Here is a 55724-nt window from a genome sequence, read left to right on the forward strand (position 1 = left end):
GAGAATATGCAGGGCTTCCATGAGGACTACATGCTTTTCATTGTGGATGAAGCTTCAGGTGTTGCTGATCCAATCATGGAGGCCATCTTAGGTACATTGTCAGGTGAGTTCAACAAAATACTGATGTGCGGAAACCCGACAAAAACGTCGGGTGTTTTTTACGATTCACATAATAAGGACAGAGCAGACTACAAAACACGCAAGGTATTCTGCTTGGACAGTCCAAGAACCAGCAAGGATAATATCGCCATGCTCAAGCGTAAATATGGTGAAGGTAGTGATGTATGGAGAGTCCGGGTTGAAGGTGAATTTCCCCGCGGAGAATCAGATACATTTATTTCTTTGGAAGTGGCTGAATTTGCAGCTAAAGAAGTAAAGGTGGAACCCACCGGAAATATGTTAACTATAGGTGTGGACGTTGCACGATTTGGTGATGACGAAACCTCAATGTTTGCTGGCATAGGGCCAAGAGTTGTAGGAGAACACCATCATTTCAAGAAAGACACAATGGTAACTGCGGGGTGGGTGATTAACCTAGCTAAAGAGTTGCATGTTGCTCATCCATATTTGAACCGAATTAGAATAAGAGTCGATGATAGCGGCGTTGGCGGAGGAGTAACGGATCGACTAAATGAAATCGTAGTTGAAGAAGGGCTACCGTATGAAATCATACCAATTAACAATGGCTCTTCTTTTTTAGATGAGCACTATGGAAACCTTGTTACAGAAATGTGGGCATCTATTAAGGAACAATTAGAACAGAGTATGAGCAATTTCATAAATGGAGATCCGAGCGTTCTGCAATTGCCTGATGATGATGTTCTTATAACCCAACTTACATCAGGTAAATAGAACATGACCAGCAAGGGTAAAAAGCTGCTTGAAAGTAAGAAAGATATGAAAAAGCGCGGACTCAAGTCTCCAGACAGAGCTGACGCTTTTGTTTTGACATTCGGAGAATATTTGATGGAGCCAGATACACATATTATGCTTCCTTCAATAGGTAGTGTGGCAGTAAAAAGGTAAATTGGAAATTGGTTTTGTTAGGTGCGATTATCGGATTTATTCATATAGCGAGCCCAAGCTACAAACGCGATCAGCAAGCAAACGGAGAACGTCACTGTTTACAATTTGGACAAGGAAGGAGCAGAGCTGACTGCTAAGGATCGGTTGCTCGATATGGCAATGAGTAAAATTTCCGGCATTCAGCGCGAAGTTATTCAGCGGAGCTATCTTGATGATGAGTTTGATTACATCAGCTGTGGGGCCTTAGTGACAGGCCTTCCGAAGAATGAAAGGGGACTCTTAAGAGATTTTGGTTTCTGCGTTAAATCTTTAAGTACTCGATGAAGGAACCTCAGAAGCTACAGAAGTGATTTCATAAGAAAAGACCGAAAAAATCCGGTCCTTTATTTCGAATAGAACAACTCACATATCTTTATAATATATGAACAAAGGATGGAGTGTATTAGATACACTTAGAAGCCCATTGTACCCTTCAAGGCGATAAATATTACAGGTACCAGTAGCGCTGGAATTAAGTTTATTGTTCTGAAGTTTCGTATGCCAAGAATGCTTAAGCCAGCGCAGAATATTAGCACACCGCCAACAATCGATGTTTCGGTCAATAGTTCAGGCGTAATGAAATTAGATAAAACATTTGCTAGTAAGTACAGTAACCCTTGCCAACAAAAAAGTACTACTGCAGACCAAATTATTCCGATTCCGAACGTAGACGCCAGAACAATCGAAGTTATCCCATCCAGAATTGCATTTGTATATAAATACGTATGATTTTCGTGCAGTGCACTTTCTATTGGTCCCAGGATAGACATTGTTCCTAAGCAAAATAACAATATTGCAGTTGATAATCCTTCCGCCAGATTTCCCTTTGAAATTTTTGCAACCACAATTTTAAATCGTTGCTCCAAATCAAGCTTCTGACCGATAACACCGCCCAGTGCCAAGCTAACAATAAACAACACGGGATATTGGCTTTCTGGCATATATGTGGCTAACGCATTAATACCAAGTGCAGCTGCTACCAGCCCCATTGCCTGCATAAGAATATCTTGGTAAGACTCTTTCAGGCCTTTCCTAAAAACACTTCCGGCTACACTACCTACAATAATTGTAGCTACATTTACAATCGTTCCAATCATGTCTCTCTCTCCTACATTTTTGTTTTTTTAAAGAATAAACCCTCCAGCAACTGGAGGGTCAATAGTCATTTACAGGTACTTGAATCTCAGTAACGAATTTGGAGACATCCTGTGTAAGGCCATAATCAATATAAGTAATTTCGAGTGCGTCATCTGCTAAAGTATAGCCCTTTTCAAGTGCATGTTTTAACAATTTTTCATAATAAATCGATGCATCTGCATGAGTACCTATGAAACGTATGGTTAGATACTTTTGTTGAGGAAGAGACTTTTTAGCCGTTTTGTAATATTGGTGTTTATCCGGTTCTACGAATAGAAATATAGCATCGTACTCATCGAATTTCCTTTGTCGCAGATTCGTGATTGATATCGCTAATCCAACTTGTCCAAGGAAAATGGTGGATTTTATATTGTTGTTTTTTTCTAATAAACGGATCGACATTTCTAGGTTGTCGCTTTTACCAATCTTTTGTTTCAACATGACAATCATTCGTTCCGGAAGCTGTGTTTCCCGGATCTTGAAGAGTTCTTCCACTTTAGACACATCTTCAATCTGCTGAATTCTTTTATTAATTCTATGTTGAATCTGTTTAAACTCAAGAATCTTCTCTTCTGTTCTACGTTTTTGCTCCTTTAATAAAGCTAAAATATGATCTATATCACGATCGTCAAGGAACTGTTTAATTTCTTTAAGTGGGATATTTAGCGCTTTGAGGTAGAGAATTGTGTTCAAGCTTTCGAATTGATCGATTGAATAATAACGGTAACCAGTCGCTTTATCGACTAATGCAGGTTCGAACAGATGAATGCTATCATAGTAACGCAGCGTTCGGATATCGATTTGAAAGAGCTTTGAAATTTCTCCGATCAAAAACATTTTACTCATTGTTTTTTCAATTCCCCTTCCTTTTATGCCACTATAGTATAGCTTATCAATTTAGTAGATAATACTCAGACAATGCAAATATGTCGTTAAAGTGGAATTGTAAGATTACATTGCTCCCTATTTGCGAAGAAAAGGCTTTAAGAGGAAAATAGTGCTGACCGAAAAAAATCGTTTGTTGTCCCTTCGTTAGACTTTCTGCATGGTATTCTTGCGATTTTGCAAATTAAATAAGGAACGCATCGCAGCTTTTGAGTCTCGGTGAATCAGGTCGGTCAATGTGCCGGCCTTTATACGAACCATTACCTTTAGATGCGAAGTCGCTTGATGGCGATGGACGCGTCTTTTATTTTTTCAGCAACAAAGGCGGCATGTCTGCTTTTGTATCTAAAAAACAGCATCAAACAAAAGAACAGGCCGAGACACTGGCCAAGGAGATGACACTATGAATGAAGAACAAAAAGCTGCTTTGGCAGCAGCGCAAACCCAAGCAACTGCACTGGCAGCGGCTAATGGCGTGCTTGGACAAGTACGGGCTGCATTGGGCGTTGAGAGTGATGCGGAAATTCCAGCGAAGCTTACGGCGCTGAGTGTTCAAGCTGCTAACGGAGCATTGTACAAGGTGAAGGTCACTGAACAAGCATGTGGAGCTGGTGTCCGGGCTCTTGGAGAAGCTTTTAGCGCAAAGGCACATACGCTGTACCATCGATGACAATAGCGTTTTCAGACAGTGTTGTTCCATTTTCTTAGTATTAGACTGCACTCAAACAAAATAAACGGCAGCTATGGACGAGAAAATAAAATCCTAGACTGCCGTTTTTTTATTGAACTATCATGTCCCTTTAGTTCAATCTCTTCCCTTTTCATAAAAGTTGTTGTGCAAAGCTTTCTGTCGTTGGAATCATGTCTTACTCCAAGTCACTTTGTAAAATTCTAATCCCCACCGAGTTCAACCGTTTTCGTGGCGACACGGTCATGAAATTCCCGATCATGCTCCACGAATATAATGGTCGGCTTGTACTCAAGCAGCAGCTCCTCAATTTGCATCCGGGAAATCACGTCGACAAAGTTGAGCGGTTCGTCCCAAATATGCAGATGAGCCTCCTCACATAGGCTTCTCGCGATCAGAACCTTCTTCTTCTGACCGCCGCTAAACGCCAATATATCCTTCTCAAACTGGATGCGGGCGAAATCTAGCTTACGCAACACGGCCTTAAATAAGCTTTCGTCAATTCTGTGCTCTGCTGCATAATCGGAAAGCGTTCCTCGCAGATGAGAAGTATTCTGGGATACATAGGAAACGCGAAGCTGCGGCTCCCGCTGAAACGTTCCTGTATAGTGTAGCGCCTCATCGTTGAGCAGGCGAAGCAAGCTAGACTTACCTGAACCATTTGGACCTGAAATTGCAATCCGATCTCCTGGTTCGATCGTCAGACTAATGTTCTTGCAAACCGCTCTTTCCCCGTAGTAAATCGTGACTTGATCCAGCATCGCCAATTCCGATTTGGGATACACGAGCTGAGAGATTGCAAGGCTTTCTGACTGTTCGATATTTCGGAGCAGTTTCGATTTTTCCTCTAAAGCGGTGTGTTGCCGCTGTTCGATGGATTTCGAGCGTTTCATCATTTTCGCTGCCTTATGCCCGACGTAACCCTTGTCAAGCTTGGAGCCGGAATTTCGTGTGCCGTTTTTCGATTTTTCGGTCTCGAAAGACCAGCCGCTAGTACGTTTAGCAGAAGCTGATAAACGCTGTATGTCTTTGTACAGCTTTTCGTTTTGTGCCATTTCGAACGTGTCCTGGCGAGTTTTGTTCGTCCACCAGCTGGAAAAGTTGCCTTTTTGGATTTCGATATTCGTTTTGTTGATCGATAGAATATGATCCACGCAGCGGTCGAGAAAAGCCCGATCGTGTGAAACAAGAATAAAACCTCGCTTCGTATTCAGATAATCGGCGACAAGCTTGCGTGCGTGCAAGTCGAGATGATTGGTCGGCTCGTCGATGAGCAGAAATCGATTGTCTTGGATGAATAGCACGGACAGCAATACCTTCGTCTGTTCTCCTTGGGACAGCGATTCGAATGGCCGGTACAACACGTCTTCTGAAACCTTAAGCAAGTTCAGTTCGCGCATCAACTTCCAGTTCTCATAGTTTGGCACGATCTCTTCGACGACGTCTAAGGTCAAATACTCAGGGTGTTCGACGGGAAACGGAAAATAATCAAAGGCGACTGGTGTGGAGATCGTACCGCTGTATTCGTACTTTCCCTGAAGCAGGTTTAAGAACGTCGTTTTCCCCCGACCGTTTCTCCCCGTAAAGCCCAACTTCCAGTCTGTATCAATTTGAAAATGAACATTTTCGAATATGGGGTCATAGCTGCCTGGATAGGCAAAAGTAAGATTGGTCACCTGAATGGCGGGCATGGCAATCATCCTTTCGATTGGAAATAAAAAAAGAGCCGCAAGAAAGGTGCTTTCTTGCGGCTCTAATCCATACGAGGAAATAGGGCCCCATTCCAGGGGGCCGTATGACTGTCCGGAGAGGGAGCGCAAACGAAACGCAGACCTTTCTTGCAGAGATGAAATAAAACGACCACAGCAGATCGCTGAGTCCGTTCTTTTCGTGATCTCGAAGCAAGAAAGTTCTACATGTATCCGTTCAACTCCCATCATCAAATTATATTCAGTTTATCACAATGGTAATTTAACTACAACCTGCGTAGTCCCGTTTAGGCTGAAGCCTCACGTAGGTCGACATGCTCCTTAGATTGATTAATGTTATTCAACTATCCTGCTCGTTCGTATTAAGTTAATAACATATGCATATTTTAAAATCCGTAGCGTTATAGCAGCAGAACCAATTTAAGATATAAGTATGAAAGCCTCTGATAATTTAGAGGCTTATTTTACGTCTCAAAATAAATTATAGGAGTGATAAAGCATGAGTAATGGTTTAGCTGTTTTTGAAAATCAGCATGAAGTGACAATACTGACAAGGGAGGACGTGGGAATTGATTTCAAAGGTGATTTTTTAATAAGTGCAAAAGACGTTGCTACAATCCTGATTTCGGAATTGAACTCTTGACTAAACTCAAAGAGGATCGCACAGCCAGAGTCCAAGCAGAGCGAACGAACGCTATTCTGATGCAGGTTAACAAAACCTATACTGCCACAGAGATTGCCAAGGAACTCGGATTTAAGTCAGCAATTGCTCTTAACCATGATTTAGGCAATCGAAAGATTCAATTCAGGCAGAATGACTGCAGATATGCGGATTGCGGCTATGTTGAAATCAAACAAGAAGTTCTTGATAACGGTAAAGTGATCTATCACCGTAGATTTACTCAATTAGGCCGTGAATGGCTTGTGAAAATTTATAACCGATAGTATATTTGCAAGAAGATTGTAATAATCTCATAGGAAACCAATATCCAAACTGGTTTCCTTTTTTTATACTTCAAGGGGGTGACAGAGATCATTTTAACAAAAACTAGTTTATGGATTTTTGTATTTGGTAATTATAACTCTGGTTGCCTGTAGCAGTAACAATAAAGAGATGGATACAGATAATAAAAGACTTAATCCTAGCAATAATGTGAACAACGGGACAAATAAGAGCAAAAGTGAAGAAAGAAATGAAGATCAGAACAATGAAAAGAGTGAGCCTTTTTTAACGGGGACTCATTTTGAAGACCCTAACGCCTTTCTTGTCTATGATTTTAAAATGTCTCACGATTCCTCTGATAACTCAGTCTCCTTTCGGGTAACTTATAAATTTGGAGACAAGCCTAGAAAATATATATTGGAGGGTAAACATCCTTATTATTTTTATATAAGTGTTCCAGAAAGTTTAGCTAAATATTATACTTTGGCTGAAACTCTACCAGTGAAGGGTGAAGAGTTAATTTCAGATGATGATAATCTGAAATACCAAGTTGATATCAAAGCCTCGCTAAAAAAAGAGTTACCAAAAGATGTTATTAATTCTATGTTTAATAAACCACAAGGATATTCTATAACTGTATTTGAAAATCCGGATTACCCGGCTAAACGTATAGTAGGTGTTTATGAGTTTGTGAGCACACTCCTTCCAAATACCTAAATTTAATCTCAGATAGGACTTATATTAGTTTGTAATAATAACTGGTATGAGTCTTTTTAATTTGCGACAATACGCCCGATACTTTGACATATCTTTCAGTATAGTATTTAGAAGATTTAACATATTTCGGGGGTGTCGTATGGTAAAAGGATTTGTAAGAGGTTTAATTGTATTTTTACTAGCTGCTATTTTTTTCGTACAAGGTGTATATGCTGAACCGGCAGCAATTAGTCGACAAGCAACAGGGTATACGTTGGAGTTTCCAAGCTCATGCTACCCTGAAACCGGACATTCTGCTGTATGTACAATTGATCGGGATGGAGCCGAGGAAAACAGGAAGGAGTCACTCAAGGGCTAACAGACTAAAAAAGGATATGACCGCGATGAATGGCCTATGGCGATGTGCGCCGAAGGTGGCGCAGGTGCTGATATTCGATACATAGCCCCTAGTGATAACCGGGGAGCAGGATCATGGGTAAGTCATCAGTTAGATAAATACGCTGATGGAACTAAAGTGAGGTTTATTGTTAAATAGTAAAAATCTCTGCTAACCTTAATTGGTCGGCAGAGATTTTTTGTTGATCAGTTTGAATTTAGAATAGATTTGAGAGGGCCTACCAGAATGTAGATGGTATTCTCTCTCATAGTAATGAAAAGAAGACTCAAACAGTGTTGCCAGAGTCTTTATGATGCTCGGTTCCCGTAATATGTTAATCAGATACTGCTGTAAAATTAAAACTTTCCGGCCCCACCCGAATGGTTCCCAATGCAGATGTTTGCACAAAAACAGTGTATACAACTCCTGATATATTAGGGGCATTAAAATCAGAACCAGCAAACGAAATAAGTTGTGGTCCCAAGAGAGACAGCTCTAAGTTTTGTGCCGCAGAAAATACAGTTGCACCGGAAGGGGTTGAGCCCCGGACAACTGTTACCGTTGCCGTTGTTGCTACTGGCAGTAACGGTAATTGAAGAGCAATAACTCCAGAAAATTCAACTCTAGTTAAATTTGTCGTACCTCCAGATAGATCCAAAGTTTGCTGAGCAACCAATTGCGGCGCATTTAACACTGTTATTGGAATTGATATTGAGTTGGCATAACTAGCATTTTGCGAAGTTTTAGAATCTACAAACCTAGCTGGCATTTTAAACATCTCCTTTCGTAGATAAGATATGTACTACTTAATGAGTTGGACTAGGTACACATCATATATCAGGAAAATTGGCAATTGCCTGTAACATACTTTATGCTGATGGAACTAAAGTGAGGTTTATTGTTAAATAGTAAAAAGCTCTGCTAACCTTACTTGGGCAGCAGAGCTATTTTTGTTTACCTGAATGCCCGGTTACAGAGCGTATTTACACATATACTAAGGTGACGATGAATAAAGGAGGGCTTAGCTATGAGTGGATGTGCAGGTCCAGCTGTTTGTAATGTGTGGACTTCTACTGCGGCAATTTTGGTGCTCTATATCCTTTTGGTTATCATCCTTAAATCATGTTGGGTGTAACTTTTTGAAAAGAATTTTATAGTATCCATAATCAAGTTCAACGCCCTTACTCCTATCATAATCTGCCCGAAATCAGATTAGGTAAAAATCTCTGCTAACCTTAATTGGTTAGCAGAGATTTTTTCGTTGGTCAGTTTGAATTTAGAGTAGATGTGAAAAAGGACTCCACTAGCATATAACTAGTAGGAGTCTTTTATTCGTTTTTCGACATAAAAATAGTATTCCATTAGGTATAAAGTAACGAATTTAATTAGTGGATTAAAATATAATCTTATATCTAACATGTCGATGTGATGCAATTTATAAGGATTTTAGACTGGTTCTTTCTGACTGTTTATATCATTGTGCTTTTATTCCTCTTACATCGACATGTGATTAATTATATATTAATAGATGTAAATACAATAAAAAGGAGAGTTTGAAATGAGTGTAAACGCATTGACAAAAAAATGATGTTAAGCTCTGCAACTGCTGCCCTGCTATTTTCAGTTGTGTCTCCATTTTCCGCTTCTGCTGCAAGTACATCTGTGACTTCTTCTACATATAGCGAATCCACCAACCAACCAGAAGGTGTTGTGCCCCCAGTATTTAATGGCACTGATCCAAGTCTTAATGGAGATGTAACAACGCAAGGTAAAGTTTCTTGGACAATTAAAGGAATAAAGGCAGCTCTTAAATCACAGGCAAGCAAAATTGATAATGTTATAAAAACAACAATCGATTGGCTTCCTGTAAGTGATAGTGTTAAAAAGAATCTTATTAATGTTGTCAAAGTAGATGCGCTAATAAAGGCCTTAGATGTGGTCACAGATTTCAGTGGCAGTATTGAAGATGCGCTATCACAGGCTATGCAGTATTTAGGTGTAGCGGGATGGTTAGCTGATATTATCGCTAGAGCTATCGGCGCTCTATTCCTTTAATAACAGTGATTAACAACGACGAGTGACGGAGGAAGAATGAAAAGAAAGTGGTATTTAAGGCCAATGGTCATAATTTTAATGATCATCATAACCCCACCGATAGGCTATTTGAATGTATTTTTCAATAGGAAGAAATTTGAACCATCTGAACGCTTAGGCTATTTGGCAATAGCCACAGTATTCGCTGCCCTATGGTTAACAAAATTTCTACCGAATCCATGGCGAATTCCCGCTATAATAGTTGTTGCACTTATTGGGATGTTCATATTTGGAAAAAATAAATAGTCGAGTAATAAAAAATCTCTGCTAACCTTAATTGGTCGGCGGGGATTTTAATGTTTTTACACTGTAATCATGCAACCTACAGCAGCAATCTATGTATTTCATCCATCTACCAACGTGATTTTGAGGATGCTATGAATGCTGCTTCCTTTGGTTGAGGACAGACAGTATCGTTTTAAGCATAAGCCGGTCTTTTACGCTCATCTGAAAAGCAAGGCTCCAGCCCGATACGTTGATCTGAACAGACTACGGTATGGAAGGCTGGTCTTCCTGTTAAGGAACCGCAGCCTAGGACAGTATGGGAAGTTTCACGGTGCAATGTAAATAAGTATGTTCACCCCACTCAGAAGCCCCTTGATCTACTAGCCATTTCATTTATGAATAGTAGCCAGCATAGTGGCGTAGTTGGGCGGTAGCGGCTCTACCCTTATGATATGTGATCAGCTTGACCGCTGTTGCAGGACCATGGAACTGGACCCAGTATTTTGTGATGTGATTAATATGCGATATCAGCAGGCGACCGGCATGGAGCTGGTACGTCTTTCTAATGTTGCAACACATTATTCTAAATCGTAAAGTACGTTTGCACGAGAAATGTCTATTGGTTCGTTTACAGGTATGTTAAGAAAATACTTTAACTGCCATGTCTGAGTTTTTTGAGCCTGAAGGCTTGTAGGCGTGTCCCATGGTGGATAAATACGTATTGCTCTTTTACCACCTTCACCTTTGTTAGATAATATTTTATGTTTAATCAGAATGGATTTTGGGAATACAAATTGCCCCAAGCTACTGTCTTTACGTGCACTAATAACCAAAAAGTCGATTGGATCTGATACGTCATAGGGTTGTATTGGTCTATCTCCAATTCTCTTATATACAGTCACAAATTGCCCGATCTTTTTTTGAGTTGTCTTTGCAATACGGAATCGTATAGAGTGGGCATTTAAATTAAAGAAGTAGGCCCCATAGTCAGCGTTTTGTTTTTCTGAAATTGGTTCAGTACATTTAAAATTGCATGGATTATAAACTGAAATTTTAGCGGCAAGCAGGTCGGTATGAATCTTATCAGATGCTGTCCAAGAATTTTGGTCACCAGAAGATATTTCTTTGTTAACCATTGTTATTTATTCTCCCCCATATATAAAACCGTTGTTTAACGTAGCATTCACTATATTAATGTAACCGCAGATGGTTCACAAGTTTGGTGTATATTCTGCCTAGTATAAATAAAAAGGGAGACGCGTAAACGTCTCCCCAATGACAATGGGAACAGACAACGAATAGCAAGAGACACTACTACAGCGCGAAATAGAGATCGTCGAGGGTATCCTTGATCAATGGCGTAGTACCGAAAGATTGTTAAGGCTGGCATAGCTCAGTGGGTCAAAGACCTACAGGCTAGAAATATAAAAATGCAGATAGTGCAGAATCTGGATCGGTTGATTGAACTGGATTTTAAGCTACAGAAGGATGAGCTGTAATAATGCTAACACGATAGAGTCAGACCTATGCCTATTTTCCCAAGATGAAGTCAACAGCCCAATCTTTTTGGTTAATTGCACAATAAGCTACTTTGACTAGACTTTGGAGGTGATCATTAATTATGTTTCGACATTATTATTGGCAAAAGAAAATGCATCGGAGAAAATTTAGAAGATGTGTAGTTAAAAAAGTCAAAGTTTTACCGAAAGTTATTGTTAAAGGGATCCGAGGACCTCAAGGACCTCAAGGACCTCAAGGACCTCAGGGAGCACAGGGACTGCCGGGACCACAGGGAGTTCCAGGCGCTCAAGGACAGCAAGGGCTACAAGGTTTTCAAGGAATTCCTGGACCAACAGGACCTGCAGGAGCAGTAGGGCCAGCAGGAGCGATAGGACCAGCGGGAACGGTAGGGGCGGTAGGACCAGCAGGAGCAACGGGGGCAGCAGGGCCTGCTGGCGCCGGGATATCAGACTTCTTAAGTGTTTTCCGAGCAGATCCTGGTACGGGAACTGACACAGTTCCGGGTAACTCACCAATTACCTTTACTGGAGTTTTGGCTAATGTTGGTGGTGCATTTACTTTCACTCCTCCATCTCCAACGATAACAATCAACGAAACGGGGAGCTATCTAATAGATTTTACAATTCATAACCAAGGCAATGCTGACTTTAACCTTACCGTAAATGGATTCCCTGTTACCCCTGTTCCTTTCACGGGTAACGGTGGCGGACCAACTTCGGCAGAAGTCATTATTACTGTAGGGGTCGTTCCTACAACTATTCAATTAGTAAATGCAAATGCAACCCCAGCCCAACTTCATAACTTTACCAATACTACTCTTACTATATTAAAGTTGACTATTTAAGCCATTCTTAATGATATATAGAACATTATATGTAGCCGCTTTAGAAAAGACTGTACGATTTCATATCGTCAGTTTGTCTAATTACACTCATAGTAAGCAGACGTATTTATGGAGGGGATTGTGTAGCATGGCAAGAGAACGTAGTGGCAGTAATAAGATCCATTTAACATTACCACTACTCCAAAGCCTATCTTTAAAGTTAAAATGGAAAATCTGTAGTAACATGGTGAAAAGCAATGATATTATTCAGACATAGAAATATGAATGCTAAGAAGGTCAGGAAACTTTTCCTACCTTCTTTTTTGTTGTGACAAAATAGGAACTATTGCTTTGATCCGTCAGATACGACAACTCATGAGCGGCAATCAATATAAATTTTCTTTTTCGATTGGTCGCGAAAAATGGGAAGCTACAGAAGAACGGGCCGAGGTCGATTGGCCTAAAGTTTAGGCAATGCATAAGGAAGCCTTTAATCTTGTGTTGGTAGAAAGACTTTAGAATGGCAAAATATGACCATTCCAAAGATTAGAGCGCTCATGAAGGGCAAGAACAGAAACCGGGAATTCGAAATCTACATGCCTCGTCCCAGCAGTACCCTTTTTGAGGTACAGATCCACGGTCTTTTTAATCGTTTTGTCTGGCAGTTGAAATCATTTTTACAGCTAAGACAGGTCGAAGAATTGTAGTTGATTCAGCGGACTTGTGGCTTATGCCTTAACAGGACAAGAGACCATTTCTTTAGGTCGAAGTGGTTCGGGTAGTAGCTTAATGCTCTTGAATTCGTGGAAGTCCTATAGGTGGAGGTAGCAGTTCATGTTCAACATAAATATTCACGACAATGTCTGCCAATAGTAATATTATAACGAATAGACCATTAGCAGAGGCATTTAGATGAATAAAAAGATGTATATGTTTATAGGTGCTTTACTCGGGGTACTGCTGGCTACTTCTGGTGGAGCTGCGGCAGATCAAGTGAAATCACTAGTTGGGAAGACTGTTGCAGGAGAATACAATGTGAGAGTAAATGGAACAACACTGTCTGAAAACGCTATTGTCATCAATGGTACAGCGTATGTGCCTTTGCGCTTGATGTCAGACTCTTTGGGGGCGAACCTTGCGGTGAAAGGAAAAACTATTGTAATTGTAACAGGAACTCCTTCTTCTAATGTGGTTATTAAAGAGCAGTCACAAGCAATATCCTTGAAAGATAACACATATGCCAATTGGCCAAGGAACTAATTGTGAAGCATATTGGAACCTTGGAGGAATTGATCGGAATACTTAATAGTGATATTAAAAAAAATGAAAAGTCATTGACTGACACCGATAGAAGAATAGGTGTCAGTCAATGACCAAAGACTTCTTGAACGCATTGAAAAAAGCGTCACTGAGACGGAGAAAGAATTACAAGAATCCAAAGACAGCTTATTTGAGCACAAAAAAGAGCTAGAACTACTTAAAGCAGCATTGGCTACTAAATAAATATGTAGTAATCTAGTAACAAACAAATTATATTAGTAATAAGTTTAGACTGTCTTCAATAATCGAAACAACCTATATCTTAATACGTCTATTGAATCGGAACACAAATTTCGCAACAATGATTATTAATAAGTTTAACTGTATATCGCTCCAAGATAGGTCTGGTTTCATCTAAGCTGAATCTTTGATTTTCCAACTCCAGGAATATTTCAGCCCAAGCCCTTTGAACAGCTTTTGCTGTATGATTTATCTTAAAAACAGCGTATCTTCCTCCACTAATGTTGCTCAGGCCTACTTCATCAGCATTAACACAGTAATCATCAGGAACAACCAAACACGTATCGTAGCGACAATTTTCCGGTTTTACAAATGCGGGATTATCTTGGGCAATACCGAGGATAATAGACGTATTATTAAATAATTTATTAGTTTCAACCCAGCATTTAAATTTCTCCATTAGTTGTGAATTTGCAATTCCATAAGGACCAATCTGTCTCATGTATGCAATTCTAAAAGACGGTATTTTTTCAATTTCAGCCTTCATATTTTCTTCTCTTTCTTTTTAAAGTACATCGATGTCTGAAACCATATTATAATGCTTTAAAATGATAAACAACTCAATTTTAAAAAAAAGTCAAATTAACTCCTAATGCACAAAGAATAGACTTATAGCGCCTACTGAAAAATCATGCTTGTATTTGAATAGCCTTAGCCGTTTATACTCTGGTTAAGTAAAGTACAGAAAGTGATCATGCATAAAACGAGTCAAGGTATCCTTGATGTTTCTATGCCGTCTCATATACTGTAATAAGATATCCAAGTTGAGCACGGTTTTAGATTCCTTAATACTAATTGTCCAGGTTGGTGGCTCTTCAGGATTAACCTCCATATACCCGTTGATTAAGCCAACGCGATAATCCGATTAACCCATTCTTTTAGGTGGTAGAAGATTTGTTGTCGAACCTGAAAGCCTAGACGGGTAAATCAATTATCCTAACTGCAAAAATTGCCTTAGATGACTATCTATAACGAATGAATCCGGTTCGTTTGCTCCGATTCCAAAGCAATGTCCCCACTTGGATTCTATGGGTTGAAAAACAGCATTCGGCATATGTTGTACATCATACGCACTGTCCTCTGGAGTGAAAAACAAATCACTTGACCCCGGCATAACGAGTGCAGGAGAGGTGATTTTGCTTAACGCCTGTTCGAAGTTGCAGCGGTCCACAGGATTATCGCTAATGTCTCCATGTATTCCTGTACGCAACATGGCAATCAAGTCATTAGCATCAAAGGACAAAAATACCTGATCCCAGTAATCTTCTACATAAGACTTCAAGGAATAGTATCCCTCGGATTGATATAAATTCTCCATGTAATACGCCTGCGAAAAACCCCAGGGTGCATAGGCTCTTCCCATCGCTGCGAGACCGACAACCGGTGAATGCTCATACCTTCCTTTTTTAAAATTTGTATCCGCTTGTAACGCCGCGATCATTCCTTCAAATACCAGCTGTGCATGCGGTCTGGTCTTTGCCGTCCCGCCAAATGGTGCAATACGTTCGACCATTTCAGGATAACTCGTTCCCCATTGAAAAACTTGCAGGGCTCCTAGAGACCAACCCACAACTAGTTTGATTTTTGTGATACCGAATTTTTGAGTGATTAGTTGATGTTGAAAACGTACATTGTCATACATAGAGATGAGAGGGAAATTGGCCTTATCAAATGGAGCGGGAGTATTGCTGGGAGAGGTCGATAATCCGTTGCCCAACATGTTGGGCACGATGATAAAATACCGATTGGGATCGAGTGCCTTATTCTCTCCAATTAACCATTCGTTATCTGTGTGACGACCAGCAAACCAAGTTGGATATACAATAACATTGTTCTTTGCGATATTTAAGGTTCCGTAGGTCTTATATGCAATAAATGCTTGAGGGAGTTGCTGACCTGATTGAAGCAATATATCTCCAAGGGGAAATGTTTCATAATCGTTCATTGACGGATGCTCCTTCAAAGTAAAATTAGTGATAACTTGATTTTTACTCTACAATACGCATATCATCAAATCAACGAAACGTTTTTGAATATTACATTCAATTTTTTTGAACGAAGAAGGTGCTTAGTTAATGGAAATACGCCAACTAAAAACGTTTTGGACTCTTGCTTCTACATGCAGCTTTAGTCGCACTGCTGAACTATTGAACTATGTACCGTCTACCATTACCATGCAAATCAAAGCGTTGGAAGAAGAACTAGGCGTGAAATTGCTAGATCGATTAGGCAAGAATGTTGTGTTAACGGATGCCGGCCAACAATTTTTGCCGTATGCCACTAAAATTTTGAACGATGTAGAAGAAGCAAAATGTGTATCTAGTCAGCACGGAGAAACGACGGGAACCGTTATTATAGGGGCAGACGAAGTTCTTTGCGCATACCTTCTTCCCTCCTTGTTTAGACGGTTTCGTGAACACTATCCAGACGTTCGTCTTTTGTTCCGTCCATTGTCCGGCCAAGAGCTTAGACATAGTCTAAGAGAAGGGCTTGCGGATGTCGTTTTTGTATTGGATGAATTCGTTGTAGCCAAAGACCTTCATTCAGAGTTTTTGAAAGATGAGTCATTTCGAATGGTGGTATCTCCAGATCATCTGCTGGCATCTCGTTCCTCATTGATCATTGATGACTTTCACAAAGAACATTTTTTGTTGACCGAGAAGAGTTGTTCTTATCGCACTCTTTTTCACCAGTCCATTTTGAAAAAAGGAGCCGATGCCTTGACAGAACTAGAGTTTCTTAGCGTAGAAGCAATTAAACAATGTGCAGTTGCTGGCCTTGGGATTGCTCTGTTGCCTGAGATGGCGTTGAAGGAAGAGTTGAGAGAGGGAAATTTGGTTGCTTTACCATGGGATTTATCGGATATAGCATTTTCTGCGCAAATGCTCTGGCATCGGGAGAAGTGGATTTCCCCATCGATGGCTGCCTTAATACATGTTGCAAAGAGTGAATTAAAATCAAATGAAGCATCTGGCTCATAAGAGGAGCGCTTGCGCAGTTGTTTAAAGCACAAAAAGTTCCTCCGGAAATCAACGTTTAAAGACATTCATGCCAGATGTCATTTTTCGTTGTCTACCGTGAGAGAGGCAGAGCACTTAAATATTGCTTTTTGATAGCTGTCCACTTGACGGGGGAGCCAATTATAGTGAGAAATGCGTTAGTAGTTAATAGCGGGTACAATGGCGCGAAGGAAGCACTTTGAAGTTTTATCATCTGACTTGTGAATTTGAAGACCTCGAAGGTGAAGAAGTAAGTGTACCCGAAGAAAAGTATGGTCTATTTGTTGTTGGGCGATGAGGTTAAAGTTACAAAGCAGGGAGACTAGGTACAGGCAGAACGGATCTTAAAGTGAAGTGATAAGAATTAACCACACATAAAGTGTTAAAGTCGGATATCGAATTATTTGCAGCTGCGTTAAGTCTGGTAAGAGTATATGTAGTTCAGCCATTGGGAGAGGATTTAATATCGGTTATAGACTATGGTGGTACCCAGGAGAAGTTTTCTCCTGAGTTAATTAAGATTAACGGATCTTACTTCTTTCGTGAGCAGTTTGAATTTAGAGTGGACGCGAAAAAGAAGACTTAATCAAATGTGTATTTTTCATGTCAGACAAAGCTCCCCTTACTTTGACAGTCATTAAGCTGTATGTTTATTAATGAGTATTAAAAGAAGGAGAGGACAAAAAAATGAGAATGAAATTAGGAAGGAAAGCTACTTTATGTTTTTCCACAATCGCTCTCTTGTTTTCAGTTATTGCTCCGTTGTCAGCTTCTGCAGATGTAGCAACTGTAACGTTTGACACTTACAAAAATTTTACAAATAAAGAAATAGTTTTATCACAATCAGTAATATTTAAAGATGACACGGCATATACAGATGTATCAGTTACAGGGAAAAGAGTGAAATTTTCAATTAATGGTTTGGAAAATCCTTTTAATGCTAATTATTATAATCGTTTGGTCTGGACAAGTGATGAAAATACACCGAGTATAGAAAATACGTTATCAGTAAAAATTGCACCAAAAACAGGGAGTCTTTACGGTTCCAGTAGCTATGAGAACCTTTCTCTGATAAAACAAAAGATCAACTCTGATTCAAAAGTATATGGATGGATTCAATTAGAATCAAAAGAGTGGGCTAAAGCAGGATCAGCTATAATTAAATATTAAAAAATCCTTAACGTTTGAGGTAAGTGAATGCTAAAATAAAACAGAAATCTCTGCTAACCACAATTGGTCGGCAGAGATTTCTCGTTGAACAGTTTGAATTAGAGTAGATGTGAAAGGCTCAACCGGGTAACTGGCTGAGTCTTTTTTTATACCCAATAAAAAATAAATATACAAATATTTAGAATATATTCATAGATAAGCAAGTTTATGTTTAGACAGGTTTTTAAGAATGATTTATCTTCGTAATAGTTCAATATATTGCTAGGAGGAGATCGAGTGATAAGTAAAATTAAAGCATTATGGAGTATTTTAATTGTAGTGATAGTGTTCTTGAATATGTCAGCTTTAGAGGTAAAAGCAGAAGCTGTAAGCGATGAATGGTCGATTAAAACGACTATAGAAAATCCTAAGGCGGTAAGTGCTGTTTCTGAATTGAATGGCAAGATATATATTTTCGGTGGTTCTTCAGGATCAAACCCATATAAGAATGTTCAAATTTATGATCCGAAAAATAATATATGGGCCTCAGGAAGTAGCATGCCTACGGCTCGTTCTACAGCAACTTCCGTTGTTTATGGAAATGATATTTATGTTATTTGGTGGCTATACAGGTAATGCCTTTAGCTGGACAGGAGGCTCCTCAGTAAATAATGTTGAAGTTTACAATACCCAGACAGATACATGGAGTGTTAGGAAAGCTATGCCGCAGGCTTTAGGTTCGTTGACAAGTGTTTTGCATAAGGGAAAGATTTATGTGTTTGGTGGGATGACAACAAATACGCGTTCAGTTGCTACTGTCCAAGTATATGATCCGGCTTCCGACAGCTGGTCAACGAAGTAAGTGAATATTCTAAATAAATTTAAAAGCTCTGCTAACCTTAATTGGTCGGTAGAGCTTTTAACTGTTCACGCCTCTTATAATGTATCAAGGTATTCTTTCTGGAATTTGATAAAATCTTCCACACCATCATGATAGGTAAATCTACCGCCATTTTTATCAATAATCCAGTTGATCTTCTCGTCATTTAACAAGACTCCATACATGCAGTGATGAAGCAGTTCAATTTGTTTTTCATCCCTAATTCGGATCAAGTGTTTTTCTTGTTCGTCTATGAGGTACCATTTCGTTTCTGTTTCATCTACATCCGCATCCACATACAGTATTGATACCGACAAGGGAAATGGCCAGTCAAACCAATGTTCTCGCTCGTCTTCTCTATAGCCTTCAAATGCCATGGTTATTTCCTCCTACTTGGATAATTTCCTGATTAGTTAAATGTATCTAACGTGCTGCGATTGTACGCTTTATTGAAAACTGTTTTTTGGGAACTCGCAGCTATCCTCAGCCTTTGGTATCTTGGCACCAATGCGGTGAATGACCTGCCGTTTAAGGCTGGCACGAACTGCGATGCGTCTGTTTAGGCTGGGTTAATGGGGGGGAGGTCCGAACTTTATTGTAAATCCCTCATTTGCTCAATTTGTAAAGGCGATGCTGGTTCAAGGGAGAATTTTCGGCAGCAGCTCCTTTGGACAATGGACGACGTAGGCTTTTAGGAATACACACATTAAATTTACTGCTATTCTTGTCTTATCCTATTGGCTCAGGAATATCGCCCCCATATTCTTTCCATGGCTTTACGTGCGCCATCGTAAACTTCCGCAAAAGTTTAGTGTAACTTTGGCAACCGTCTATTCCGCTATTGTTGCATAATAGTTGTGCCCGCTTTCGTCGTTCATTGTTCTGATCTGTAATAGTATACGGAAACGCCGGGTAACAAAGAAGTTGAACGCTTTGTTACCTGATATCGAACGCTACTACCAATACTCTACAATAATTCTGCTGAGCGAAGACGGGTGCCCAACATGAAGGAACTGGAGATAAAGACAGGTAGCAGTGTAGTGGGGACATAAAAGCACGTGTTTGCTGGCTTTGGGAAGAAGGGGACAACAAAGCGATATGCGCTCTATATTGTAATCATAGAGGGCTGGGATGGTGACCAAAAGATCATTACATTTTCCTCGTCTAGAAATAGGCATTATACGGTATTAAACCTCCAATGATCTAGAGTTTATTTTTTGTACGCAGAATATAATTTGTGCATAACACATCAGGAGGCTACATACATGTCAAAAAGACTCGAAGGTAATAGATTATGGGTAAGCAGCCGCATCAACATACCGGAACATAAGGAAGCGTATCTAAAGCTCATGAAAGGCCGTCAAAATACGGCCTTTTTACCGTTGGGGATAAGATCAAAGTGACAAGCCAAGGTACTTGGAACTGGACAGAACGTTTAATATCGTAAGGCGAGCAGCCTGACCTTACATAAATTCTTTTGAAATATCACCAAATCGTTGCATAATCCGAAAGAATGGGTGATACCCTACTGGCATGCACTGACGGGGTGTTTATTGTTTTGGAATATAGTAGAATTCATTAATTGAATCTTGAAGAGTGAAAAATATATACTCGAGCCATAACTCAATGCAATTAAATTGAATTAAGGCAGATATAAAGAAGGACTCTATCAGCTAAGTGCTGTAGGAGTCCTTCTTGTTGTTCTTTAGTTGTGGCAATAGTAAAAGTTCTTATCAGTGGCACCTTGCTGGATACGCTGGTAAGGTGTTTTTTTATTTTCCTAGAAGTCCATCCCATAAACAAAACCTCGCATAGCCTGTGGAGTAAACAAAGGAGGCGTTACGTGTGAGAGGAGTAGAAAGAAGCTACGAAGAAACGGCCGGGAAGATTTGGACATCGATAGCTGCTGTCTTGGCACTCTTCATTTTGTTGGTAATCATCTTGAAATTAATTCTTTTATAAAGATTATTAGGCTCTACCGGTTTATCTGGGTGTGAGCCTTTATTTTGTTTACCTGCATGCCCTATCACTGAACGTATTTATACATATATTAAGGTGAACGACAAATAAAGGAGGTTTAAGACATGGGTGCATATGAAGGTACAGGTGGCGGCGGTGTATGGACTTCTACAGCGGCAATTTTAGTGCTCTTTATTCTCTTAGTTATCATCACTAAATCACTTTGGGTTTAATTCGTGAAAAGAACTGTTGGATAATACCACTTCACTCATGGATGGAAAATAGTTGAACTCAATGAGCGCATAAGCTATTTGGCAATAGCCACAGTATTCGCTTCTCTTTTGGCGAATACTTGGTGGATTTCCTGCCATGATAGATTTGCGCTTATTGTATTTTGTGAGAAGAGGAATGTTTCATTGAATGGGTACAATCCTTCCTAATACCTAAATTTAATCTCAGATAGGGCCTTATTAGTTTGCAACAATAACTGGTATAGGTCTTTATTTGCGATAATACGCACGATACTTTGCATATCTTTCAGTATAGTATTAAGAAGATTCAATATACTTTTCCAGCGGTCATTTCTTAGCTTTTGTTTATATGGCAAATTTACATAACATTTTTCCCATTAGTGAGTTTATTATTAAAATTGATTCATGAGATGGGGTTATAATTACGGCGATACAATTTTAGTAGGATTATTCATCCAAAACAAAAAGACTCTATCCAGATATCGACAGAGTCTTTTGTATGAATATTTGTTTTTAGGATGGAAAAAGTGTTTCGGAATCTGCGGAACCGCCGTCACCAAGCCAACGGTTAGGACCTGCAAATGAGAAAGTTTTCCCGTTTCCAGATATTTTGACATTAGCGATTTTCCAACCTGGTTTATACCCAGATCCATCAGTTCTAATAGTAATTTTTCTGATGTCACCTAGGTTACTAGTGCTGATTCTTGTTGTATCGGAATCTCCTTGTTCAAAGCTACCATTGAGTGTAGCGGTAGCATAATCTCCATTAGAACCATACAGAGTTATAGAGATGTTCGAGTCTGTTCCCGCATCTTTGAGATTGGCCGTATTTACAGTAACGACATATTCAACATTAGCAAAAGGCGTAACAGACTCTAAACTTCTATTTGAGTCTTGTAATGAACTATAAGTGTCACTTGTGACCTGATCTGCAAAAGAAGGTGCAGCAAAAGCTACAGATGAGATAAGCATTGCTACTGATGCTAGTAAAGATACTTTTTTCATTAAATTGTTACCACCTTTCTAGTATTTGTATTTAATGTTATACATGTGTAATGTTTTTGTACATAGTTCATTGGTTGTGAAGAGAAATTTTTTTCTTGTCTTTGTTTGTTGTATTTTATCTTTATGTGTCGGATATTAGCTTTCTAATAATCATGTATGGGGATGATTATTTAGAGAAGGATTTTTAGCGCTTATCCAGAATGAATTGTCGAGTTGATCAACATGAATCATACATATGAAGTGTTGATCGAATATCGAATTGTTTTCAGCTGCATTAAGTCAGATAAGAGCATCTGTAGTCCAGCCGCTGAGTAGGATATGATGGAGGTTGTGGAATACGGTGGTGGGCAAGTGGGGCCTTATAAAATTTAAAAATAAAAAATTGAGCAAACAATGCAGCAACGTACAAATCCTGGACGGATTTACAGCCAGAATACTTAAGTGAAAAAAGCTGAAGCAAGTTTGAGGGCTATAGGTGTGGTCAGTTGTACACAAAGTTTTTGAGTCAAGAATTCTGCTGCTTTGACTGGGTACTATTTCGCTTCTGTTTTAACTAGTGGAAGCATAGTTGAATATGTCGATGGTATTTAAAGGAAGGCAACTGAATTTAGCAGTTCTATGGAATTTAGGAGTTGGGTGTATCGTTTAACACAAAAAAAGCAGGAAGAATCCTTCCCGCTTTTGCTTGAAAACGATTATTAGCGTCTGCGTTGTCTATCATTTACGCTAAACAGATTAACAGCCAGTGCGTTACCTCTTGCACGCGCAATGGCTCTTTGAGTGGAACGGATGTTTAATCTTCTTCTTCTCAAATCACGTTTGCAATGTCTTCTGCTCATATTATCACCTCCCTTCAAAGAAATGAAGGTGCGGTTAAATCTTAGTGGCGTTTATGCTTACGCTTGGAAATTTTGATATTCAAGGCATTGGTTGCTAGTGCATTTCCGCTTCCTGTTTTAGCAGCTGCGGCTTGAAAGACTTTAACGACCAGATATCTGTTTTTCCCGATGCGATGCTTATACGTTTTAACTCTATTTCTGATCATCTGCATATCTCCTTTGCTTAGTTCTGCTATATACATATGTCAATTGTGATAGTAATGTATCAGCATAAATCTATTAAAAGCAAAAAGAAGCTAGTACCTATATTCCTAATGGTTAATAAAAAAACTCATGCGAACCTGTCTTCGCCTTTTCAACTTTACGTTGCAGGAGAATGTTACAGGCAGGTCAGCATGAGTCTAATAGTGTAGATAAAGATAATAGGCAGTTAGTATGAAAATTATTTACTATTAAGAGTGTTAAGTTTTTTCTCGTAGTACGCCTCTTGAGCAAGAATATGATTCAATTGTTCAGAGAGCTGTTTATATTCTTGGCTGTCTCCTGGATAATTATTTCTTTCGAAAATTACAGCTTCGAGTTGCTTTTCTAAATACCTGAAATGGATAAGTATTTGTAAACTAAATATGGTCGTAGGTTGTTATGTGGGAGTTCTCTTTTGCATACAAATGATCCATTGTTGGAACTCCACAGCTTATGGCGATAAATATCACAACAAACGCTGAAATTACAAGTTTTTTCATTTAATTCCTCCTACAGAGCTATGAGTAATTAATATACCATATTTATCTAAAACAAAAAAAGATCTATTAGTTTTGCCCATGACAGTATAGCTGCTCAAGATCAGTGGGGGATTATTTGAGATGAGGAGGCTGATTTTATAGTAGAAAAAATAGGAATAGGTTGCTGAAATGAAAAAATAGTTGTGAGATACATAATAAACATAATAGCAATACAAAACCGGCTTGCCCTAGGCAGCCGGTTTTGTATTAGTGGTTAGAATAACGGGGGAGAAAGAACGAGAAATCAGTGGAAGTCCCGGAAGAGTCCTACAACCTTGCCCAAAATGCTGACGTGTGTCAGGCGAAGCGGTTCAAAGGCTGGATTTTCAGGTTGAAGCCGGATATGATCTTTTTCTTTGTAGAAGGTTTTAACTGTAGCTTCGTCTTCATCTGTCATAGCTACAACAATATCACCATTATCAGCGGTCTGCTGCTGACGTACGATTACATAGTCTCCGTTAGCAATCCCAGCCTCAATCATGCTTTCGCCTACAACAGATAACATGAATATTTTATCCTCACCAACAAAGTGTTGGGGAAGAGGAAAGTAATCTTCAATATTTTCTGTCGCCGTAATAGGAAGACCAGCGGTTACTTTGCCGACGACGGGCACACGACTAATGGAGTAATTAATCAAGTTGCTGTTATCCGATTCGTCTTGACCGAGTAACTCAATAGCCCGTGGTTTTGTAGGATCGCGGCGAATGAGTCCTTTTTTTTCTAAACGATCCAAATGACCGTGAACCGTAGAACTGGAGGCCAATCCGACAGCCTCGCCTATTTCGCGTACAGAAGGGGGGTATCCCTTTAGACGCACTTCATTGCGGATAAATTCAAGAATGGCCTGCTGGCGGCTCGAAATCTTAGACATACCGTATCAACCCCATTTAGTAACGTTTGGGAAAATTATAGCATAGAACCTCCGTTCGTACAAACATAAGTTCTAAATAATCCCTGAAAATAATTGCGAACTTTTGTTCTCTTTTCTATTGAACAAAACAAATGTTCGTGTTATATTGTGAAAACATAAGAACAAACGTTTGGAGGACGCAGCCAATGATGAAATATAGCACCTATCAAAGTATTTTTCCAATGAATTTAGAAAATTTACAGGAGACCCGAAAAGAGGGGAGAGCGCGTTTTATGCAGTTTATTAGTAATACTCTTCTACTTAAGCTTCTTATTATAGTGATTGTTGCTTGGATTGCAGGAGCAGGCGTACTTACGGTTTTCGCGGCTCCTTCAGCTTCCAAGGAAGAAATGACTAAATTGACGGTACAACCTGGGGATACGTTGTGGCAGATTGCCACAAATCATAAACCGGAACGAATGGATACACGGGTATATATAGAAGGAATTGTGCGAATTAACGATTTAGAGGATCGGGGAGTGCAGGCAGGTCAGATACTCAAGCTTCCTAACTTCTGATCTATAAACTATTAGAGCTTGTCAGGGAGCGTAATGTGGGAGCCTTGACAAGCTCTTTTCTACATGTCAAAGTGTATTATATCTTTGCTTTTATGGAGGGGACACAATTTGGATATAGACAGTTTAGTACAGCGTATTAATGAATTAGCGCGCAAAGCAAAATCCGAGGGATTGACAGAAGAGGAAACCACAGAGCGCGCCAATCTTCGGGAAATTTATTTAGGTAACATTCGCAGTAATTTTCGGCAGCAGCTTGAAACGATTGAATTTGTGGACGATGATACATCAAAGGGAAATGACGGGCTGAAGCATTAATGTTGTTAAAGCGCTCAAGCCTGCAATTTGCCTTTTGTTTTAGGTGCCGTTCTCGGTATCTCTATAGATCAGCTTTGAGGCAATTGTTTTAATGTAATATATCTGGGAAGGAATTGAGAGATGGCCCGATCATTTGAAAGAAAAGTACGCAAAAACACAGCGCATTTAAATAAATCGCGCAAAAAGCAAGGTATTCAAACCATTAGCGTCGCAGGTTCTGCAATGGATATTTTCCGTGGCCGTAACATTACTGTGCCAATTATGCTGGCTGGTCTTTCTGTATTGTACATGCTTATGAGTTACTTTTTGACTAAGACCGGTATGCGAGGGATGGATTGGCTTGTATTCGGCCTGTACTTGATGCTGGCTGTTATCTTTTTTATCCGTCGTCCTTATCTGAAAGTGGGAAAGGATACTCTCTATATGCTGAAAGGTGGTAGAGAACGTCCAATGACGGCAGGGGACATGAAAGGCATTAAGATTGAAAAGGGTTACGTAACCGTTGAAAGAAAAGGTAAGGGCGGTAATTTTATTTTCACAAAATCATTAGGTCGCTATGACACGGATGCCATTGCAGAGAGACTTGAGAAGTTTGCACTATCCAATCAGATACAGGTAGACAAGAAATAACTGATTAAGCCTGTAGCTCTGTAACGAAGGCCGCAAGATGTTATTTCATATAACATGCTGCGGCCGCTTGCTTAATATAGGCACACATAACGATCCAAATGCTAATCAAGCAAATAGGCGTACATATACTGTGGAAAGAGAGTGGATAATCCGATGACGATTCAGGCGGTAATGTTTGATCTTGATGATACCCTTTTGTGGGATGAACGTAGTGTAGAAGAGGCATTTGATGCAGCGTGCCAAACAGGCTCCCGTGAAGCAGGTGTTGATCCGAAAACTCTGGAGGAAGCCGTACGCAAGGAAGCACGCGCTTTGTATGAATCCTATGAAACCTTTAGTTTTACTCAAATGATCGGCATTAATCCGTTTGAAGGATTGTGGGCAAATTTTAGAGCAGGCGAGCAACCTGAATTCCGCCAATTGGAACAGTTGGCCCCTGTTTATCGAAAGGAATCATGGCGCAGAGGACTCCAGCAACTAGGGATAGATAATGAGAAGTTGGCGGAAAAGCTGGCTACCCAATTTGCTTCGGAAAGACGTGCGCGTCCACATGTATATGAAGAAACGTTTGAAATTCTAGAACAATTGAAGGGACATTACAAGCTGTTATTGCTGACAAATGGCTCCCCTGATCTACAACAGGAGAAACTGGATGGAGTTCCTCAATTAGCTCCTTTCTTTGATCATGTTGTCATTTCAGGTTCATTTGGTCGAGGCAAGCCTGATCCGTCTATATTCCAGCATGCTTTGGGGCTTCTTGGTATTGAGCCTGAACATGCTTTAATGGTAGGAGATAAACTGACGACTGATATTCAAGGAGCGTTGGCAGCAGGTGTACACTCGGTCTGGGTGAACCGAAACGCTAAAACCAATACCACAGAGATCAAGCCGAAGTTCCAGATCAAGCATCTGTCTGAATTGGACGGAATTATTCAATCGTTAAAGTAAGAAATCCATAGTCTTTAGAAACAAGTATTAAGAAAACTCCCTTCGCTCGATTGTTACAGAGCAGAGGGAGTTTTTTTATTCACACAAGGATAAATTCGTAATCATGCTTTAATGAAGGTTGGATCTTCATACGGTTCGGCAATCCAGCCATTTTCTTCGATGAACAAGCGGATTGCGACGATCTTTTGATTCTCCATTAAAGTGAAGAAGTGAGGTATATTTTCAGGTACGGAGATAACGTCTCCCGGTGAAAGCTCTACGTTAAAATAGCCGATCTCTTCAGGGCCTTTAATAATGAAGATGCCTTTACCAGCGACAATGGCACGGATCTCATCCTCGGTGTGGGTGTGAATTTGCTCAAACTTGGCCAGCAGCTCGTCCAAATTCGGCGTTGCTTCAGATAAAGTGATAACGTCCCATATTTTATATCCGCGACGTGCGGCTAAATCCTTGATTTCGGGTTCAAATGTTTTGAGAACAGCGGCCTTTTGATCATCTGTTAAGGTAAAGTTTTCTTGCAGCTCCCCAGACAATTTGGAAGCATCCCAATGTTCATACAATATCTCGTGACTCTCCAGAAATTCACGTACTTGTTCTTCACCGCTAATACGTTTGTTTGTATTACGTAGTAAGATTTCGGCCATATATTTATTCCCTCTTTTCCACTTGGATTAATGTTGTATAAAGAATACCATGTCTTGAAACGTTGTACAATACAGGATTTCAACATTTTATAATGCAAATGACTATAGCTAAAGGTTGCAGGGTTAAGTGCGTTCTTTAATGCTACAAACTGTAAAAATGGATTAGAGAAGTCGTTTTTACAAAGAACAACCTGTATAAAACGTATGTTTTTACTTCAATCTATCTAAATGATACGGTTTCTGCTAAACTAGGATTTAACGTTTTGCGGGGGTGAAGAAATTTGGATAAAGTTAGCTTGCAGGATGCATTACAACGAAGAATACTCCTTCTTGATGGGGCCATGGGCACCATGATTCAACAGGAAGACCTTTCCCCCGATGATTTTGGTGGGGAAGAGTTGGAGGGCTGTAATGAAATGCTGGTCTTAACGAGACCGGATGTCATTCAAGGGATTCATGAAGCATACTTGAAGGCCGGAGCAGACCTAATTGAAACGAATACATTTGGAGCAACATCCGTCGTTTTGGCGGATTACGATATACCCGAACGTGCCCGTGAAATTAATCTGGTGGCGGCCAAACTGGCGCGTAACGCGGTGGATAAATACAGCACTGCAGACAAGCCACGTTTTGTAGTAGGAGCTATGGGCCCAACCACGAAAACCTTGTCTGTCACAGGTGGGGTTACATTTGCTGAGCTGATTGAAAGCTATCAAGAGCAGGCCTTGGCGCTTATTGAAGGCGGGGTCGATGTACTGCTATTGGAGACCTCACAGGATACGCTTAACGTCAAAGCTGGAAGCATCGGAATTCGGCAAGCTTTTGAGCAGACAGGTATCGAGCTTCCGCTAATGATTTCAGGCACGATTGAGCCTATGGGAACGACGTTGGCCGGACAAAATATCGAATCCTTTTCCATATCACTGGAACACTTACATCCAATTTCGATTGGGTTGAATTGTGCTACAGGTCCAGAGTTTATGCGTGATCATATTCGCTCTCTGTCTGAAATGTCCTCTGCAGCTATTAGCTGTTATCCAAATGCGGGCTTGCCCGATGAAAATGGCCAATACCATGAATCGCCTGATTCATTAGCACGTAAAATGGCTGCTTTCGCTGAAAAAGGTTGGTTGAATATTGCTGGGGGATGTTGTGGTACCACGCCTGAGCATATTCGAGTTATGAGTGAAAGTATGGCGCAGTTTGAGCCGCGTCCGCTGGTAGGTCATCATCCTCCTGCCGTATCGGGCATTGAGCCTGTATATATTGAACAGGACAATCGTCCGTATATGGTTGGTGAGCGAACGAATGTTCTGGGCTCCCGCAAATTCAAGCGTTTGATCGTGGAAGGCAAATATGAAGAGGCATCTGAAATTGCCCGTGCTCAGGTAAAAAGCGGAGCGCATGTCATTGATATTTGTGTGCAGGACCCGGATCGCGATGAAATGACGGATATGGAAGCATTTTTGAAACTGGTTGTAAACAAGGTAAAGGTACCTTTAGTGATTGATACTACGGATATTAAAGTCATTGATAAAGCACTTCAATATTCGCAAGGCAAGGCAATAATTAACTCCATTAATTTGGAGGATGGTGAAGAGAAATTTGAGAAAATGGCTCCTCTTATTCATAAGTACGGCGCTGCTGTTGTTGTTGGAACAATTGATGAACGTGGACAGGCTATTTCACGTGAGGATAAGCTTGAGGTAGCTAAACGTTCTTATGATCTGTTGGTGAACCGTTACGGTTTGGCAGCGGAGGATCTAATTTTTGATACACTCGTATTTCCAGTAGGAACAGGTGATGAGCAATATATCGGTTCAGCTAAGGAAACCATTGAGGGCATTCGCATTATTAAAGAAGCGCTTCCCGGAGTGCATACCATCCTGGGCATCAGTAACGTATCTTTTGGTTTGCCGGAAGCGGGTCGTGAAGTGCTCAATTCCGTCTATTTATATGAATGCACCAAAGCAGGTCTGGACTATGCGATTGTAAACACTGAGAAGCTTGAACGTTATGCATCCATTCCAGAGCATGAGCGGAAACTTGCGGAAGACTTGATCTATAAAACAAATGACGATACTTTATCCGCTTTTGTAGCAGCTTTCCGTAACAAGAAAGTGGAGAAAAAAGAAAAGATATCAAACCTTTCGCTTGAAGAACGACTGGCTTCCTATGTAGTCGAGGGAAGTAAGGAGGGACTCATTCCGGATCTGGAGCAAGCGCTCGTGAAATATTCTTCGCTGGAGATTATTAACGGCCCGCTGATGAAGGGGATGGAGGAAGTAGGACGACTGTTTAACAATAACGAATTGATTGTTGCGGAGGTGCTGCAAAGCGCTGAAGTGATGAAGGCGTCCGTGGCTTATTTAGAGCCGTTCATGGAGAAGAATGAATCCTCAGTAAAAGGTAAGATTTTGTTGGCTACAGTCAAAGGTGATGTGCATGACATTGGTAAGAATCTGGTGGAGATTATTCTATCCAACAATGGTTACCATATCGTGAATCTGGGTATAAAAGTACCACCAGAACGCATTATTGAGGCTTACCGTGAAGAAAAGGCCGATATGATTGGCTTATCCGGACTGCTTGTTAAATCGGCACAACAAATGGTGCTGACCGCACAGGATTTGAAAAATGCGAATATTGATATTCCAATAATGGTTGGTGGAGCTGCTTTAACACGTAAGTTCACTAAAAATCGTATCCGTCCTGAGTATGATGGTCTGGTTGCCTATGCAAAAGATGCTATGGATGGTCTGGATATTGCCAACAAGCTAATGAATCCTGAGTCCCGCAAAAAAATGGCTGAGGACATGGAGGCTGAGCGGGAGGCTGAAGCGGCAATAGTCGTGGAAGCCAAGCCGCTCCCTAAGCTCACTCGGGCTGTGCGCTCTAACATTGCTCAGGATCTGCCCGTCTATATTCCACCAGATACGGATCGTCATGTACTGCGTAATTATCCATTGAATTATATTTTGCCTTACGTGAATATGCAGATGCTAATGGGGCATCATCTTGGTTTAAAAGGAAATGTTGAGCAGCTGCTGGCTTCGGAAGATCCGAAAGCGATTCAGTTGAAGGAAACCGTGGACAGCATCATGTTTGAAGCTGTGACAGACGGAATCATCCAGGCACATGCTATGTATCGTTTCTTTCCAGCTCAGTCCCAAGGAGACCAAATTCTGATCTATGATCCGTCGGATGTGAGCAAGGTACTGCACACATTTACATTCCCGCGTCAGCAGGTAGAGCCTTATCTATGTCTGGCTGATTTTTTGAAATCAGTGGAATCCGGGGTTATGGACTATGTAGGTTTCATGGTCGTTACAGCTGGTCATGGGATTCAGCAGATTTCTACCCGGTGGAAAGATAAAGGGGATTATCTGCGCTCGCATGCACTTCAAGCGGTAGCACTCGAAGTAGCAGAAGGGTTAGCGGAACGGCTTCACCATATTATCAGGGATAGCTGGGGGTTCCCAGACCCTGCCGATATGACAATGAAACAGCGACACGGTGCCAGATATCAAGGCATACGGGTATCCTTTGGCTATCCAGCATGTCCAGATCTGGAGGATCAGGGACCGTTGTTCCAGTTGTTAAAACCTGAGGATATTGGCGTTGAGCTGACGGAAGGGTTTATGATGGAACCGGAGGCTTCTGTATCAGCCATGGTGTTCAGCCACCCTCAGGCGCAGTATTTTAACGTCGAAAAGGTTTAACACCTTTATCAGATGGGATAGCAAATACCCTCCGAGCTTCGGAGGTTTTTTGCTGGTCAGCAGGAAGAAGGTTAATGTTATGGAATTTTATTTTCTCGGTACAAATGCAGGAGTGCCTACGATTCAGCGAAATGTAACGTCCATCGCTCTTCGTTTGCTGGAAGAACGAAGAAGCATGTGGCTGTTCGACTGCGGGGAAGGCACTCAACAAGAGGTATTGCGTTCGCCGCTCAAACTAAGCAGACTTGAAAAAATATTTATCACCCATTTGCATGGGGATCATCTTTTTGGTCTGCCGGGACTGCTGTCGAGCAGGGCGTATCAGGGGGGAACGACACCACTGACGGTATATGGACCGCCTGGAATCCAGCAATATATCGAGCTATCTTTGGGGATCAGCCAATCGCGTATCAATTACCAACTACATATTGTGGAGCATACGGGCGGGGTTCTGTTTGATGACGGTCAATTCCGGGTGGAGTCAGCTTTGCTGGATCATCGGATCGACAGCTATGGCTACCGAGTTATAGAGATGGATAAGCCCGGTAAGCTTAACCAAGAGCTGTTGGAGCGATATGGTATTAAGCCCGGCCCGGTGTACGGTAAGTTAAAGCGTGGGGAAAGCGTGGAGGTAGAAGGTGGAGTTATTTTGCATCCTCAGGATGTACTGGGTTCGCCGAAAAAAGGGCGTATCATCACGATTTTAGGGGATACGAGACCTTGTCCGAATACGGTAGTGCTGGCTCAAGATGCAACTGTTGTCGTGCATGAAGCCACTTTTCTGCATGAACTGGCAGATACAGCATACGAGTATCATCATAGTACGGCGCTTCAAGCAGCGGAAGCTGCAAAAGCCGCAGGTGCGGGTCAGCTAATCATGACGCATTTTAGTTCTAGGTATAAAGATCAGGAGCAGCTTCAGCCATTGCTGGAGGAAGCGCGAAGCATATTTCCCAATTCATTGCTTGCAGAGCAGCATGTGTTGTTACCGGTACCCGATATCGGTTAATAAACGATTGGAGAAGATATGTTCATGGGTGCCGGGGCTTGCCCCGGTGCCTTTGTTTTTCACCCAAATTATTTTCCGGGAAAGCGCAGGATGCGACAAGAGATGAGAACCCGTACAAGGTGGTGGGGATGAATTTGTTCTACCACATATAGAGGCGTGTCATATTCGAGTTTCTATATATCGAATTTAAAGGATTCTATTTCTTAAGCATGACCAGGAAATACAGGAGATTTCCTTTGAGGAAATAGCTCCTTCGATGGATTTCGACGAAGAAGTGAACTTATGTCATGTGAAAGCGACGGCTTTTAGCGAGGAATGGCGCCATTTTGGAGGGTTTACCAGCAATTCATGGACTTCATAAGCATTTTTGACTTAAGATAGATGAGATGAATGGAGACGGCCGATTATTTTATGACCTGAATAATTAAGGTGGTTAAATAAGAAGGAGAACATCGTTCATGGGATGAATTATAATTTTCAATGCTATGATGTGAATGGATTTGAAGTGGGGGAGGGGATTGCGATAAAATCGTTACTAATTGATCTGGATGGAACACTTTATCATGGAAATCGGATGATCAAGGGTGCGGATCTGTTCATATCCCGATTGCGTACAGACCAGATACCTTATGCTTATGTTACAAACAATGCTTCACGTACACCCGAATCGGTGGCTGAGCATTTGGTTGGTATGGGAATTGAAGCGGCCAGCCATGAAGTATATACTTCGGCGTTAGCAGCTGCACAATATGTTGCACAGCAAAGTCCTGGAGCTCGTGTATATTGTATTGGTGAAACAGGATTACGCGATGCACTCACAGGAGCCGGTTTGCAGCTTGTTGAGAACCATCCTGATTATGTGGTGCAGGGGATAGATCGTCAATTTACATATGATGCGCTGGCCGCTGCCATGCGTTGGATTCGGGAAGGAGCAACTTTTATTTTGACAAACCCGGATCTCCAATTGCCTTCACATGATGGGCTAACGCCAGGTGCAGGTACGATTGGAGCTGCAATTGAAGCGGCTTCACAGGTAAAGCCTATTGTCATCGGCAAGCCTTCAAGCGTATTGATGAACTATGCGCTGAACCGCTTAAACATTAGGGCGGATGAAGCTCTGGTTGTGGGCGATAATATGCTTACAGATATTGCGGCAGGTGCAGCAGCAGGTTGTAAAACAGCTCTGATCCTGTCGGGCGTGACGACCCGCGCTAATATGGACGAACATGTGCGTACCGTTGGAGTGAAACCTGACCTGATGTTTGAAAATCTCGCTGAACTGCAGGACTGGATGAAAGAAGAGCTGAAATAATAGAAAGTATATGTCTTACAAAACTTGCGAGAATTAAAAGCTATGTAGCTACGAAAGGAAAGATGTTGATATGCCGGAACTTCCTGAAATGGAAAACTACAGAATCATATTATCAAAACAAATTTTGGACATTCCGATTACTGGAGTGACGGTTAGCCGTGAAAAGTCCATTAATACTGAAGTGGAAACATTTGAGAAGCAATTGCTGGGAACGACTGTTGTATATTTAGAACGTCGAGGCAAGCATTTGATTTTTCATTTAAACACGGGCGGGCGGCTCGTACTTCATCTGATGTTGGGAGGGCTGTTATTTCTGGGAACGGAGGAGCAGCGTCCAGATCGTACAGTACAGATCGAATTAGATTTTAGTGGAGTAAAGCTTTATTTTATCGGACTGCGCTTAGGTTATCTGCACTTGCTAACGGCTAAAGAAACAGAAGAAGCTTTGTCAGACCTGGGACCTGATCCGTTAGACCGACGCATGACGTTGGAAAAGTTTACAGCGCGGCTGAAGGGACGCCGGGGGATTTTGAAAACAACGCTGGTGAATCAGCAGATTTTCTCGGGTATTGGCAATTGTTATTCGGACGAAATTGCTTATATCGCCGGATTTACACCGGGTTCCAAAGTACAAAACATTGTGCAGTCGCTAGAAAAAGTGGAAAAGCTATATCATGCCACTCAATCCGTACTACGTGAAGCTACTGCGGAAGGCGGGTACATGGAAATGCCTCTAATGGAGGGGGACACGCTAACAGGTGGATTTGATCATCAGTGTCGAGTATATGACCGCGAAGGAGAAGAATCTCCAAGTGGCGGAAAAATTGTAAGGGTTGAACTGGCGGGGAAAAAAGCATTTTATTGCCCGGTACAGCAGCATGATGCCTAAATTGCTCATTGGCTCCCATGTGAGTACGCGTGGTGGCTTTTCCAAAGCCGCTATGCGTGCGCGAGAGCAGGGGGGACGTTCATTTCAATATTTTCCGAAAAATCCTCGTAGTCTTAGGCTGAAGGAATGGAGTGCTACTGATGCTGCTGCTTGCAACGCTTACTGTTTAGAGCACCAGCTTCAATCCATTGCTCATTCACCATATCCCGTTAACCCGGCTCATGGGTCCGAGCGTGGTCAGGAACTTTATGAGTTGACGATTGCTTCATTACGCAATGATCTGGATATTGCTGAAGCCTGTGGGTCAAAAGGGATCGTCGTTCATTTTGGGCATATGCATTCGTCGGACCCACTAGAGGGCTATCGTAACATTATTAACTGTTTTAATGATGTGCTGGAAGGCTGGCAAGGAAAAGCTAAAATATTGATTGAAAATCAGGCGGGGGATCACGGGCCTATGGGAACCACGCTTGAGGAAATGGTGCAAATCCGTCAGTTGTGCCAGAATCCTGACAGTATCGGCTTTTGCTTGGACACTTGTCATGCGTATGCAGCGGGATTATGGAACGGTGGAATGGACGAGGCTTTGATCGAAAAAGGAGATCGTCTCGGCTATTGGTCAGCTCTGTGCGGAGTTCATTTGAACGATTCTAAATACCCATATGGCTCTAAAAAAGACAGACACGCCCGTGTGGGTCAAGGCTACATTGGTACTGAGGGTATGCGTTGGATGACAAATCAGGAGGCTGTAAGAGGTATTCCTATCGTTTTGGAGAGTGAGACGGGACCTGATGGGACACATCAGGAGGATATTCAAATGATTCTAAGCTGGGAGTAAATCGGTCTGATTGATAATAACTATCTTTGAGGCTTGTGAGCTTGCATTTATGGGAAAAAGGAGGAGAAGTTGATGTATTTGTTTATGGACGATTATCGGCCTTGTCCTCCGGGCTTTAAGCTGGCAAGAAATGCGGATGAGTGTCTGCTGCTACTTCATGAATACCCTATTTCAATACTATCGCTAGACTATGATTTGGGTCCAGGTCAGCCTACGGGAAAGGATGTGGCTGCTGCTATCGCAGGGAAACGGTTATATCCACGTGAAATTTACTTGCATTCCTCCAGTCCAGAGGGGCGGCGAGCCATGTACGAGCTACTCTATGCGAATAAGCCAGAGGGAGTCACCGTGCATAATGGGCCCATACCCGAGGAGCGTATGCGAGAGATCAGAAATGGGTCTGAACGATGAAAGAGATCGGACAAAAAGAGGTGCGCCGTGCCATATGGGAGGGATGCAAGCTGGCTTTGTTTGTGTACACTCCCATGTGCGGAACATGCGCGGCTGCCCGTAAAATGCTGGAGGTAGCAGAGCATTTGCTTCCTGAAGAAGCAGTGGTGCAGAGCAACATTAATTATATTCCTGAACTGGTACAGGAGTACCGGATATCCAGTGTTCCCGCGCTTCTTATATATAATGGTGAAAACAAAAATCCTGAAATCATCTACAAAATGGAATCTGTAGAACACTTGCTGAGCAAAATAAGGAGCGTGATGGAATGATATCCATGAAGAGCATTACGTTGCAACGGGAAGAAAGACGGATTTTGGACGATGTAAGCCTGGACATACGAGAAGGTGAACATTGGGCTATTCTGGGTCGCAATGGTTCCGGTAAAACAACATTGCTGGAAATGATGACAGGATATATGTTTCCAAGTCGTGGTACGGTTGAAGTGCTTGGGCAAATGTATGGTCAATGTGATGTGCGGGAAGTTCGCAAACAAATCGGATATATCAGCCAGACTTTGTTGGAAAAGCTGGCGCTAAAAGATCCCGTTTGGGAAGTGGTCGCTACAGGTGCGTATGCTTTTTTGCGCTTTTATCAGGAAATTCCGACTGAGGCAAAAGAAAAGGCCATATCTTTGCTGGAGGGTATGAATTTAGGCGACTTGATTCATCACCCACTGGGGACGTTATCTCAAGGAGAACGTAAAAAGGTGATGCTGGCCCGCTCACTGATGGTAGAACCTCGTCTGTTAATTATGGACGAGCCTTGTGCTGGTTTGGATCTATTTGAGCGGGAAAAAATGCTGGTCGAGATTGATCGGCTCCGCAAGCGGGATTTATCAGTGGTCTATGTGACTCATCACATTGAGGAGATTGTTCCCCTCTTTACGCATGTTGCATTGATTCGTGATGGTAAGGTCGCGGCAGCTGGACCGAAAAAAGAAGTTTTAACGAAAGAATTGATTATGCACACATATGAAGTTCCGGTTGAGCTGGATTGGGATGGAGAACGCCCCTGGATTCGGGTGTGCACTGGAGGGTAATGTTATTTTGGAGGAACTATATATGAGTACAGATGAACAAAGTGAATCTACTTTGTCATCATCAAGATTTGTTTGTACAGCCAATCACGGTTTTGCACCCTATGCTCAAGAGGAGCTTAGAAGAATATTTGGCTCTGTTAAAAGCACGATGCTTTTACCTGGTGAAATTTTTCTGGCTACATTACCAGCGGAAGAAATTGAGGCAGTGAGGACAATTACAAGTCTGCCGCCAATGTTTTTACGTCACTTGTTTCCTGTTCATTTTCAGGAAGAAGGAACGGACCTGGTTCAGGTGCAGGAGCGTCTGGTTGCATTCATCCGTAACCGCAAGGAACTGATTGATCAACGTGTTTCTTTACAAGTGCGCAAAGGATCTAATAGCAGTTGGACTGAAAGCGCAGGTGCGCTCAAGCAGGCATTGAGTGAACAATTAAGTGATCTACCTATGGAGCAGACAGTACAAGGCGCCGATGTTATTGTGTCCGTTTTTGCAGATACAGATACGTGGTATGCAGGTGTATCGCGTCCTGAGGACAATCTATCGGATTGGAGCGGAGGCGCGGTTCGTTTTCAAAAAGAAGATGGACAAATTTCTCGTGCCAAATTCAAGCTATTGGAAGCAGAAGCAACGTTCGGCATAGATTTTGGCGCTTTCCATCAGGGACTGGATATTGGGGCAGCACCGGGTGGATGGACTTCCTTCTTACTGGAACGGGGATTGAAAGTTACAGCGGTTGATCCGGCAAAGATGGAGCCATCACTGATGAAGTACGCCAATCTGACTTTTTTGCGTAAAAATGCAAGTGAAGTCAAATTTAAAGAGAATTCGTTCGATCTGCTGGTTTGTGATATGAGCTGGAGTCCTAAGCAAATGGCAAGGCTCGTTACTGATTTACTATATAGTTTGCGAAGTGGTGGTACTGCTATCGTTACGGTCAAGCTAATGCATAAAAAGCCCTTGGCGCTCATTCATGATGTAATTGCTTCATTTGAGGAGTCCGGCATGCAGATTCAGCGAGCTAAGCAGTTATTCCATAACCGAGATGAGATCACCCTGTACATGATCAAGTATGGAAAATAATACTTTACAATGGATACAGGTGTGCTATATAATAAATCCAAATTGTTCCTTAAAAAATAATAATCACGTTTAAATCAAGGGAAAGCATCCCGCGAAAACGATTTTCATGGCGACATGGAAATTTGATTTTGCGGTAGCTTTCCCTTTTTTGCGTTGTCTGCTTAAGAAAGGAGGTAGGAGAAAATGAAGCAACCAACACAGTTGGAATTCGGATCAATTGTCGGTGAGCGTTACCGCATTGTTCGCACATTGGGTTCGGGAGGAATGAGCCGCGTGTTCATGGCAGAGGATTTAAAACTGCCAGGCAAGCAATGGGCGGTGAAGGAATCGGTTGCCGGGCCCCAAGTGATGAAGCTTGTACGCACGGAGGCAGAGATGCTGATTTCGCTAAGTCATCCACGTTTACCGAGAATTGTTGATTATTTTGAGCATCCCCCATCTGGTGCGGTATACCTGGTCATGGATTACATCGAAGGAATTACGCTGGAAGCATACATGAAGGGCTATCAAGGCTATATTCCACAGGAGCAAATCGTCCCATTCGCTTTGCAGGTACTGGATGTGTTGGATTATTTGCATACCCGTCAACCGCCAGTCATTTACCGGGATCTGAAACCGACGAATATTATGCTGACACCGGAAATGGAATTTATACTGATTGATTTTGGAATAGCGAGGAGCTATAAGGCTGAACTGGATCAAGATACGGTAAAGCTGGGCACAGTGGGCTTCGCTGCCCCGGAGCAATATGGAGCAGGTCAGACGGATGCTCGTTCAGACTTATACAGTTTGGGAGCGCTGCTATTGTATCTATGTACAGGAGGCAAATATAGCGAGTGGACTGCGGGAGTAGAAGGATATATTCGCGGAGAATTGCCCCGCCATTTGATCCCGGTAATTCGAAAACTGCTGCGTCAGCATCCTGAGGAACGATTTCAATCTGCCGGGGAGGTCATTGGAGAACTGCGGCGCAGTGCTGATTTTCAGCCTGCTCTACAAGGAATATCCGTTAATGATGCCTCAATGGATTATGCAGGTACAAGGGTAGTGGCTGTACTGGGTGTATCTGCTGGCTCCGGTGCTACTCATACAGCAATTGCGGTGAGCCACTATCTGGCTCGAAGGTCCCGCTCCGTAGCTTTGGTTGAGCTACACTGCACAGCCAAAGCATTTGCTCGACTTCAAGAAGTCGTAGAAGGCACATCCGTTGGACAATCGAGTTCAAGTCGGCGTTTTGAAGTTGATGGAGTACATTACTGGCGACAAACATCTCGTGCGGATGTCATTTCTTTGTTGGGTGGTTCCTACAAATTTATCGTACTGGATCTGGGGAGTGGGCAGGACAATGAACGACTGGAAGAATTCTTGAGAGCTGATTATCCGCTTGTCGTTGGTTCAGGGGCCGAATGGAGAGTTCAGGATATAGCAGGGCTAGCCCGATCTCTTCAGCGCCACCCACAGTACAAATGGAATTACTGCTTGCCATTGGCAACCTCGGAGGCGGTCCGCAGGCTTCGTAAGGAGCTGGATCACGATAAAGTATTTGCTCTACCGTTTCACTCAGATCCCTTCGAACGGGATGATGAGATGGATCAGGTACTGGACGAGCTGTTTCGCGGAGTCATTCCAGATACCCGGATAAGACGCTTTGCATTCCTTAAGCGACGGCGCTAAATAGAAGGTATATATCAAAAAGAGGCAGGGGAGAAGTTGTGTGTCCAAGCTAAGAAAAAGCAGTAAACAAAAACTATACGCCGGATGCATTGGCGCTGGGATTGTTGGCATTATCTTTGTCGGCTACCTTATGGTTAATATCCATCAAATGAATGAGGTCAGGAAACAGGCTGAGGTAGAGGCAGAACTGAAATGGAAAGTGTATGAACAGGAGCAACGAACCGCGAAAAAAGGCTGGGTGGTTGTCCGTGACATTTCTCCAGGTGAACAGATTGCATCTAATGATTTGAAGGGAATTAAAGTTCCCGGTTCTCAGGCTCCATCAAATTTGCTGGCAAATAAAAGTGAAGTTTCCGGAACCATAGCCAAGATTGAGCTTAAAAAAGGATCTGTACTTACATCGGCTATGATTACTGCTGATGAACCTACACCTAAAGATTTACGCAACCGTGAGCTGAAGGTGGTGGTACTACCCAACAGCCTGAAGTCGGGGGACGAAGTGGATATCCGCATTCAATTTCCAACAGGTCAGGATTACATTCTATTATCCAAAAAGAAGATTTCCCGACTGGAAGGTCCGATTGTCTGGGTCACTTTGAATGAGCAGGAAATTTTATCGCTTTCGAGCGCGATTGTTGATGCCTTTCTGCATAAAGCATCCATTTATGCTCTGACATATGTCGATCCCCAATTTCAGCCCAAGGCAATCCCGACCTATCCGCCTAATGCGCAGGTGTTAGCGTTAATGAATAGTGATCCGAATTTGATACACGTTGCTGAACAAAAGCTGTCCAAGCAGCTGCGGGATTCGCTTGAAAATGCAATTAATTCATCAAACAGTGTGATTTCAACACCCGTGGAAAGGAGTCTGAGTGAGGAAATTGCAGCTCAGCATGCGGGTGCTACTATAGAAAACCCAGCAAGCGGAATTGATGATACAAGAAATGAATATGAGAACGAGCAGGATCATCAAGAACAAACAAAGATTCTGACGCATGACGGAAGCTCTGATCCGTATGCCAAATAAATGAGAGAAAAGGAACGGAAGTATGAAAACATGGATATTTGCCGGGCTTTGTGACAAAAGCGATACCTTGTTATACATCAGCAGCATATTAGCAGCTTCCGGCCAACAGGTACTGCTTGTGGATGCTACGTTGCGGGGACGGTATCGGTATAGCATAGGGATGCTTGACAAACCACTTCCCATTACGCAGTTTAGTGGTTTTGATGTAGCAATTGGATTTACAGCATGGGAAGACCTGCATATAGGTATGACGGCTGATCAGAAGGCAGAGCAGGTTTATGACATTGTTATTTTGGATGTAGAGTTACCTGATTTTTGCCCAATTTCTGTTTGGAAAAGGGCAGAACTGCGAGTTCGGGTCAGTGATTATAGCCGCATGCTAATGCATAACGGACAGAATTGGCTTGAGCATTTATTCAGTCAACCTGAATTTCCTAAAGATCTTGTATTTCACAAGCTATTTTTACAGGCTGTGGATTGTGGTGTGGAGGAGCCATACCTGTGGGAATACATGAACCATTTCCCAGCTTCTTGGCAGCAAGAGCCATATGTACTGCCATGGGATGAGGGGCTGCTTGCTCTGAAACTGGAAAATGAGCATAAAAAACAGCTACTACTAAAACCGCTATCCAGAATGTATAAGAAACAATTATGCCTTTGTATTGGGGAATGGATGAGTTGGGAATTAAAAGTGAGTCGTCGTGCGCTAAAGCGTGCGGAAAGGAGTAGAGCATGAGTACCATTTTGTTTTGGAGCCCCATTAAGGGGGCTAGTGGAAGCAGCTCTTTGGCGGCAGCAATAGCAATTACCATAGGCAATCTATATCGAGGAAGACTATTATTGACTCATTTGGGTCGTAAATATACCGGTATTGAATCAGGATTACCTATACAAGAGTATGGTATGGACGATCCAACCCTACAGCTTCAGGAAGGAGGCTGGGATGCTGCCGCACGTTTAGTTCTGCGAGGGACACTTTCTAAAGAAAATATTCGTAATTATACGACGCCTGTACTCGAACATACTTTGGATGTACTTGAGGGAACCTCCAGCTTTGGAGCTGCACCGCCGTTACTATCTCCAGGGCTTGTAAGGGCTGTAATGGATACAGCGAATCAATATTATGATTTAACGCTGATTGATGCAGGAAGTGGAGCAGGGTGGGGGGCTGTACAGCATGAAGCATGTGCACGAGCCAAACTGGCCGTTCTTTCACTCACTCAGAATATGCGAGAGTTAGACGCTTATTTTGAATCTGTGTCTCCGTTATCTACCTATTCATCGTTACCCTTATTGATAGTACTTGGGAAATATGATGTGCATTCTCAAGTGAATGAAACGAATATTCGCAGGAGATATGGCTACAAAGGTGCTTTGTATACAGTCCCTTATAGCACCGGATTTATGGACGCATGGAACCGCAGGGATGTGATCGGCCATGTGCAGCGTGAGGTGCGAAGTGGAAAAGAGCAGCACCGCAAGCTTTTTATGCCCGTGGGATGGGCACAGAGTATACGGCATATCAGCAAAGCTATTCTGGAGGCGGCAGAGTCCGATCTTCGGCTCAAGGCTTTGGAGAGGGGCGCTTAAATGCTGTCCGCTCAAATGATCAACGGATTGATTCTTACCTGTATAGTACTGATGTGCATCGTACTGATTATTGTTAAACACCGAGGGAATCTTCGCTCGCGACATTCAACCCTTCGGGTAGAAAAAAAGAACGAAGATGCCACATTCGAAACATTAATAGAGTATATCAAAAATGCACTTCATGAACTAAGTCATAGCCAAATGGCGGATGCCGGATTGCATGAAGAGGAATATAGACGGCGTATCCATCAAAGGGCGGAACTACGCAGGGCGTTAAAGGACTGTGCCAATGGCAGCATTGGTGATAAACGTTTTGTTAAAAATCTGATGGCTGAGCTTCTGATTAACGGTTACGGCTTAAACGAGAAAATCGTCGATACTGTTATGCCATTCTCCAGACCTGAGTTGTTTAGCATACAGGATCAATTCGAAATTATATTTTACCAATACCAGCAGAAGTTTGGCGCTGATGCACTATCACGTTTACTGGATACTTATGACTTGGCCGAAATGAGGTACTCACAACAAGGTGAAGAAGATGGAAGTTATCTCGTTACCGCAGTGGATATTCGTTATATCTATGACTGTGAGTACCGCCCTCTTTCCTTTTTGGAGAAAGTGGATATTATTGTCCAGCGGATTTATCAGCATTATAAAGGTTATACGTTGAAAATCCCTTATACCGTAAGGGATACAAGGGATGAGATTCATTGAAATCACAAAAAAAATCACTTTTCTTGCAATTCTGTTGAACCTAGTATGTCTGCATAATGTATTTTAATTTTACTTGATGTATCTCTTTTCATTTTATTTGTAACGTGAGTGTATACCTGTAGAGTTGTCTTTGCATTTGTATGTCCGACTCTACTCATTGTTGATTTAAGATCAGCGCCTGCTTCTGCTAGCATACTAATGTGAGTATGGCGAAAAATATGTGGAGTAGCAGGTTTCAATATAGATGTATTTACAAGAATTTTTTTCATACGGCCAAGTAAGATTTTTGGAAAAAAAGGAGAGCCATCGATCCTACAAAAAACAAAGTTCTGATCTTGGTAATTTGTTGTCCTTGTTGTCTTTTTTTGAAATTCTCTATGTTCCTCTAATAATTTCATGATGTTAATATCAATGTCAATAGTTCTTATGGAACCCACTGTTTTTGGTGGCGTTAAAATATACGTCCCCCGATTGTCATTCCTACTATAGATGGTTTTTGTAATTCGAATTTCATTTGTTGCAAAATCAACGTCTGTCCACTTCAGGGCACAAAGTTCTCCAGGTCTTATTCCTGAAAAAGTCAACAAATAGAACATTTCAATATCTTGATACTGTCCATATTTTTTGGTTGATTCTAAAAATTCAATCAATTCATTCTTTTCGAAGTATTTCTCTGCAATAACATCGTTCTCTATTTCTTCAACAGTTCTAACTTTTTTAGGGATTACTACTCCGAAGCAAGGATTATCAAGTCTGTATTTATTTTTTATTGCGTACTTAAAAATCATATTGCCTACACTGTTCATAGTAATAATTGCACTTATTGAATATCCTTTATTGTCGTAATCGATAAGCATGTTTTGATACTGTTGATGTGTAACTTTATCTATCCTTACCTGTCCAAGGTACTTACAGATTGAATTAATAGTAGTTACTCTTTGATCAATTGTACGTTGCTTTACTTTCTTTTTTGAATAAATAGATAGCCATTCAGCTGCTACCATTGCAAAAGTAAGCTTTTTATTTTTCTGTACATCAACTCCATAGGATGTAATATCAAAAATAACCTTGTTAACACGCTTTTCTGCTTCCTTTTTTGTATCCGCTCGTCGGGAAATTTGTTTTCTTTTCCCCGTGGAAGGATCAGGAGGGGCATCACCCACACAGACCCATTTATAGCCTTGTTTATTGTTAGATGCAACTTTGTAGAAATATGCCAATAAAATCACCTCTTGCAATTGTCTTGATTCACTTGATTTCGTAGCTGTAGTAGTAATCGTTCAGTTTCAAAATGATGTCTGCATTGATTTGGGTTGATACAGCGAAGCAGAAAATTTTAAGGCTGACCTAGTTGCATGTAAACCTTCACAGAAATAGGGTATTCTTTTCTGAGTGCTGAATAAATTTGCTCATTAATCTTGTTTGTTGTTTGCTTTAATTTAATTGAAAGATGCCATACATTCTGTCTCCTTATATAGGTACGAATGTTCGCTTTAATGGTGAAAAGAAAAGCCCGGAAGGGCTTCAATCTACAGATTTGGAAATCCTGAATATGAGGCCAAAAGGTGTTTCTAAGGTCATGTAGTCATATTCATTTTCATGCAATTCAATCCCTTTTCCTTTACTTAAGAGATTGCTTATTGATTGAGAAGAAATAAGGCCTTTTTTTTCGTCTGTAATAGTTGAATCAATTACAGACATTAGTAGTGGGATAATAGTTTTTAAATCAGTTTCATCTTGCTGAGTGCCATCAGGCTTTAAAACAACTTGGATATATGCTATTGTCCCATCAGATTTATTAACGAAGCCTGTGACGGTTAATTTATTTGTTAACGGCTCCTGAAAGCTATCAAAAACTGTTGCATTGCTGTCTATAGAAATTGGCTTTAACTGATATAGATTCTCCAACCCCTGCTTTTTAGCTAACAAGTTAAACTTTTTTTGAAATTGTTTTGGTGTAGTGCCAAGAGAGTAGATGATTTTAGGGTCAATGCCTTCATCTGATTCATTGGATGATGAAATAGTATGATTGTCCTGCACATTAGAATCAGAGCTAATGGTTTTAGATTCTGAAGGTTCTTGTTCAATATTCGCATTGGTTACTTTATCGTCAATCTGTTTTGGGACAGAATTATTGTCAACTGCTACTTGTTCAGAGCTATTACCGCTTGGTGAAGGCGTTGCAATAAATACAACCACCAAACTCAATAATGATATAAGCAACTTCCACCGGGATTTTTTACGCTGAAACTTTGCAGCTATTCCCCATAAAAGAAACATTACAAATGATACGAAACTGATAATAAAAATGAATTGCATATATTCTAGTCTTCCTTTTTTAGCCCCATCGGTTGGGGGAGTTGCTCATTTCGTCATACTAAAACTAGTATCGAATAATAAATTTAATTATACAATACTTTGTAGGTTGTTACATGCTGTTCTATGATGAAATAAAAACAACAGGAGTAGTCAGCATGATAGTAACGTGCGTAAAAATTCATGATCGTGACGGGACTGACTCAGATTTTGTCGAAATTTCGCTATACGATGTGAATTACATTGATTTGTGGCGGCCAACGAAGAGTAGGGAATCCTGTCCTGCCTACCATACCTCAATGGGTTCATACATAGGTTTGAGAACATTAAAAGACATTTCGAAGGCATATGCAAAGTATGGCTTCAAATCATATGATCGCTCAACGGTTGTGAACGAGAATATGATTAAACGAACTGAAACGGACGATCGGGGCAGTAAAGTATTCTTTGATGATGGGAGTTTTGTACGAATAAGAACAAAACTATAGGCTTGTCAATCCCCTTAAACATGGTTTAACCCCCCCTTAAATTAGCATGATCGGTGCTACATTTCGACAGACTCCGACCATCCAGTCATGTTAAAGTTAAATCTATAAACGTTTGTACAACATAATGTCCTAAAATTCGACAATCAGTGGCTTTAAATGAAACTGAGGGGAAGATCGGCAAGGGGAGTTCGCTGTTGAGTGAATTTTTACCCGGCTGGAGTGACGTAGTGTCACTCCGTGCTGCTGAATTCGTTTCGCTTATAAAGATCATCAATATGACAGCCGATTGATGCAGCAATATTTATAGCTGTTGTCGGGGACCAAAGCCGTCTATTGTTGACGTATCCGGAGATCTGAGTCTTGGAATCCCAGTAATGTCACTCAACCATTGTTGATCTTTTCGTATTTCGCGCAACCTTTGTTTCAGCAGGCAACGACCAGGTTTTATGGACATGATCATGACTCGCAGAGTTATTTTTAAAGTTGACTCTAAATTTAATACAAGGAATTTAGGTATATGGGTATATACTTGAAGAGACGTTATGCATAACAGTTAGATTTATTGAGTATTGAACAATGAATTTTGTGAATTAATCTTAAAATTGAACGGAAGTGACCATCATGAATGATGAAGATAGAATAAAACAACAGAGACTCGAAAACTTGCGTCCTGATTTAATTCTTATCCTTTCCGCGTGCGACACGGATGATTTCCATGCTATCCTTTACCATCTCAATGAACTTAGGATCAGAGAGGGTTAAACCCAATTTTTGGGCTTCTTCTTCCAAAAGACGAATAGTTTCATCAACATTATTACGCGGCTGTCCGACTTCTATATAGCCTACCGCTTGCATTAAATCATCGTAGTCAACATCCTTTAAAAAAGGAGCTAGAATCTTTAAATTCTCTGGGGAAACTTTATGCGAGCCCGACTCAATACGATTAATTGTTGAATGGCTTACCCCAGATCTCTCCGCAAGTTCCCTCTGGCTTCTATATCCGCTTCGCTCTCTTAATTTGGCGAAGTAAATCCCAAACTCTTTTAAGTTCATTAACGATCACCCATCTTTAGTTTAACAGAATGTGTTTCATCTATGAAACATATTATGTATCACAAATGAAATTTATTGTTGCATGAATGTTACAGTAGTGCTATATTTAATTTGTAACAAGCGTGATACATGAAGTGAGGTGAAAATTATGAAAGTTGCTCCTTTACCTGGAGTGCTTCAGCAACTACAAGATACAGTTGATATGACAGATGAAAAATTTGCTGAGTACCTTGAAACATCAAGATCTTCACTCTGGAGGGCAAAGTTACCCGTTGATGATTCACGGTTTTCTTTAGGACAGGATGTAATGGCAAAAATATTGAAAAAGTTCCCCGAAATGAAGTTCGAAGAGTTATTTTTTTTAGTTAAATTGTCTCAAGGTTGTTACAAAAATGAAAGTGAAGTCAGATGAGCAACGAAGGGAGATGGGAGAAGTAAGCTCAATTTAGAAAGTTGTTTATCTTGAATTTGTGGAAATTATCGTTAAAGGAGTGGATAAGAAACTCGAGGCTCTGTGAGAAACGATGCTTCAAATTCAAGATTTTTGAATTGTTATGCAGCTCCGTGAAAGCTAAATCTCCATTTTAGTTGGAACGTTTTTTTTCACTGGACAGCATGATTTTCCGCAATGAAAATCTGAACCGAAATCCACATACAGTAAAGAATAATAACTATCGTCAACCAATTTATATTTGGCTACGACTGAATGATTGTCTTGCAGGATTGGACAGTAACCGTTGAAGGTTTTAAATGTTACGTATCTTATTATTATCATCCCAATCTAAGTGAAAAATTGAGCCTCGATATCCTTATCTTATCAGAAAGATGGAATAAGTGCTGTCACTTATTTTGCAGGCAAAGGAGGTCTTATAAATGTTCAAACTGGAAGTTGACCCGCAGCAATTACAACAACTGATTACGGAAGCTGTTGAAAAAGCACTTGAACGAAATAGCTTTTCTATTTTTAATCAACCGACCTTATTTGATAAAAAGCAGTTGATGGATTTTCTCGGGATTGGCAGTACCAAGGCGAGTGAGCTTCTCAATAGAGAAGACTTCCCGGTCATTAGAGAGTTTGGTCATCCGAGAGTCCCGCTCCACACTCTGATGATCTGGATTGACGAACATACCGAATGGGTTCGGGCTAATGCCAAAGGTTATTGGGAGCACAAGGGAAGTATTGCTTAAGCAAATGAAGAAACCCACCGGGCTGTACCGGCCCAGCGGGTTGAGGGGATACGGGGGAAAGAACTTACAACCTAATACTACATCGGCCCTCTGTCCGTAATAAACGTGTCAATTGGACAAAGGAGAGGAAATTATCATGTCAATTGGACAGTTTGGTCCCAATCTTCAGGAGGTTCTGAAACGACGGGGCGAAACGCGGAACGCAGCGGGGCGAGCTGCTCACGTGGATGCTTCATTAATTGGAAAGATCATCAAAGGCTCCCGCAAACCATCGAAAGAGCTTATGCAACAAGCGGCGGAGTATTATGATGACGGCCAGCTTTACATTGCAGCAGCCGGGGAAGTAACAGGAGGTGCCTTTGCACCCTGGCTGGATAATGTAGACCTACATAGGGCAAGCGTGCTTTTTAAAACGGTAGAGGAAATGCGAGAGGTTCTTACATTATCTGCTGAGGTTCCAATTAGCAAAACGGCTGACCAACTTACTGATTCTGAGCGCCAAAACATGAAACGTCTACTGATGGAGACGGTTGAAGCTATTACTGCTCTTACGCATTTCGCGGCAGTGTTATGTAAGGAGTATTCGTTTTCCTGGTTGGGTACTTGGAAAGAACACCGAGCTGACCTGAAGGCAAAAAAATACATGAAATGAGGTTTAGCTATGAGCATAGTACAACAACGCATAGATGAGTTAGTTTCCATGCGCCAACGTTTATCGGAAACACAAATTGAGGATGGGAAATGGGATTGGTTTTTGAACAAGGAGATTATAGAGCTGGAACAAAAGAAAAACGCTCGGCTGGCGGGCCGAACGCTTGGTTTGAGAACTCGATTAAAGTCTCTTGTGTTGCTTATTCTATCTCCTTCTGTAAGAGAAAGCAAGGGTGAGGGTGCGTGATGCAGCAGTTAAAGGAACATCTCATTCAAAACTTTCTTGATAAGAAGGCAGGAACGCAGGCCAACACGGATGCAATAGAAGCTTTTCTGCAAGGGGGAGGTTCAGTGGTATCACCTGAATTTCGGGAGCTACTACAGGAACGGGAAGAAGCGTACTTTCAATGGAACAATGCTTTGATGAGTTTAAATTTCCTTCCTTCAGATGACAGAGCGCAATTTCTCGGCAACATATTGCAATCGACGTAGTGAGGATATAAGTGGGGACAGGCCATGTCGGCCTTGTCTTCGACCACCGGACGGTAATATAACCTACTCCCGTTCGAGGGTCGAAGATGCGGCTGACGCATCACAAAGTAGCGACACGATGGTACGTGTACACGCGATGGTGAGAATATCAGGCGAAAAACGACGGAGCGCGCTTGACTGCTGGTTCGAATCCAGTCTGCTTGAAATTACATACGGAAGGAGGAAACTTTGTGCAAGTTACTCAACGTTTGACCGTTGTCTCTAATCCAACAAGGATTTTTGAAGTTGGAACGGAGCTAAATAGCTGCGAAGTCATTGAGATTAAGCAAGTCGGTACGGAGTATGAAAATAATGTCCATTCTGAATTCCATGTTTTAGATGAAAATGATGAGCTCATTGTCAGCATCGAGAATGCACCTGTGATCGTCGAGTATCGGCAGATCGTTGAACATGATGAAATCATGGAAGGAGAATCGGCATGAACGCAACTCATAAAAAAGTGGTGGAGTTTTTTGCGAAAATTAGCACCGACGAATCTGTGGATGCTACTGAGTTTTTAGAAGCTATCGCGTTAAATGTGGGGCTTTATACTGCGCTGAAAATCAAGACAGTGGGACAACGAGAAGTCACAGAGCAGTTCAAAAGTATCATTGATACTGGCCTCAAGATAGCGAATAGCGAAGTTGTACCGAAACGAGTTAGCTTTTTCATTATAAAAAATAGCCCGCGGCAACGGGCTATCACTGATCTTTTGAAAACTAAATATATGAATACGGCCATCTTATCATGGGTGGCCGTTCCTAACAAGAGGGAGCGATATGTATATGGCTATGAATGTAGCTGCTATTACAAAAGGCATTGAACGTGACGAATGGTTGAGACTGCGTAAGCGTGGTATCGGTGGTTCGGATGCATCTGCGGTGGCCGGGTTGAATCGGTATAAATCACCCGTTGGTGTATTTCTGGAGAAAACCGATCAGATTGTACCAGACGAACCAGGCGAAGCAGCTTACTGGGGCAACCAGTTAGAGGATTTAGTCGCTCGTGAGTTTATGAACCAAACCGGATTACGTGTGCAACGCAGCAATAAGATGTATCAGCATCCTACACATAAATTTATGTTGGGTAACGTGGACCGCCTGATTTTAGACAAGGGTGGTCGAGGACTTGGCATCCTGGAATGTAAAACGGCCAGCGCTTATAAGCTGAGCGAATGGGCTGACAATCAGGTTCCTGATGAGTACGCAATTCAGCTCCAACATTACATGGCTGTGCTTGGTGTGGATTATGGTTACTTCGCTGTTTTAATTGGTGGCCAGAAATTCCAATACAAGCTGGTCGAACGAAACGAGGGCATTATTGATTCTCTCATACAGATCGAGGACGAGTTTTGGAACAAGCATGTAATTCCAAGGGTTCCCCCGGTGGTAGACGGTAGCGCTGCTTCGACTGAGCTACTGAATCGCTTGTATCCTGCTTCTCGGCCAGCGACAGAAATTACGCTGGAGAAAGATCAGGCATTGCTTGTGGACAAGCTCATTGCCGCTAAAGAGAACGCACAAGTGGCTGCGGAACAGGTCAAGCGGTTGGAGAACGAGCTGAAAGCCGTGATGGGCGACCATGAAATGGCAGTTTATGACGGTGAACCTGTGCTGACATGGAAATCCAGTCAAACAACACGCCTGGACACTAAGCGCTTGAAGCAGGAACAACCGCACATCTTTGAAAAATACGCAAACACCACGTCTTCAAGACGTTTTCTGGTGAAGTAAGGAGGCTATTATGGCAGGACAACGCAGTAACAATCAATTGGAGAGGAAGCTTCAGGACAAGGCGGCTGGGGCAAAAAACGATGCGCCTACACCTTCTCAGACCATTGCCGCTTATATGGACAAAATGAAGTATCAGATTGCGGAGGCTATGCCAAAGCATATGAGCATTGATCGGCTCAGTCGTATTGCCCTGACGACGATCCGCACGAATCCGAAGCTACTGGAATGCTCTATGCCGTCTCTCATGGGGGCGGTCATGCAAGCGGCACAGCTTGGTCTGGAACCAGGCCTGATCGGTCATTGCTACATCATCCCATACGGTACAGAAGCCACATTCATCATCGGCTACAAGGGCATGATTGATCTGGCACGACGGTCTGGAAACATTAAGTCTATTGCCGCTCACGAAGTCTATGAAAATGATTTCATTGAGCTGACATATGGGCTGGAGGAAAAATTGCAGCACGTTCCTTGGTTTTTGCGCAAAGATGAACAACCGAAGGAGTCGGGCAAAATCATCGGAGCTTATATGGTTGCCAAGTTTAATGACGGCGGTCATTTTATCCATTACATGCCGATCAGCGAGATTGAGGAGCATAGGAAACGTTCCAAGGCATCGAGTAAAGGGCCTTGGGTGACTGACTATACCGAAATGTGCAAGAAGACAGTTGTACGTTCCGGGTGGAAGTGGCTACCCATCAGCGTGGAAATTGCTTCTGCGGTTACTCAGGATGAGACGGTGCGTAAAGATATCACTCCAAACGATGAACCTTTTGTCTTTGATATGCCAGCCGAACCTAAAGACGGTGAAACACCTCAGACAGGTGATGCAGCTCAGCCAAATAATACTGATTCGCAGCAACCTGTTGATGGATCAGGTCAGGACGAACTGGAATTTGAATGAGTTCTATAGATGAGATTACTGGCAAGCCGCTGTTACGCAGCATGATCGGTGAACACATTTGGCGAATTAAAGAGTCCGACCCTGTAGCCTTTAAGCGCGAGGTGCGAGAATACTTCGCGCGGGGCTATCCAGGCTGGGCAGTGGTTCGAGCTAAGTACCCTTATATATTTCTACGGGATGATAGGGAGCAGAGTGTGTAAATGATTCTGAGCGGTGTGAAGAAGCGAACGGTATTTATATAAAAATCGCAAGAGATTAGGTGGTGTAGCCGGTGGACTCCAATGTAAATCCTCAGCCTACGGACGCACATATACGCATATCACATGAAATACATCGAGAGCTGATCCGGCGGAAGTTTACTCAGCGGCAGCGGGATATTATTGATTTTGTCCTCACGCTGAGCTGGGGATGCGGGAAGCCATCGGCCAAAATCCCTATGCTTAAACATTTTGAGCTATGTGGTGTTCGGAAGGAGCATATCAAAAAGGAACTAAAAAAGCTGGTTGAAAATCATGTGCTGTTTTGGGACGAGCATATGAATGTGTTCCAGATCAACAAGCATTATGACACATGGACTGTCGATGTGGTGGAGCGATATGACCCTAAAATGATGAATGATTTAATCAAAATCAACATTGAAACTCATACTCCAAATCTCGGCAAACCAGTTACTAAAAAAGTAACTAAGTTACCAAAAAAGCAACCGATCCGAGTTACTAAAAAGGTAACTCAGTTACACAAAAGGCAACTGTTCGGTTACCAAAAAGGTAACTCGCCAGTTACTAAAAAGGTAACTGTGAAGCGTGATTTTTCCTGTCATACCAAGGGATCTCGGCTCTCTAAAACAATATTTAAAGCAATTATTAAAAAAAACACTACTACATCTTTAGATACTGTACAGGAATTAGATACAGAGCAAAGGGGTGGGGGAGGAGGGCTTCCTTCGGATCATTCCTTTGGCTATATCTACCGCGCTTACGAAAACAATTTTGCAGATACAGGGAAGGTCACCCCGTTTGAAACCGAAGACTTGGGAGTCCTTTTCGACGATTACGGTGGAGAATGGCTTCTGAAAGCCATGAGGGAAGCCGTTCGACAGAAGAAAAAGAGCTTGGCTTACGTCCGGGGTACGCTGGAAGGATACCGTAAACGTGGTGGACCGGAAACGGAACGCCGAATAGATCGGGCTTCACCAGCGGAAGCGGAAATCCAAGAAGACGACCCTATTACGATTTTGATGCGAAAGGCAGATGAGCAACGACTTGCTGAATACGGAGTTACTTGAAGCTGAAATATTAGGTTCCTTTTTTCGAGACCCTTCCCTTGTAGACGAAGTCGCCGTAACACTAGAACCAAGCTTATTTACACAACCTTGGCATCGCAATCTGCTGAAAATGATACAAGAACTACACCGGACTGAACAGGAACTATCCATGACTATATTGGTGACGGTGTTTGAAAAGCATCTTGAAAAGGTGGGTGGAGTTTCCTACCTGTCTAAATTAGCCAGCTCAGCCGTCACAGCTTCGATGCTGGAGCAGAATATCAGAAAGCTCATTGAAACCGATGCTCGTCGTAAAGCACTGGATTTGGTTAGTGAATACCGCAATAAATTTTTGGATTTGTCATCAGGAGGGTTTGAAGAATTACTGGATGAATTTGAACAGCGCTCACTGGATATCCGGCCGAAAGCTTTGCGGGAAGATACCACGGTGGACGACATCATCCAGTGGTATGAGGACTTAGTGCTTAAAACACAGGACCCTGCCCGAGCTCTTGGCATTATGACAGGCTGGTCAGCATTGGATAGGCTGACGCTGGGATTTCAACGGACGAACCTAATCGTCATTGGAGCTCGGACCAGTATGGGTAAATCTGCCGTGGCAAATGAAATCAAGATGCGGGCCACCCAGCGGGGGCATAAGGTGGCGGACTTTAGCTTGGAAATGTCCAAGGCGCAGATTTATGACCGGATGATCGCTAATCTGTGCAGTATTCCTCTGCAAGCTATTCGTTCAGGACATCTGAAGCCGGAACAGATCGAGCGTATTTCTATGCAGATGGAGTTTCTGCGAAAAATTCATATCGACGATAGCCGTGGCGTGACTGCGGAATACATTTGCTCCGAAATGCGCCGATTGAAACGGCAAGAAGGACTTGATTTGGTCATTGTGGACTATCTGCAGGAAGTGGTTGAACCGGCCGAACGCAACGACAACAGTGGTTCTGGATTGCATCGTGTATGTCAGAAGCTTCGGAAAGCTGCAAAGGATTGCGATTGTGCAATGATCGGTTTATCACAGGTCAAGCAGGATGTGGAGAGTCGACAGAATAAAAGGCCGTTCGTTTCGGACTTATCAGGCAGCGCGGCAATCAGCGCGGTTGCTGACGATATCATGCTGCTGTACAGGGACGAATACTACAATCCTGACACACCGGACCCAGGTATTTTGGAAATCAACCTCGCAAAACAACGTAATGGTCCTACTGGGGTGGTGAAACTCAAATTTGAGAAAGAAACACAGCAAATCGCATAGGGGAGGAACGGACATGAAACAGGGGAAACGACTCACCAAGAAGCAAAAGATTGGATTGTTAAAGGCCAGACCAGGCGTGACGCTGGACAACTGGCTCTCTGAACGAGAAACGGCAGATGGGGTCGTGCTGCTAAACAAATTTTCGGGGAAGCGATGGCTGCTAAATAAGCACTATGGGGCATTGCAGCCATACAAGGTACGAGCCTGATGCAGCCATCATGCTGGACGCGGTGGAGCGTCTATGAATACATGAAGCACCGTTTTGTCTGCACTGGACAAGTTCCTGACGAGAGGGAATTACTCGAGGAGCTGCCGGACATTGATCAGAGCGAGTTGACCGAGGGGATGGCTGAGTTTCGTTTGGTTCTTGGTGACTGGCCCATCGCTGGAGGTGACAGGTCGTGCAGCACCAGATAAAGGACCCGATATATCAAACTCAGTTAAAGCAAACTGTACGAGACCGAGGCGGCAGGGTGATAGGCGAGGTGTTTGTCCTTGAACACAGTATGTTGCTGGTCAAGCAGTCACGTAAGCGTAAAAAGAGGGGGAAGCAGCTTTGAAGATTATGGGGATTGACCACGGCACAAATTTTGCTGGTTGGGCCACAATGCAAAATGGTAAGCCGATAGACTTTGGATTAAGGGACTATTCGTCAATTACAATGCCTGGTGTTTTGGACGCCATCTATCAGGACACATTCCGACTGATCGAGCAGGAAGAACCGGAATTGATTGTACTAGAGCGTCCAGTTCACTTTAAAAATGCCAATAGTGTATTAGCACTTGTCGGGGCGTATACTTCTGTTTCCTTGGCTGCCCTGCATTTGGACAAGCCGATTGTGGGCATCCGTCCTTCGGAGCTCAAAATTCAGACCGGTAAAGGGAATGCGGATAAAGAGACAGTCGCTATGGAAATGCAAATGTTGTTCGACCTCGACTATGACGAAATTGCGGTTCCTGTTTTATACAAGAGGAATGATCCACAAGGCAAGTACAAAATCGGGGACGTGAGGGAACGCCTTTTTGATCCGTCAGACGCTATCGCACTTTGCTGGGCCTATCATCAAAATTTCATTAAGGGAGTGGCTTAAAGATGAGCTATATAAATTTCAAAGGTACGGTTAAAAAGATCAATCTCAAGTCATCGGAAGAAACGGAAATTACAATCAGTATCCCAGCTTCTGAACTGGACGGTCAATATAATACGCTTCAAAGCATGTTGGAGCTTAAAGTTATCGGAGGTTTGGATTCACAGATTGTCACGTACAAAGTTTTGAAGAATGCCAGAACGGGCAAGCCAATCACGAAATACACCGTGGATGATGGTGGTGTGGTATCTGTAGCGAAGCCAGAAGGGGAGCAACTTTCTATGGACTTGGGGCTTCCACCTGAGAAAGTGGAGGT

68 protein-coding genes and 2 pseudogenes (2 of these 70 running past the window's edge) are annotated in these 55724 nt (G+C 42.0%); 54 read left to right on the top strand and 16 right to left on the bottom strand.

The window, feature by feature from the left end:
- A pseudogene (locus ACQW03_RS23180) lies at window positions 1-1026 on the top strand (DEAD/DEAH box helicase family protein); it begins 432 nt to the left of the window's first position.
- A 452-nt stretch (window positions 1027-1478) separates the two neighbouring features.
- On the opposite strand, the gene ACQW03_RS23185 reads toward ACQW03_RS23180, so the two are convergent.
- Together ACQW03_RS23185 and ACQW03_RS23190 are read right to left on the bottom strand one after the other, a co-directional pair.
- Window positions 1479-2162 (bottom strand): DUF554 domain-containing protein, encoded by a 684-nt coding sequence (locus ACQW03_RS23185; protein WP_076294815.1) that lies wholly within the window; start codon window positions 2160-2162, stop codon window positions 1479-1481.
- Between the two features lie 58 nt (window positions 2163-2220).
- Window positions 2221-3048, bottom strand: coding sequence for a MerR family transcriptional regulator (locus ACQW03_RS23190; RefSeq protein WP_441951922.1), 828 nt, complete (start codon window positions 3046-3048; stop codon window positions 2221-2223).
- Window positions 3049-3490: 442 nt separating this feature from the next.
- Here ACQW03_RS23190 and ACQW03_RS23195 point away from each other — a divergent pair, with 442 nt between their 5' ends.
- Window positions 3491-3757, top strand: a complete 267-nt coding sequence (locus tag ACQW03_RS23195) for a hypothetical protein (protein WP_071641189.1) — start codon at window positions 3491-3493, stop codon at window positions 3755-3757.
- Between the two features lie 221 nt (window positions 3758-3978).
- Here ACQW03_RS23195 and abc-f read toward each other — a convergent pair whose 3' ends face one another.
- Complete coding sequence (abc-f, locus tag ACQW03_RS23200; RefSeq protein WP_441951924.1) at window positions 3979-5466, bottom strand: ribosomal protection-like ABC-F family protein; 1488 nt, start codon at window positions 5464-5466, stop codon at window positions 3979-3981.
- A gap of 517 nt (window positions 5467-5983) precedes the next feature.
- On the opposite strand from abc-f, the gene ACQW03_RS23205 reads away from it, so the two are divergent.
- The 4 genes and pseudogenes from ACQW03_RS23205 (at window position 5984) to ACQW03_RS23220 (ending at window position 7679) form a co-directional block, all read left to right on the top strand.
- The gene (locus tag ACQW03_RS23205; protein ID WP_179085974.1) at window positions 5984-6127 is read left to right on the top strand and encodes a hypothetical protein; all 144 of its coding nucleotides are present in this window, start codon (window positions 5984-5986) and stop codon (window positions 6125-6127) included.
- Entirely contained in the window at window positions 6124-6429 is a 306-nt protein-coding gene (locus ACQW03_RS23210; protein ID WP_441951927.1) for a phage antirepressor KilAC domain-containing protein, read from the top strand. The genes ACQW03_RS23205 and ACQW03_RS23210 overlap by 4 nt, the downstream gene beginning before the upstream one ends.
- Window positions 6430-6598: 169 nt before the next feature.
- Window positions 6599-7144 carry a hypothetical protein gene (locus tag ACQW03_RS23215; protein WP_441951929.1) on the top strand — a complete coding sequence of 182 codons (546 nt, stop codon included), beginning with the start codon at window positions 6599-6601 and terminating at the stop codon, window positions 7142-7144.
- Window positions 7145-7283: 139 nt separating this feature from the next.
- Window positions 7284-7679, top strand: a pseudogene (locus tag ACQW03_RS23220) (NucA/NucB deoxyribonuclease domain-containing protein).
- A gap of 175 nt (window positions 7680-7854) precedes the next feature.
- On the opposite strand, the gene ACQW03_RS23225 reads toward ACQW03_RS23220, so the two are convergent.
- Window positions 7855-8289 (bottom strand): hypothetical protein, encoded by a 435-nt coding sequence (locus ACQW03_RS23225; protein ID WP_441951931.1) that lies wholly within the window; start codon window positions 8287-8289, stop codon window positions 7855-7857.
- Window positions 8290-8547: 258 nt separating this feature from the next.
- Between ACQW03_RS23225 and ACQW03_RS23230 the strand changes: the two genes are divergently transcribed.
- The 3 genes from ACQW03_RS23230 (at window position 8548) to ACQW03_RS23240 (ending at window position 9860) form a co-directional block, all read left to right on the top strand.
- A complete protein-coding gene (locus ACQW03_RS23230) occupies window positions 8548-8655 on the top strand; it encodes a YjcZ family sporulation protein (protein ID WP_226001023.1) in 108 nt (35 codons plus the stop codon).
- A 449-nt stretch (window positions 8656-9104) separates the two neighbouring features.
- Window positions 9105-9575: a hypothetical protein gene (locus ACQW03_RS23235; RefSeq protein ID WP_441951934.1), complete on the top strand. Its 471-nt coding sequence runs from the start codon at window positions 9105-9107 to the stop codon at window positions 9573-9575.
- Between the two features lie 36 nt (window positions 9576-9611).
- The gene (locus ACQW03_RS23240; RefSeq protein ID WP_441951936.1) at window positions 9612-9860 is read left to right on the top strand and encodes a hypothetical protein; all 249 of its coding nucleotides are present in this window, start codon (window positions 9612-9614) and stop codon (window positions 9858-9860) included.
- Window positions 9861-10417: 557 nt separating this feature from the next.
- Here the strand turns inward: ACQW03_RS23240 and ACQW03_RS23245 are convergent.
- A complete protein-coding gene (locus ACQW03_RS23245; RefSeq protein WP_441951938.1) occupies window positions 10418-10975 on the bottom strand; it encodes a MepB family protein in 558 nt (185 codons plus the stop codon).
- Between the two features lie 485 nt (window positions 10976-11460).
- On the opposite strand from ACQW03_RS23245, the gene ACQW03_RS23250 reads away from it, so the two are divergent.
- The 3 genes from ACQW03_RS23250 (at window position 11461) to ACQW03_RS23260 (ending at window position 13686) form a co-directional block, all read left to right on the top strand.
- Window positions 11461-12204, top strand: coding sequence for a collagen-like protein (locus ACQW03_RS23250; RefSeq protein ID WP_441951940.1), 744 nt, complete (start codon window positions 11461-11463; stop codon window positions 12202-12204).
- Between the two features lie 891 nt (window positions 12205-13095).
- Window positions 13096-13443, top strand: a complete 348-nt coding sequence (locus ACQW03_RS23255) for a stalk domain-containing protein (RefSeq protein WP_071641172.1) — start codon at window positions 13096-13098, stop codon at window positions 13441-13443.
- Window positions 13444-13542: 99 nt separating this feature from the next.
- Window positions 13543-13686, top strand: coding sequence for a hypothetical protein (locus tag ACQW03_RS23260; protein WP_158659107.1), 144 nt, complete (start codon window positions 13543-13545; stop codon window positions 13684-13686).
- Between the two features lie 88 nt (window positions 13687-13774).
- Here ACQW03_RS23260 and ACQW03_RS23265 read toward each other — a convergent pair whose 3' ends face one another.
- Both ACQW03_RS23265 and ACQW03_RS23270 read right to left on the bottom strand, forming a co-directional pair.
- Complete coding sequence (locus ACQW03_RS23265) at window positions 13775-14230, bottom strand: AraC family transcriptional regulator (protein WP_441951943.1); 456 nt, start codon at window positions 14228-14230, stop codon at window positions 13775-13777.
- Between the two features lie 444 nt (window positions 14231-14674).
- Window positions 14675-15688: an alpha/beta fold hydrolase gene (locus ACQW03_RS23270; RefSeq protein WP_220029667.1), complete on the bottom strand. Its 1014-nt coding sequence runs from the start codon at window positions 15686-15688 to the stop codon at window positions 14675-14677.
- A 130-nt stretch (window positions 15689-15818) separates the two neighbouring features.
- Between ACQW03_RS23270 and ACQW03_RS23275 the strand changes: the two genes are divergently transcribed.
- The 5 genes from ACQW03_RS23275 to ACQW03_RS23295 all read left to right on the top strand — a co-directional run bounded on the left by ACQW03_RS23275 (window position 15819) and on the right by ACQW03_RS23295 (window position 18753).
- Window positions 15819-16724, top strand: a complete 906-nt coding sequence (locus ACQW03_RS23275; RefSeq protein WP_441951944.1) for a LysR family transcriptional regulator — start codon at window positions 15819-15821, stop codon at window positions 16722-16724.
- A gap of 397 nt (window positions 16725-17121) precedes the next feature.
- Window positions 17122-17328, top strand: coding sequence for a hypothetical protein (locus ACQW03_RS23280; RefSeq protein WP_076293582.1), 207 nt, complete (start codon window positions 17122-17124; stop codon window positions 17326-17328).
- A 101-nt stretch (window positions 17329-17429) separates the two neighbouring features.
- Window positions 17430-17912 carry a hypothetical protein gene (locus tag ACQW03_RS23285; protein ID WP_076293583.1) on the top strand — a complete coding sequence of 161 codons (483 nt, stop codon included), beginning with the start codon at window positions 17430-17432 and terminating at the stop codon, window positions 17910-17912.
- Window positions 17913-18188: 276 nt separating this feature from the next.
- Window positions 18189-18527, top strand: coding sequence for a kelch repeat-containing protein (locus ACQW03_RS23290; protein ID WP_076293584.1), 339 nt, complete (start codon window positions 18189-18191; stop codon window positions 18525-18527).
- On the top strand, window positions 18502-18753 hold the full coding sequence (locus tag ACQW03_RS23295) for a kelch repeat-containing protein (protein ID WP_441951948.1): 252 nt from the start codon (window positions 18502-18504) through the stop codon (window positions 18751-18753). Before ACQW03_RS23290 ends, ACQW03_RS23295 begins: the two co-directional genes overlap by 26 nt.
- Before the next feature lie 74 nt (window positions 18754-18827).
- On the opposite strand, the gene ACQW03_RS23300 is transcribed toward ACQW03_RS23295, so the two are convergent.
- Entirely contained in the window at window positions 18828-19148 is a 321-nt protein-coding gene (locus ACQW03_RS23300) for a hypothetical protein (protein ID WP_076293585.1), read from the bottom strand.
- 888 nt (window positions 19149-20036) lie between these two features.
- On the opposite strand from ACQW03_RS23300, the gene ACQW03_RS23305 reads away from it, so the two are divergent.
- Both ACQW03_RS23305 and ACQW03_RS23310 read left to right on the top strand, forming a co-directional pair.
- Window positions 20037-20174 carry a hypothetical protein gene (locus ACQW03_RS23305; protein ID WP_441951950.1) on the top strand — a complete coding sequence of 46 codons (138 nt, stop codon included), beginning with the start codon at window positions 20037-20039 and terminating at the stop codon, window positions 20172-20174.
- 681 nt (window positions 20175-20855) lie between these two features.
- Window positions 20856-20963 (top strand): YjcZ family sporulation protein, encoded by a 108-nt coding sequence (locus ACQW03_RS23310; RefSeq protein ID WP_209942547.1) that lies wholly within the window; start codon window positions 20856-20858, stop codon window positions 20961-20963.
- A gap of 531 nt (window positions 20964-21494) precedes the next feature.
- Here ACQW03_RS23310 and ACQW03_RS23315 read toward each other — a convergent pair.
- The 4 genes from ACQW03_RS23315 to lexA all read right to left on the bottom strand — a co-directional run bounded on the left by ACQW03_RS23315 (window position 21495) and on the right by lexA (window position 24478).
- Window positions 21495-21986: a PLAT/LH2 domain-containing protein gene (locus tag ACQW03_RS23315; protein ID WP_441951953.1), complete on the bottom strand. Its 492-nt coding sequence runs from the start codon at window positions 21984-21986 to the stop codon at window positions 21495-21497.
- Between the two features lie 698 nt (window positions 21987-22684).
- Window positions 22685-22825 carry a hypothetical protein gene (locus tag ACQW03_RS23320; RefSeq protein WP_167348633.1) on the bottom strand — a complete coding sequence of 47 codons (141 nt, stop codon included), beginning with the start codon at window positions 22823-22825 and terminating at the stop codon, window positions 22685-22687.
- Between the two features lie 41 nt (window positions 22826-22866).
- Window positions 22867-23031: a hypothetical protein gene (locus tag ACQW03_RS23325; RefSeq protein WP_013310546.1), complete on the bottom strand. Its 165-nt coding sequence runs from the start codon at window positions 23029-23031 to the stop codon at window positions 22867-22869.
- A gap of 820 nt (window positions 23032-23851) precedes the next feature.
- Window positions 23852-24478 carry a transcriptional repressor LexA gene (gene lexA / locus ACQW03_RS23330; protein ID WP_013310545.1) on the bottom strand — a complete coding sequence of 209 codons (627 nt, stop codon included), beginning with the start codon at window positions 24476-24478 and terminating at the stop codon, window positions 23852-23854.
- Between the two features lie 188 nt (window positions 24479-24666).
- On the opposite strand from lexA, the gene ACQW03_RS23335 reads away from it, so the two are divergent.
- The 4 genes from ACQW03_RS23335 to ACQW03_RS23350 all read left to right on the top strand — a co-directional run bounded on the left by ACQW03_RS23335 (window position 24667) and on the right by ACQW03_RS23350 (window position 26928).
- Entirely contained in the window at window positions 24667-25035 is a 369-nt protein-coding gene (locus ACQW03_RS23335; protein ID WP_441952466.1) for a LysM peptidoglycan-binding domain-containing protein, read from the top strand.
- A 108-nt stretch (window positions 25036-25143) separates the two neighbouring features.
- Window positions 25144-25350, top strand: coding sequence for a DUF896 domain-containing protein (locus ACQW03_RS23340; protein ID WP_441951956.1), 207 nt, complete (start codon window positions 25144-25146; stop codon window positions 25348-25350).
- Window positions 25351-25470: 120 nt separating this feature from the next.
- Window positions 25471-25980: a hypothetical protein gene (locus ACQW03_RS23345; RefSeq protein WP_441951958.1), complete on the top strand. Its 510-nt coding sequence runs from the start codon at window positions 25471-25473 to the stop codon at window positions 25978-25980.
- A 153-nt stretch (window positions 25981-26133) separates the two neighbouring features.
- Window positions 26134-26928 (top strand): HAD family hydrolase, encoded by a 795-nt coding sequence (locus ACQW03_RS23350; RefSeq protein WP_441951960.1) that lies wholly within the window; start codon window positions 26134-26136, stop codon window positions 26926-26928.
- A 101-nt stretch (window positions 26929-27029) separates the two neighbouring features.
- Here the strand turns inward: ACQW03_RS23350 and ACQW03_RS23355 are convergent, their stop codons facing one another.
- Window positions 27030-27572 (bottom strand): 1,2-dihydroxy-3-keto-5-methylthiopentene dioxygenase, encoded by a 543-nt coding sequence (locus ACQW03_RS23355; RefSeq protein WP_441951962.1) that lies wholly within the window; start codon window positions 27570-27572, stop codon window positions 27030-27032.
- A 281-nt stretch (window positions 27573-27853) separates the two neighbouring features.
- On the opposite strand from ACQW03_RS23355, the gene metH reads away from it, so the two are divergent.
- From metH to ACQW03_RS23425, 14 genes are all read left to right on the top strand, one after another.
- Window positions 27854-31294: a methionine synthase gene (metH, locus tag ACQW03_RS23360; RefSeq protein WP_071641151.1), complete on the top strand. Its 3441-nt coding sequence runs from the start codon at window positions 27854-27856 to the stop codon at window positions 31292-31294.
- Between the two features lie 79 nt (window positions 31295-31373).
- Entirely contained in the window at window positions 31374-32303 is a 930-nt protein-coding gene (gene rnz / locus ACQW03_RS23365) for a ribonuclease Z (RefSeq protein WP_071641149.1), read from the top strand.
- Between the two features lie 463 nt (window positions 32304-32766).
- Window positions 32767-33615, top strand: coding sequence for a TIGR01457 family HAD-type hydrolase (locus tag ACQW03_RS23370; protein WP_081384262.1), 849 nt, complete (start codon window positions 32767-32769; stop codon window positions 33613-33615).
- Between the two features lie 70 nt (window positions 33616-33685).
- Window positions 33686-34504 (top strand): Fpg/Nei family DNA glycosylase, encoded by an 819-nt coding sequence (locus ACQW03_RS23375; protein WP_441951965.1) that lies wholly within the window; start codon window positions 33686-33688, stop codon window positions 34502-34504.
- Window positions 34494-35342: a deoxyribonuclease IV gene (locus tag ACQW03_RS23380; RefSeq protein WP_199767848.1), complete on the top strand. Its 849-nt coding sequence runs from the start codon at window positions 34494-34496 to the stop codon at window positions 35340-35342. The genes ACQW03_RS23375 and ACQW03_RS23380 overlap by 11 nt, the downstream gene beginning before the upstream one ends.
- 72 nt (window positions 35343-35414) lie before the next feature.
- Window positions 35415-35753, top strand: a complete 339-nt coding sequence (locus ACQW03_RS23385) for a cyclic-phosphate processing receiver domain-containing protein (RefSeq protein ID WP_441951967.1) — start codon at window positions 35415-35417, stop codon at window positions 35751-35753.
- Window positions 35750-36064: a thioredoxin family protein gene (locus tag ACQW03_RS23390; protein ID WP_076264869.1), complete on the top strand. Its 315-nt coding sequence runs from the start codon at window positions 35750-35752 to the stop codon at window positions 36062-36064. The genes ACQW03_RS23385 and ACQW03_RS23390 overlap by 4 nt, the downstream gene beginning before the upstream one ends.
- Window positions 36061-36834, top strand: coding sequence for an ABC transporter ATP-binding protein (locus ACQW03_RS23395; protein WP_441951969.1), 774 nt, complete (start codon window positions 36061-36063; stop codon window positions 36832-36834). Before ACQW03_RS23390 ends, ACQW03_RS23395 begins: the two co-directional genes overlap by 4 nt.
- Window positions 36835-36856: 22 nt before the next feature.
- Complete coding sequence (locus ACQW03_RS23400; protein WP_441951971.1) at window positions 36857-37915, top strand: SAM-dependent methyltransferase; 1059 nt, start codon at window positions 36857-36859, stop codon at window positions 37913-37915.
- 183 nt (window positions 37916-38098) lie between these two features.
- A complete protein-coding gene (locus ACQW03_RS23405; protein WP_441951973.1) occupies window positions 38099-39589 on the top strand; it encodes a protein kinase domain-containing protein in 1491 nt (496 codons plus the stop codon).
- 40 nt (window positions 39590-39629) lie between these two features.
- Window positions 39630-40616, top strand: a complete 987-nt coding sequence (locus ACQW03_RS23410) for an SAF domain-containing protein (RefSeq protein WP_071641133.1) — start codon at window positions 39630-39632, stop codon at window positions 40614-40616.
- A 22-nt stretch (window positions 40617-40638) separates the two neighbouring features.
- Window positions 40639-41352 (top strand): hypothetical protein, encoded by a 714-nt coding sequence (locus ACQW03_RS23415; protein WP_441951976.1) that lies wholly within the window; start codon window positions 40639-40641, stop codon window positions 41350-41352.
- Window positions 41349-42206: a hypothetical protein gene (locus ACQW03_RS23420; RefSeq protein WP_104496984.1), complete on the top strand. Its 858-nt coding sequence runs from the start codon at window positions 41349-41351 to the stop codon at window positions 42204-42206. Before ACQW03_RS23415 ends, ACQW03_RS23420 begins: the two co-directional genes overlap by 4 nt.
- Window positions 42207-42920 carry a hypothetical protein gene (locus ACQW03_RS23425; RefSeq protein WP_441951978.1) on the top strand — a complete coding sequence of 238 codons (714 nt, stop codon included), beginning with the start codon at window positions 42207-42209 and terminating at the stop codon, window positions 42918-42920. It begins immediately after the preceding gene.
- A 14-nt stretch (window positions 42921-42934) separates the two neighbouring features.
- On the opposite strand, the gene ACQW03_RS23430 is transcribed toward ACQW03_RS23425, so the two are convergent.
- Window positions 42935-44140: a tyrosine-type recombinase/integrase gene (locus tag ACQW03_RS23430; protein WP_441951980.1), complete on the bottom strand. Its 1206-nt coding sequence runs from the start codon at window positions 44138-44140 to the stop codon at window positions 42935-42937.
- 304 nt (window positions 44141-44444) lie between these two features.
- Window positions 44445-45239: a hypothetical protein gene (locus ACQW03_RS23435; protein WP_441951982.1), complete on the bottom strand. Its 795-nt coding sequence runs from the start codon at window positions 45237-45239 to the stop codon at window positions 44445-44447.
- A 155-nt stretch (window positions 45240-45394) separates the two neighbouring features.
- Here ACQW03_RS23435 and ACQW03_RS23440 point away from each other — a divergent pair, with 155 nt between their 5' ends.
- Entirely contained in the window at window positions 45395-45724 is a 330-nt protein-coding gene (locus ACQW03_RS23440) for a LytTR family transcriptional regulator DNA-binding domain-containing protein (protein WP_441951984.1), read from the top strand.
- Between the two features lie 675 nt (window positions 45725-46399).
- Here the strand turns inward: ACQW03_RS23440 and ACQW03_RS23445 are convergent.
- Window positions 46400-46777, bottom strand: coding sequence for a helix-turn-helix domain-containing protein (locus tag ACQW03_RS23445; protein ID WP_441951986.1), 378 nt, complete (start codon window positions 46775-46777; stop codon window positions 46400-46402).
- Between the two features lie 148 nt (window positions 46778-46925).
- Here ACQW03_RS23445 and ACQW03_RS23450 point away from each other — a divergent pair, with 148 nt between their 5' ends.
- The 16 genes from ACQW03_RS23450 to ACQW03_RS23525 all read left to right on the top strand — a co-directional run.
- The gene (locus tag ACQW03_RS23450) at window positions 46926-47189 is read left to right on the top strand and encodes a hypothetical protein (RefSeq protein WP_441951988.1); all 264 of its coding nucleotides are present in this window, start codon (window positions 46926-46928) and stop codon (window positions 47187-47189) included.
- A gap of 461 nt (window positions 47190-47650) precedes the next feature.
- Window positions 47651-47965, top strand: coding sequence for a DNA-binding protein (locus ACQW03_RS23455; protein WP_441951990.1), 315 nt, complete (start codon window positions 47651-47653; stop codon window positions 47963-47965).
- A gap of 136 nt (window positions 47966-48101) precedes the next feature.
- Window positions 48102-48617 (top strand): helix-turn-helix domain-containing protein, encoded by a 516-nt coding sequence (locus ACQW03_RS23460; RefSeq protein ID WP_441951992.1) that lies wholly within the window; start codon window positions 48102-48104, stop codon window positions 48615-48617.
- Window positions 48618-48626: 9 nt separating this feature from the next.
- Window positions 48627-48863, top strand: a complete 237-nt coding sequence (locus tag ACQW03_RS23465; RefSeq protein WP_441951994.1) for a hypothetical protein — start codon at window positions 48627-48629, stop codon at window positions 48861-48863.
- On the top strand, window positions 48860-49108 hold the full coding sequence (locus tag ACQW03_RS23470) for a hypothetical protein (RefSeq protein ID WP_139116823.1): 249 nt from the start codon (window positions 48860-48862) through the stop codon (window positions 49106-49108). The genes ACQW03_RS23465 and ACQW03_RS23470 overlap by 4 nt, the downstream gene beginning before the upstream one ends.
- A gap of 230 nt (window positions 49109-49338) precedes the next feature.
- A complete protein-coding gene (locus ACQW03_RS23475; protein WP_441951996.1) occupies window positions 49339-49590 on the top strand; it encodes a hypothetical protein in 252 nt (83 codons plus the stop codon).
- Window positions 49587-49970 carry a hypothetical protein gene (locus ACQW03_RS23480; RefSeq protein ID WP_441951998.1) on the top strand — a complete coding sequence of 128 codons (384 nt, stop codon included), beginning with the start codon at window positions 49587-49589 and terminating at the stop codon, window positions 49968-49970. The genes ACQW03_RS23475 and ACQW03_RS23480 overlap by 4 nt, the downstream gene beginning before the upstream one ends.
- Window positions 49933-50880: a YqaJ viral recombinase family nuclease gene (locus tag ACQW03_RS23485; RefSeq protein ID WP_441952000.1), complete on the top strand. Its 948-nt coding sequence runs from the start codon at window positions 49933-49935 to the stop codon at window positions 50878-50880. The genes ACQW03_RS23480 and ACQW03_RS23485 overlap by 38 nt, the downstream gene beginning before the upstream one ends.
- Before the next feature lie 10 nt (window positions 50881-50890).
- Window positions 50891-51784, top strand: a complete 894-nt coding sequence (recT, locus tag ACQW03_RS23490) for a recombination protein RecT (RefSeq protein ID WP_441952002.1) — start codon at window positions 50891-50893, stop codon at window positions 51782-51784.
- Window positions 51781-51984: a hypothetical protein gene (locus ACQW03_RS23495; protein ID WP_441952004.1), complete on the top strand. Its 204-nt coding sequence runs from the start codon at window positions 51781-51783 to the stop codon at window positions 51982-51984. Before recT ends, ACQW03_RS23495 begins: the two co-directional genes overlap by 4 nt.
- 71 nt (window positions 51985-52055) lie before the next feature.
- Window positions 52056-53069: a replication protein gene (locus ACQW03_RS23500; RefSeq protein WP_441952006.1), complete on the top strand. Its 1014-nt coding sequence runs from the start codon at window positions 52056-52058 to the stop codon at window positions 53067-53069.
- Window positions 53035-54321, top strand: coding sequence for a replicative DNA helicase (locus tag ACQW03_RS23505; RefSeq protein ID WP_441952008.1), 1287 nt, complete (start codon window positions 53035-53037; stop codon window positions 54319-54321). Before ACQW03_RS23500 ends, ACQW03_RS23505 begins: the two co-directional genes overlap by 35 nt.
- Before the next feature lie 13 nt (window positions 54322-54334).
- A complete protein-coding gene (locus ACQW03_RS23510) occupies window positions 54335-54529 on the top strand; it encodes a DUF6906 family protein (protein WP_043921414.1) in 195 nt (64 codons plus the stop codon).
- Window positions 54529-54738: a hypothetical protein gene (locus tag ACQW03_RS23515; protein ID WP_076159029.1), complete on the top strand. Its 210-nt coding sequence runs from the start codon at window positions 54529-54531 to the stop codon at window positions 54736-54738. Before ACQW03_RS23510 ends, ACQW03_RS23515 begins: the two co-directional genes overlap by 1 nt.
- 148 nt (window positions 54739-54886) lie before the next feature.
- The gene (locus ACQW03_RS23520) at window positions 54887-55411 is read left to right on the top strand and encodes a crossover junction endodeoxyribonuclease RuvC (RefSeq protein ID WP_256715633.1); all 525 of its coding nucleotides are present in this window, start codon (window positions 54887-54889) and stop codon (window positions 55409-55411) included.
- Window positions 55412-55413: 2 nt separating this feature from the next.
- Window positions 55414-55724: the 5' end (the start) of a hypothetical protein gene (locus tag ACQW03_RS23525; protein ID WP_441952011.1), read on the top strand. It continues 667 nt past the right edge of the window; 311 of the gene's 978 nt are visible here — the first part of the coding sequence; it begins with the start codon at window positions 55414-55416; its stop codon lies off the right edge, out of view.

This window comes from Paenibacillus sp. DRB1-1, from assembly GCF_052119485.1.
Taxonomy (GTDB): Bacteria; Bacillota; Bacilli; order Paenibacillales; family Paenibacillaceae; genus Paenibacillus; species Paenibacillus polymyxa_B.

Bases quoted from the DNA above. Each gene is read 5' to 3' on its own strand.
- ACQW03_RS23460 (WP_441951992.1), top strand. From the start codon at position 48,102: ATGTCAATTGGACAGTTTGGTCCCAATCTTCAGGAGGTTCTGAAACGA.
- ACQW03_RS23510 (WP_043921414.1), top strand. From the start codon at position 54,335: ATGAAACAGGGGAAACGACTCACCAAGAAGCAAAAGATTGGATTGTTA.
- ACQW03_RS23420 (WP_104496984.1), top strand. From the start codon at position 41,349: ATGAGTACCATTTTGTTTTGGAGCCCCATTAAGGGGGCTAGTGGAAGC.
- ACQW03_RS23245 (WP_441951938.1), bottom strand. From the start codon at position 10,975: ATGGTTAACAAAGAAATATCTTCTGGTGACCAAAATTCTTGGACAGCA.
- ACQW03_RS23385 (WP_441951967.1), top strand. From the start codon at position 35,415: ATGTATTTGTTTATGGACGATTATCGGCCTTGTCCTCCGGGCTTTAAG.
- ACQW03_RS23295 (WP_441951948.1), top strand. From the start codon at position 18,502: ATGTTATTTGGTGGCTATACAGGTAATGCCTTTAGCTGGACAGGAGGC.
- ACQW03_RS23255 (WP_071641172.1), top strand. From the start codon at position 13,096: ATGAATAAAAAGATGTATATGTTTATAGGTGCTTTACTCGGGGTACTG.
- recT (WP_441952002.1), top strand. From the start codon at position 50,891: ATGGCAGGACAACGCAGTAACAATCAATTGGAGAGGAAGCTTCAGGAC.
- ACQW03_RS23480 (WP_441951998.1), top strand. From the start codon at position 49,587: ATGAACGCAACTCATAAAAAAGTGGTGGAGTTTTTTGCGAAAATTAGC.
- ACQW03_RS23495 (WP_441952004.1), top strand. From the start codon at position 51,781: ATGAGTTCTATAGATGAGATTACTGGCAAGCCGCTGTTACGCAGCATG.
- ACQW03_RS23230 (WP_226001023.1), top strand. From the start codon at position 8,548: ATGAGTGGATGTGCAGGTCCAGCTGTTTGTAATGTGTGGACTTCTACT.
- ACQW03_RS23350 (WP_441951960.1), top strand. From the start codon at position 26,134: ATGACGATTCAGGCGGTAATGTTTGATCTTGATGATACCCTTTTGTGG.
- ACQW03_RS23485 (WP_441952000.1), top strand. From the start codon at position 49,933: ATGGCTATGAATGTAGCTGCTATTACAAAAGGCATTGAACGTGACGAA.
- ACQW03_RS23375 (WP_441951965.1), top strand. From the start codon at position 33,686: ATGCCGGAACTTCCTGAAATGGAAAACTACAGAATCATATTATCAAAA.
- ACQW03_RS23515 (WP_076159029.1), top strand. From the start codon at position 54,529: ATGCAGCCATCATGCTGGACGCGGTGGAGCGTCTATGAATACATGAAG.
- ACQW03_RS23310 (WP_209942547.1), top strand. From the start codon at position 20,856: ATGGGTGCATATGAAGGTACAGGTGGCGGCGGTGTATGGACTTCTACA.
- ACQW03_RS23305 (WP_441951950.1), top strand. From the start codon at position 20,037: ATGTCAAAAAGACTCGAAGGTAATAGATTATGGGTAAGCAGCCGCATC.
- ACQW03_RS23215 (WP_441951929.1), top strand. From the start codon at position 6,599: ATGGATACAGATAATAAAAGACTTAATCCTAGCAATAATGTGAACAAC.
- ACQW03_RS23190 (WP_441951922.1), bottom strand. From the start codon at position 3,048: ATGAGTAAAATGTTTTTGATCGGAGAAATTTCAAAGCTCTTTCAAATC.
- ACQW03_RS23205 (WP_179085974.1), top strand. From the start codon at position 5,984: ATGAGTAATGGTTTAGCTGTTTTTGAAAATCAGCATGAAGTGACAATA.
- ACQW03_RS23380 (WP_199767848.1), top strand. From the start codon at position 34,494: ATGATGCCTAAATTGCTCATTGGCTCCCATGTGAGTACGCGTGGTGGC.
- ACQW03_RS23250 (WP_441951940.1), top strand. From the start codon at position 11,461: ATGTTTCGACATTATTATTGGCAAAAGAAAATGCATCGGAGAAAATTT.
- ACQW03_RS23235 (WP_441951934.1), top strand. From the start codon at position 9,105: ATGATGTTAAGCTCTGCAACTGCTGCCCTGCTATTTTCAGTTGTGTCT.
- abc-f (WP_441951924.1), bottom strand. From the start codon at position 5,466: ATGCCCGCCATTCAGGTGACCAATCTTACTTTTGCCTATCCAGGCAGC.
- ACQW03_RS23345 (WP_441951958.1), top strand. From the start codon at position 25,471: ATGGCCCGATCATTTGAAAGAAAAGTACGCAAAAACACAGCGCATTTA.
- ACQW03_RS23455 (WP_441951990.1), top strand. From the start codon at position 47,651: ATGTTCAAACTGGAAGTTGACCCGCAGCAATTACAACAACTGATTACG.
- ACQW03_RS23265 (WP_441951943.1), bottom strand. From the start codon at position 14,230: ATGAAGGCTGAAATTGAAAAAATACCGTCTTTTAGAATTGCATACATG.
- ACQW03_RS23285 (WP_076293583.1), top strand. From the start codon at position 17,430: ATGAGAATGAAATTAGGAAGGAAAGCTACTTTATGTTTTTCCACAATC.
- ACQW03_RS23195 (WP_071641189.1), top strand. From the start codon at position 3,491: ATGAATGAAGAACAAAAAGCTGCTTTGGCAGCAGCGCAAACCCAAGCA.
- ACQW03_RS23445 (WP_441951986.1), bottom strand. From the start codon at position 46,777: ATGAACTTAAAAGAGTTTGGGATTTACTTCGCCAAATTAAGAGAGCGA.
- ACQW03_RS23450 (WP_441951988.1), top strand. From the start codon at position 46,926: ATGAAAGTTGCTCCTTTACCTGGAGTGCTTCAGCAACTACAAGATACA.
- ACQW03_RS23465 (WP_441951994.1), top strand. From the start codon at position 48,627: ATGAGCATAGTACAACAACGCATAGATGAGTTAGTTTCCATGCGCCAA.
- ACQW03_RS23300 (WP_076293585.1), bottom strand. From the start codon at position 19,148: ATGGCATTTGAAGGCTATAGAGAAGACGAGCGAGAACATTGGTTTGAC.
- ACQW03_RS23335 (WP_441952466.1), top strand. From the start codon at position 24,667: ATGAAATATAGCACCTATCAAAGTATTTTTCCAATGAATTTAGAAAAT.
- ACQW03_RS23240 (WP_441951936.1), top strand. From the start codon at position 9,612: ATGAAAAGAAAGTGGTATTTAAGGCCAATGGTCATAATTTTAATGATC.
- lexA (WP_013310545.1), bottom strand. From the start codon at position 24,478: ATGTCTAAGATTTCGAGCCGCCAGCAGGCCATTCTTGAATTTATCCGC.
- ACQW03_RS23320 (WP_167348633.1), bottom strand. From the start codon at position 22,825: ATGAGCAGAAGACATTGCAAACGTGATTTGAGAAGAAGAAGATTAAAC.
- ACQW03_RS23225 (WP_441951931.1), bottom strand. From the start codon at position 8,289: ATGCCAGCTAGGTTTGTAGATTCTAAAACTTCGCAAAATGCTAGTTAT.
- ACQW03_RS23435 (WP_441951982.1), bottom strand. From the start codon at position 45,239: ATGCAATTCATTTTTATTATCAGTTTCGTATCATTTGTAATGTTTCTT.
- ACQW03_RS23405 (WP_441951973.1), top strand. From the start codon at position 38,099: ATGAAGCAACCAACACAGTTGGAATTCGGATCAATTGTCGGTGAGCGT.
- ACQW03_RS23270 (WP_220029667.1), bottom strand. From the start codon at position 15,688: ATGAACGATTATGAAACATTTCCCCTTGGAGATATATTGCTTCAATCA.
- ACQW03_RS23505 (WP_441952008.1), top strand. From the start codon at position 53,035: ATGAGCAACGACTTGCTGAATACGGAGTTACTTGAAGCTGAAATATTA.
- ACQW03_RS23395 (WP_441951969.1), top strand. From the start codon at position 36,061: ATGATATCCATGAAGAGCATTACGTTGCAACGGGAAGAAAGACGGATT.
- ACQW03_RS23425 (WP_441951978.1), top strand. From the start codon at position 42,207: ATGCTGTCCGCTCAAATGATCAACGGATTGATTCTTACCTGTATAGTA.
- ACQW03_RS23400 (WP_441951971.1), top strand. From the start codon at position 36,857: ATGAGTACAGATGAACAAAGTGAATCTACTTTGTCATCATCAAGATTT.
- ACQW03_RS23520 (WP_256715633.1), top strand. From the start codon at position 54,887: ATGGGGATTGACCACGGCACAAATTTTGCTGGTTGGGCCACAATGCAA.
- ACQW03_RS23440 (WP_441951984.1), top strand. From the start codon at position 45,395: ATGATAGTAACGTGCGTAAAAATTCATGATCGTGACGGGACTGACTCA.
- ACQW03_RS23370 (WP_081384262.1), top strand. From the start codon at position 32,767: ATGAATTATAATTTTCAATGCTATGATGTGAATGGATTTGAAGTGGGG.
- ACQW03_RS23325 (WP_013310546.1), bottom strand. From the start codon at position 23,031: ATGATCAGAAATAGAGTTAAAACGTATAAGCATCGCATCGGGAAAAAC.
- ACQW03_RS23355 (WP_441951962.1), bottom strand. From the start codon at position 27,572: ATGGCCGAAATCTTACTACGTAATACAAACAAACGTATTAGCGGTGAA.
- ACQW03_RS23390 (WP_076264869.1), top strand. From the start codon at position 35,750: ATGAAAGAGATCGGACAAAAAGAGGTGCGCCGTGCCATATGGGAGGGA.
- rnz (WP_071641149.1), top strand. From the start codon at position 31,374: ATGGAATTTTATTTTCTCGGTACAAATGCAGGAGTGCCTACGATTCAG.
- ACQW03_RS23415 (WP_441951976.1), top strand. From the start codon at position 40,639: ATGAAAACATGGATATTTGCCGGGCTTTGTGACAAAAGCGATACCTTG.
- ACQW03_RS23315 (WP_441951953.1), bottom strand. From the start codon at position 21,986: ATGAAAAAAGTATCTTTACTAGCATCAGTAGCAATGCTTATCTCATCT.
- ACQW03_RS23185 (WP_076294815.1), bottom strand. From the start codon at position 2,162: ATGATTGGAACGATTGTAAATGTAGCTACAATTATTGTAGGTAGTGTA.
- ACQW03_RS23275 (WP_441951944.1), top strand. From the start codon at position 15,819: ATGGAAATACGCCAACTAAAAACGTTTTGGACTCTTGCTTCTACATGC.